Origin of the sequence: Curtobacterium sp. 22159, assembly GCF_052045775.1 — a bacterium.
Lineage (GTDB): Bacteria > Actinomycetota > Actinomycetes > Actinomycetales > Microbacteriaceae > Curtobacterium.
Genome location: NZ_JBQEPN010000012.1, coordinates 94,008 through 149,532 on the forward strand (window position 1 = coordinate 94,008; position 55,525 = coordinate 149,532).

General features: G+C 72.3%; 58 protein-coding genes and 1 tRNA gene (1 of these 59 running past the window's edge). 27 read left to right on the plus strand and 32 right to left on the minus strand.

Annotated features, from left to right (window positions below):
* Positions 1–74 precede the first annotated feature (74 nt).
* The 6 genes from ACTJKO_RS14230 to leuC all read right to left on the minus strand — a co-directional run bounded on the left by ACTJKO_RS14230 (position 75) and on the right by leuC (position 6,593).
* Complete coding sequence (locus tag ACTJKO_RS14230) at positions 75–1,157, minus strand: D-alanine--D-alanine ligase family protein (RefSeq protein WP_440689796.1); 1,083 nt, start codon at positions 1,155–1,157, stop codon at positions 75–77.
* A gap of 59 nt (positions 1,158–1,216) precedes the next feature.
* Complete coding sequence (locus tag ACTJKO_RS14235) at positions 1,217–2,230, minus strand: NAD(P)H-dependent glycerol-3-phosphate dehydrogenase (RefSeq protein WP_440689856.1); 1,014 nt, start codon at positions 2,228–2,230, stop codon at positions 1,217–1,219.
* Between the two features lie 91 nt (positions 2,231–2,321).
* Positions 2,322–3,152 (minus strand): lysophospholipid acyltransferase family protein, encoded by an 831-nt coding sequence (locus ACTJKO_RS14240; protein ID WP_440689797.1) that lies wholly within the window; start codon positions 3,150–3,152, stop codon positions 2,322–2,324.
* Positions 3,153–3,157: 5 nt separating this feature from the next.
* Positions 3,158–4,525: a UDP-N-acetylglucosamine 1-carboxyvinyltransferase gene (gene murA, locus ACTJKO_RS14245; protein WP_440689798.1), complete on the minus strand. Its 1,368-nt coding sequence runs from the start codon at positions 4,523–4,525 to the stop codon at positions 3,158–3,160.
* A complete protein-coding gene (gene leuD / locus ACTJKO_RS14250) occupies positions 4,525–5,121 on the minus strand; it encodes a 3-isopropylmalate dehydratase small subunit (RefSeq protein ID WP_440689799.1) in 597 nt (198 codons plus the stop codon). The genes murA and leuD overlap by 1 nt, the downstream gene beginning before the upstream one ends.
* Complete coding sequence (gene leuC, locus ACTJKO_RS14255) at positions 5,121–6,593, minus strand: 3-isopropylmalate dehydratase large subunit (RefSeq protein ID WP_440689800.1); 1,473 nt, start codon at positions 6,591–6,593, stop codon at positions 5,121–5,123. The genes leuD and leuC overlap by 1 nt, the downstream gene beginning before the upstream one ends.
* Positions 6,594–6,752: 159 nt before the next feature.
* Between leuC and ACTJKO_RS14260 the strand changes: the two genes are divergently transcribed.
* Entirely contained in the window at positions 6,753–7,820 is a 1,068-nt protein-coding gene (locus ACTJKO_RS14260) for an FUSC family protein (protein ID WP_440689801.1), read from the plus strand.
* A gap of 61 nt (positions 7,821–7,881) precedes the next feature.
* Here ACTJKO_RS14260 and ACTJKO_RS14265 read toward each other — a convergent pair whose 3' ends face one another.
* The 5 genes from ACTJKO_RS14265 to ACTJKO_RS14285 form a co-directional block, all read right to left on the minus strand.
* Positions 7,882–8,487 carry a histidine phosphatase family protein gene (locus ACTJKO_RS14265; RefSeq protein WP_440689802.1) on the minus strand — a complete coding sequence of 202 codons (606 nt, stop codon included), beginning with the start codon at positions 8,485–8,487 and terminating at the stop codon, positions 7,882–7,884.
* Positions 8,484–8,858, minus strand: coding sequence for a fluoride efflux transporter CrcB (gene crcB, locus ACTJKO_RS14270; protein WP_440689803.1), 375 nt, complete (start codon positions 8,856–8,858; stop codon positions 8,484–8,486). Before crcB ends, ACTJKO_RS14265 begins: the two co-directional genes overlap by 4 nt.
* Entirely contained in the window at positions 8,855–9,331 is a 477-nt protein-coding gene (locus ACTJKO_RS14275; RefSeq protein ID WP_440689857.1) for a fluoride efflux transporter FluC, read from the minus strand. Before ACTJKO_RS14275 ends, crcB begins: the two co-directional genes overlap by 4 nt.
* 177 nt (positions 9,332–9,508) lie before the next feature.
* Positions 9,509–9,916: a RidA family protein gene (locus tag ACTJKO_RS14280; RefSeq protein WP_440689804.1), complete on the minus strand. Its 408-nt coding sequence runs from the start codon at positions 9,914–9,916 to the stop codon at positions 9,509–9,511.
* Between the two features lie 24 nt (positions 9,917–9,940).
* Positions 9,941–10,810, minus strand: a complete 870-nt coding sequence (locus ACTJKO_RS14285; RefSeq protein ID WP_440689805.1) for an SDR family oxidoreductase — start codon at positions 10,808–10,810, stop codon at positions 9,941–9,943.
* A gap of 154 nt (positions 10,811–10,964) precedes the next feature.
* On the opposite strand from ACTJKO_RS14285, the gene ACTJKO_RS14290 reads away from it, so the two are divergent.
* The gene (locus ACTJKO_RS14290) at positions 10,965–11,516 is read left to right on the plus strand and encodes an AAA family ATPase (RefSeq protein WP_440689806.1); all 552 of its coding nucleotides are present in this window, start codon (positions 10,965–10,967) and stop codon (positions 11,514–11,516) included.
* 50 nt (positions 11,517–11,566) lie between these two features.
* Here ACTJKO_RS14290 and ACTJKO_RS14295 read toward each other — a convergent pair.
* Positions 11,567–11,639: transfer RNA gene (locus ACTJKO_RS14295), tRNA-Glu, on the minus strand.
* Positions 11,640–11,741: 102 nt separating this feature from the next.
* Here ACTJKO_RS14295 and ACTJKO_RS14300 point away from each other — a divergent pair.
* Positions 11,742–12,710: a DUF72 domain-containing protein gene (locus ACTJKO_RS14300; RefSeq protein ID WP_440689807.1), complete on the plus strand. Its 969-nt coding sequence runs from the start codon at positions 11,742–11,744 to the stop codon at positions 12,708–12,710.
* 61 nt (positions 12,711–12,771) lie between these two features.
* Here the strand turns inward: ACTJKO_RS14300 and ACTJKO_RS14305 are convergent, their stop codons facing one another.
* The 6 genes from ACTJKO_RS14305 to ACTJKO_RS14330 form a co-directional block, all read right to left on the minus strand.
* On the minus strand, positions 12,772–13,401 hold the full coding sequence (locus tag ACTJKO_RS14305) for an MBL fold metallo-hydrolase (protein ID WP_440689808.1): 630 nt from the start codon (positions 13,399–13,401) through the stop codon (positions 12,772–12,774).
* Between the two features lie 217 nt (positions 13,402–13,618).
* Complete coding sequence (locus ACTJKO_RS14310) at positions 13,619–14,650, minus strand: LacI family DNA-binding transcriptional regulator (RefSeq protein ID WP_440689809.1); 1,032 nt, start codon at positions 14,648–14,650, stop codon at positions 13,619–13,621.
* Positions 14,647–15,156, minus strand: coding sequence for a hypothetical protein (locus ACTJKO_RS14315; protein ID WP_440689810.1), 510 nt, complete (start codon positions 15,154–15,156; stop codon positions 14,647–14,649). The genes ACTJKO_RS14310 and ACTJKO_RS14315 overlap by 4 nt, the downstream gene beginning before the upstream one ends.
* Positions 15,157–15,161: 5 nt before the next feature.
* On the minus strand, positions 15,162–15,974 hold the full coding sequence (locus ACTJKO_RS14320) for a carbohydrate ABC transporter permease (RefSeq protein ID WP_440689858.1): 813 nt from the start codon (positions 15,972–15,974) through the stop codon (positions 15,162–15,164).
* A 95-nt stretch (positions 15,975–16,069) separates the two neighbouring features.
* Positions 16,070–17,047 carry a carbohydrate ABC transporter permease gene (locus tag ACTJKO_RS14325; protein WP_440689859.1) on the minus strand — a complete coding sequence of 326 codons (978 nt, stop codon included), beginning with the start codon at positions 17,045–17,047 and terminating at the stop codon, positions 16,070–16,072.
* Positions 17,048–17,196: 149 nt separating this feature from the next.
* A complete protein-coding gene (locus ACTJKO_RS14330; protein WP_440689811.1) occupies positions 17,197–18,480 on the minus strand; it encodes an ABC transporter substrate-binding protein in 1,284 nt (427 codons plus the stop codon).
* Between the two features lie 240 nt (positions 18,481–18,720).
* Between ACTJKO_RS14330 and ACTJKO_RS14335 the strand changes: the two genes are divergently transcribed.
* The gene (locus ACTJKO_RS14335) at positions 18,721–20,061 is read left to right on the plus strand and encodes a glycosyltransferase (protein ID WP_440689812.1); all 1,341 of its coding nucleotides are present in this window, start codon (positions 18,721–18,723) and stop codon (positions 20,059–20,061) included.
* A gap of 102 nt (positions 20,062–20,163) precedes the next feature.
* Positions 20,164–20,790 carry a hypothetical protein gene (locus ACTJKO_RS14340; protein ID WP_440689813.1) on the plus strand — a complete coding sequence of 209 codons (627 nt, stop codon included), beginning with the start codon at positions 20,164–20,166 and terminating at the stop codon, positions 20,788–20,790.
* Positions 20,791–20,839: 49 nt separating this feature from the next.
* On the opposite strand, the gene ACTJKO_RS14345 is transcribed toward ACTJKO_RS14340, so the two are convergent.
* On the minus strand, positions 20,840–21,088 hold the full coding sequence (locus ACTJKO_RS14345) for a hypothetical protein (RefSeq protein WP_440689814.1): 249 nt from the start codon (positions 21,086–21,088) through the stop codon (positions 20,840–20,842).
* Positions 21,089–21,226: 138 nt separating this feature from the next.
* Here ACTJKO_RS14345 and ACTJKO_RS14350 point away from each other — a divergent pair, with 138 nt between their 5' ends.
* From ACTJKO_RS14350 to ACTJKO_RS14360, 3 genes are read left to right on the plus strand one after another with little or no spacing between them, the layout of a single operon-like run.
* Positions 21,227–21,517: a TSUP family transporter gene (locus tag ACTJKO_RS14350; RefSeq protein WP_440689815.1), complete on the plus strand. Its 291-nt coding sequence runs from the start codon at positions 21,227–21,229 to the stop codon at positions 21,515–21,517.
* 11 nt (positions 21,518–21,528) lie between these two features.
* Positions 21,529–21,981 carry a TSUP family transporter gene (locus ACTJKO_RS14355; RefSeq protein WP_440689816.1) on the plus strand — a complete coding sequence of 151 codons (453 nt, stop codon included), beginning with the start codon at positions 21,529–21,531 and terminating at the stop codon, positions 21,979–21,981.
* Between the two features lie 43 nt (positions 21,982–22,024).
* Positions 22,025–22,243 carry a hypothetical protein gene (locus ACTJKO_RS14360; protein WP_440689817.1) on the plus strand — a complete coding sequence of 73 codons (219 nt, stop codon included), beginning with the start codon at positions 22,025–22,027 and terminating at the stop codon, positions 22,241–22,243.
* Positions 22,244–22,325: 82 nt separating this feature from the next.
* Here the strand turns inward: ACTJKO_RS14360 and ACTJKO_RS14365 are convergent, their stop codons facing one another.
* Positions 22,326–23,006 carry an NUDIX domain-containing protein gene (locus tag ACTJKO_RS14365; protein ID WP_440689818.1) on the minus strand — a complete coding sequence of 227 codons (681 nt, stop codon included), beginning with the start codon at positions 23,004–23,006 and terminating at the stop codon, positions 22,326–22,328.
* Between the two features lie 82 nt (positions 23,007–23,088).
* Between ACTJKO_RS14365 and ACTJKO_RS14370 the strand changes: the two genes are divergently transcribed.
* The 6 genes from ACTJKO_RS14370 (at position 23,089) to ACTJKO_RS14395 (ending at position 27,432) form a co-directional block, all read left to right on the plus strand.
* The gene (locus ACTJKO_RS14370; RefSeq protein ID WP_440689819.1) at positions 23,089–23,694 is read left to right on the plus strand and encodes a TetR/AcrR family transcriptional regulator; all 606 of its coding nucleotides are present in this window, start codon (positions 23,089–23,091) and stop codon (positions 23,692–23,694) included.
* Complete coding sequence (locus tag ACTJKO_RS14375; protein WP_440689820.1) at positions 23,691–24,146, plus strand: anthrone oxygenase family protein; 456 nt, start codon at positions 23,691–23,693, stop codon at positions 24,144–24,146. The genes ACTJKO_RS14370 and ACTJKO_RS14375 overlap by 4 nt, the downstream gene beginning before the upstream one ends.
* 100 nt (positions 24,147–24,246) lie before the next feature.
* Positions 24,247–24,561: a DUF4190 domain-containing protein gene (locus ACTJKO_RS14380; protein WP_440689821.1), complete on the plus strand. Its 315-nt coding sequence runs from the start codon at positions 24,247–24,249 to the stop codon at positions 24,559–24,561.
* 174 nt (positions 24,562–24,735) lie between these two features.
* Positions 24,736–25,920 carry a PP2C family protein-serine/threonine phosphatase gene (locus ACTJKO_RS14385; RefSeq protein WP_440689822.1) on the plus strand — a complete coding sequence of 395 codons (1,185 nt, stop codon included), beginning with the start codon at positions 24,736–24,738 and terminating at the stop codon, positions 25,918–25,920.
* A 41-nt stretch (positions 25,921–25,961) separates the two neighbouring features.
* Positions 25,962–26,324 carry a hypothetical protein gene (locus ACTJKO_RS14390; protein WP_440689823.1) on the plus strand — a complete coding sequence of 121 codons (363 nt, stop codon included), beginning with the start codon at positions 25,962–25,964 and terminating at the stop codon, positions 26,322–26,324.
* Positions 26,325–26,424: 100 nt separating this feature from the next.
* Positions 26,425–27,432: a hypothetical protein gene (locus ACTJKO_RS14395; protein ID WP_440689824.1), complete on the plus strand. Its 1,008-nt coding sequence runs from the start codon at positions 26,425–26,427 to the stop codon at positions 27,430–27,432.
* A 15-nt stretch (positions 27,433–27,447) separates the two neighbouring features.
* Here the strand turns inward: ACTJKO_RS14395 and ACTJKO_RS14400 are convergent, their stop codons facing one another.
* A complete protein-coding gene (locus tag ACTJKO_RS14400; RefSeq protein WP_440689825.1) occupies positions 27,448–28,035 on the minus strand; it encodes a sugar O-acetyltransferase in 588 nt (195 codons plus the stop codon).
* Between the two features lie 51 nt (positions 28,036–28,086).
* Here ACTJKO_RS14400 and ACTJKO_RS14405 point away from each other — a divergent pair, with 51 nt between their 5' ends.
* Both ACTJKO_RS14405 and ACTJKO_RS14410 read left to right on the plus strand, forming a co-directional pair.
* A complete protein-coding gene (locus ACTJKO_RS14405; protein WP_440689826.1) occupies positions 28,087–29,061 on the plus strand; it encodes a DUF2332 domain-containing protein in 975 nt (324 codons plus the stop codon).
* A gap of 40 nt (positions 29,062–29,101) precedes the next feature.
* Complete coding sequence (locus ACTJKO_RS14410; RefSeq protein ID WP_440689827.1) at positions 29,102–29,542, plus strand: hypothetical protein; 441 nt, start codon at positions 29,102–29,104, stop codon at positions 29,540–29,542.
* Between the two features lie 125 nt (positions 29,543–29,667).
* On the opposite strand, the gene ACTJKO_RS14415 is transcribed toward ACTJKO_RS14410, so the two are convergent.
* Positions 29,668–30,750, minus strand: a complete 1,083-nt coding sequence (locus tag ACTJKO_RS14415) for an epoxide hydrolase family protein (RefSeq protein WP_440689828.1) — start codon at positions 30,748–30,750, stop codon at positions 29,668–29,670.
* Positions 30,751–30,909: 159 nt separating this feature from the next.
* Between ACTJKO_RS14415 and ACTJKO_RS14420 the strand changes: the two genes are divergently transcribed.
* Positions 30,910–31,887 (plus strand): NADPH:quinone reductase, encoded by a 978-nt coding sequence (locus tag ACTJKO_RS14420; protein WP_440689829.1) that lies wholly within the window; start codon positions 30,910–30,912, stop codon positions 31,885–31,887.
* Between the two features lie 40 nt (positions 31,888–31,927).
* Positions 31,928–32,188 (plus strand): hypothetical protein, encoded by a 261-nt coding sequence (locus ACTJKO_RS14425; RefSeq protein WP_440689830.1) that lies wholly within the window; start codon positions 31,928–31,930, stop codon positions 32,186–32,188.
* Here ACTJKO_RS14425 and ACTJKO_RS14430 read toward each other — a convergent pair.
* Positions 32,185–33,174, minus strand: coding sequence for an endonuclease/exonuclease/phosphatase family protein (locus ACTJKO_RS14430; RefSeq protein WP_440689831.1), 990 nt, complete (start codon positions 33,172–33,174; stop codon positions 32,185–32,187). The genes ACTJKO_RS14425 and ACTJKO_RS14430 overlap by 4 nt on opposite strands.
* A gap of 46 nt (positions 33,175–33,220) precedes the next feature.
* On the minus strand, positions 33,221–33,817 hold the full coding sequence (locus tag ACTJKO_RS14435) for a TetR/AcrR family transcriptional regulator (RefSeq protein ID WP_440689832.1): 597 nt from the start codon (positions 33,815–33,817) through the stop codon (positions 33,221–33,223).
* Between the two features lie 104 nt (positions 33,818–33,921).
* Between ACTJKO_RS14435 and ACTJKO_RS14440 the strand changes: the two genes are divergently transcribed.
* The 4 genes from ACTJKO_RS14440 to ACTJKO_RS14455 all read left to right on the plus strand — a co-directional run bounded on the left by ACTJKO_RS14440 (position 33,922) and on the right by ACTJKO_RS14455 (position 38,043).
* Positions 33,922–35,115, plus strand: a complete 1,194-nt coding sequence (locus tag ACTJKO_RS14440; protein ID WP_440689833.1) for an epoxide hydrolase family protein — start codon at positions 33,922–33,924, stop codon at positions 35,113–35,115.
* A 29-nt stretch (positions 35,116–35,144) separates the two neighbouring features.
* Positions 35,145–36,356, plus strand: coding sequence for an MFS transporter (locus tag ACTJKO_RS14445; protein ID WP_440689834.1), 1,212 nt, complete (start codon positions 35,145–35,147; stop codon positions 36,354–36,356).
* 10 nt (positions 36,357–36,366) lie between these two features.
* Positions 36,367–37,338, plus strand: coding sequence for a GlxA family transcriptional regulator (locus tag ACTJKO_RS14450; RefSeq protein ID WP_440689835.1), 972 nt, complete (start codon positions 36,367–36,369; stop codon positions 37,336–37,338).
* A 165-nt stretch (positions 37,339–37,503) separates the two neighbouring features.
* Positions 37,504–38,043, plus strand: a complete 540-nt coding sequence (locus ACTJKO_RS14455; RefSeq protein WP_440689836.1) for a GNAT family N-acetyltransferase — start codon at positions 37,504–37,506, stop codon at positions 38,041–38,043.
* A gap of 21 nt (positions 38,044–38,064) precedes the next feature.
* On the opposite strand, the gene ACTJKO_RS14460 is transcribed toward ACTJKO_RS14455, so the two are convergent.
* Both ACTJKO_RS14460 and ACTJKO_RS14465 read right to left on the minus strand, forming a co-directional pair.
* The gene (locus tag ACTJKO_RS14460; protein WP_440689837.1) at positions 38,065–38,190 is read right to left on the minus strand and encodes a hypothetical protein; all 126 of its coding nucleotides are present in this window, start codon (positions 38,188–38,190) and stop codon (positions 38,065–38,067) included.
* A 68-nt stretch (positions 38,191–38,258) separates the two neighbouring features.
* Positions 38,259–41,999 (minus strand): TIM-barrel domain-containing protein, encoded by a 3,741-nt coding sequence (locus ACTJKO_RS14465; RefSeq protein ID WP_440689838.1) that lies wholly within the window; start codon positions 41,997–41,999, stop codon positions 38,259–38,261.
* A 131-nt stretch (positions 42,000–42,130) separates the two neighbouring features.
* Between ACTJKO_RS14465 and ACTJKO_RS14470 the strand changes: the two genes are divergently transcribed.
* On the plus strand, positions 42,131–42,544 hold the full coding sequence (locus ACTJKO_RS14470; protein WP_440689839.1) for a hypothetical protein: 414 nt from the start codon (positions 42,131–42,133) through the stop codon (positions 42,542–42,544).
* A gap of 102 nt (positions 42,545–42,646) precedes the next feature.
* Here the strand turns inward: ACTJKO_RS14470 and ACTJKO_RS14475 are convergent, their stop codons facing one another.
* Together ACTJKO_RS14475 and ACTJKO_RS14480 are read right to left on the minus strand one after the other, a co-directional pair.
* Complete coding sequence (locus ACTJKO_RS14475) at positions 42,647–43,078, minus strand: hypothetical protein (RefSeq protein ID WP_440689840.1); 432 nt, start codon at positions 43,076–43,078, stop codon at positions 42,647–42,649.
* Between the two features lie 66 nt (positions 43,079–43,144).
* Positions 43,145–44,443: a glycosyltransferase family 2 protein gene (locus ACTJKO_RS14480; RefSeq protein WP_440689841.1), complete on the minus strand. Its 1,299-nt coding sequence runs from the start codon at positions 44,441–44,443 to the stop codon at positions 43,145–43,147.
* Positions 44,444–44,641: 198 nt separating this feature from the next.
* Here ACTJKO_RS14480 and ACTJKO_RS14485 point away from each other — a divergent pair, with 198 nt between their 5' ends.
* From ACTJKO_RS14485 to ACTJKO_RS14500, 4 genes are all read left to right on the plus strand, one after another.
* Positions 44,642–44,827 carry a hypothetical protein gene (locus ACTJKO_RS14485; protein ID WP_440689842.1) on the plus strand — a complete coding sequence of 62 codons (186 nt, stop codon included), beginning with the start codon at positions 44,642–44,644 and terminating at the stop codon, positions 44,825–44,827.
* Between the two features lie 90 nt (positions 44,828–44,917).
* Positions 44,918–45,832 (plus strand): beta-1,6-N-acetylglucosaminyltransferase, encoded by a 915-nt coding sequence (locus ACTJKO_RS14490; RefSeq protein WP_440689843.1) that lies wholly within the window; start codon positions 44,918–44,920, stop codon positions 45,830–45,832.
* Positions 45,829–47,322 carry a lipopolysaccharide biosynthesis protein gene (locus ACTJKO_RS14495; protein WP_440689844.1) on the plus strand — a complete coding sequence of 498 codons (1,494 nt, stop codon included), beginning with the start codon at positions 45,829–45,831 and terminating at the stop codon, positions 47,320–47,322. Before ACTJKO_RS14490 ends, ACTJKO_RS14495 begins: the two co-directional genes overlap by 4 nt.
* Complete coding sequence (locus tag ACTJKO_RS14500; protein WP_440689845.1) at positions 47,319–48,503, plus strand: glycosyltransferase family 4 protein; 1,185 nt, start codon at positions 47,319–47,321, stop codon at positions 48,501–48,503. Before ACTJKO_RS14495 ends, ACTJKO_RS14500 begins: the two co-directional genes overlap by 4 nt.
* 10 nt (positions 48,504–48,513) lie before the next feature.
* Here ACTJKO_RS14500 and ACTJKO_RS14505 read toward each other — a convergent pair whose 3' ends face one another.
* The 4 genes in view from ACTJKO_RS14505 to ACTJKO_RS14520 are tightly spaced (each overlapping or abutting the next) and all read right to left on the minus strand, a layout consistent with a single transcriptional unit that may run on beyond the window.
* Positions 48,514–49,533, minus strand: a complete 1,020-nt coding sequence (locus ACTJKO_RS14505) for a glycoside hydrolase family 16 protein (RefSeq protein ID WP_440689846.1) — start codon at positions 49,531–49,533, stop codon at positions 48,514–48,516.
* Positions 49,530–51,374, minus strand: coding sequence for a DUF7402 domain-containing protein (locus tag ACTJKO_RS14510; protein WP_440689847.1), 1,845 nt, complete (start codon positions 51,372–51,374; stop codon positions 49,530–49,532). Before ACTJKO_RS14510 ends, ACTJKO_RS14505 begins: the two co-directional genes overlap by 4 nt.
* Positions 51,361–54,942 carry a glycosyltransferase gene (locus ACTJKO_RS14515; protein ID WP_440689848.1) on the minus strand — a complete coding sequence of 1,194 codons (3,582 nt, stop codon included), beginning with the start codon at positions 54,940–54,942 and terminating at the stop codon, positions 51,361–51,363. Before ACTJKO_RS14515 ends, ACTJKO_RS14510 begins: the two co-directional genes overlap by 14 nt.
* A protein-coding gene (locus ACTJKO_RS14520) for a glycosyltransferase family 2 protein (protein WP_440689849.1) crosses the window boundary here: on the minus strand, positions 54,939–55,525 show its 3' portion. 376 nt of this gene lie beyond the right edge of the window; only the last 587 of its 963 coding nucleotides appear in the window; its start codon lies off the right edge, out of view; its stop codon occupies positions 54,939–54,941. Before ACTJKO_RS14520 ends, ACTJKO_RS14515 begins: the two co-directional genes overlap by 4 nt.

Here is a 55,525-nt window from a genome sequence, read left to right on the forward strand (position 1 = left end):
CGAAACTCGCCCCCGCGAGCCGCCCGCCGCGAGCCGCCCCCGCGAGCCGGCACGCACGGCCCCCGGCACGCGCGTCAGCGCACCGCGGCGCGCCCCAGTTCGATGAGCTCCGTCACGAGTTCGGCGTAGGAGACGCCCGACGCGGCCCAGCAGCGCGGGTACATCGACAGCGGCGTGAACCCCGGCATCGTGTTCACCTCGTTCACGACGAAGCCGTCGTCGGTCAGGAAGCAGTCGACGCGGGCGAGCCCGGAGCCGCCGATCGCCTCGAACGCCCGGGCGCCGATCGACCGGATCTCGTCGGTCTGCTCCTCGGTCAGGGGCGCCGGGCAGAGCAGTGACTCGTCACCGCCGAGGTACTTCGAGGCGAAGTCGTAGAAACCGTCCTCGGCGACGACGATCTCGCCCGGGAGGCTCGTGCGCGGCACACCGTCACGCCCCTCGAGCACGGCGACCTCGACCTCGCGGCCGATCACGCGCGGCTCGACGATCACCTTCGAGTCGTGCTCGAACGCGAGGTCCATCGCGGCACCGAGCGCAGCGGGGTCGTCGACCCGCGAGACGCCCATGCTCGAACCGGCGCGCGCGGGCTTCACGAACAGCGGCCAGCCGTGCGCCGCGACGGCCTCGGCGACGTCCACCGGGTCCGCCGCCCACTCCCGCCGGAGCACGGTCGTCCACGGCGCGACCCGGAGGCCGGCGTGCTCGAGGACCGCCTTCGCGACGTGCTTGTCCATGGCGAGCGCGCTCGCGAGGACCCCGTCGCCGACGTACGGCAGGCCCGCGATCTCGAGCAGCCCCTGGACGGTGCCGTCCTCGCCGAAGGGTCCGTGCAGGATCGGGAACACGATGTCGACCGGCGCGGTCGTGACCGATCCGTCCGGGTGGGACACGACGAGTTCGCGCGACGCGGGCGAGGTCGGGAACGCCACCCGCGTGCCGTTGTCGGGGACCGTGGGCAGCTCGCCGTCCCGGAGCGTCCACTGCGCCGGGTCGTCGGACTGCAGCGTGAACGCGCCGTCCTTCGTGATGCCGATCGGCACGATCTCGTACACCGACCGGTCCACCACGTCCATGATCCCGCCGGCGGTCACGCAGCTGATCTCGTGCTCGCTGGAGCGGCCGCCGAACAGCACGGCGACGGTGGTGGTTGTCATGGGAGTCCCCTCGGCGATCGTGGGCATGGCAGTCCCCTTGCTGGTCGGGACCGGACCGGTCACTCGCCCTGGGGTTCGTCGGTCTCGGTGAGGTGCGGCGCGATGTTGCGCGGATCGAGCCTACCGGCGAGGACCTCGGCGACCTGCCCCACGATGGGCATGTCGACGCCGTTCGCCGCCGCGAGTTCGAGGATGGGCGCGACGGACGCCAGACCCTCGGCGGTCTGGTTCATCTGCCGGACGACCTCGTCGAAGCGGTACCCCTGGCCGAGCAGCCGCCCGGCCGTGTTGTTCCGCGACAACGGCGACTGGCACGTGGCGATGAGGTCCCCGAGGCCGGCGAGCCCGGACAGCGTCGACGGTTGCGCGCCGAGCGACACGGCGAAGTCGGTCATCTCGGCGAGCCCGCGGGTGATGATCGACGCCTTCGTGTTCTCGCCGTACCCGACGCCGTCGACGATGCCGATGGCGACGGCGATGAGGTTCTTCAGCACGCCGCCGAACTCCGTGCCGATCACGTCGGTGTTGATGAACGACCGGAAGTACGGGTTCGTCGCGACCGCCGCGACCGCACTCGCAGTCTCCGCCGAGGTCGAGGACACCACGGCGGCGGTCGGCTGGCGGCGCGCGATCTCGAGCGCCAGGTTCGGCCCGCTGGCGACCGCGATGCGGTCCTGGTCGATGCCGAGTCCCTCGAGCAGGACCTCGCTCATCCGGAGTCCGGTGCCCCGTTCCACGCCCTTCATCAGGCTGACGACGGGCACACCCTCGGGCAGCAGGGGCGCGATCGCGGACAGGTTGGACCGCAGCGACTGCGACGGCACGGAGACGTAGACCTGCTCCGCGCCGTCCAGCACCGCGGACAGCGATGTCGACGCGGTCAGGGTGCGGGGCAGGTTGATGCCGGGCAGGTAGTCGGAGTTCCGCTTCGTCTCGGTGATCTCACGGGCCACCTCGGGGCGACGGGCCCACAGGACGGTGGTGGCGCCGCCCTCGGCCAGGACCTTGGCGAACGTGGTCCCCCAGCTGCCGGCACCGATCACGGCGACGCGCGGCTTGTCGGTCGACTGCATGACGACGCGGATCGCTGCCGTGTCGACGGCACCGGGAGCGGCGACGGCGGGGTTCGGGCGGTCCTCGTGCGGGCGGAGGCCCGGGCGCTGGTCACTCAAACTTGCCGGTCTCCTTCTGGTTGTTCGCCGCCGGGTCCCAGCGGGTCGCGGGTGCCGGTTCGCCGCGGAGCTCCTCGAGCAGGGCGGTGATGTGCCGCATGAGGAGCTCGGTCGCCTCGAGGAGCACCTGCTGGTCGATCGGGCGCCCACGGTAGGCGGACAGGTCCACCGGGTCGCCGACGATCACGTCGACGCGGGACGGCGGGATGAGCCGGAGCTTCTTGCCGTAGCGCGCCATGATCTTCTGGGTGCCCCAGTGCGCCATCGGGATGAGCGGCACGTCGTTCTCGAGCGCGATCCGCACCGCACCGGTCTTGCCGCGCATCGGCCACAGGTCGGGGTCGCGGGTGAGCGTCCCCTCGGGGTAGACGATGATGGCCCCGCCCTGTTCGACGAGGGACCGGCCGCCGCCGAGCGGGTCGCTGAGGCGCGTCCGCCCGGAGCGCTCGACGGGGATCTGTCCCATGCCGGACATGAGCTTGCCGAACACGGGGACCCGGAACAGCGACGCCTTGGCGAGGAACCGTGGTGCCCGCTTGCTGAGGTACACCGCGGTGCCCACGACGAGGGGGTCGATGTTCGTGAAGTGGTTCGGAGCGAGGACGAACGCGCCGTCCGCCGGCAGTCGGTTCGGACCGTGCCAGTGGTACCGCGCCGAGAACCGGAACGTCGGGATCACGACGGACGCGACGATGCGGAAGGCGGTGTTCAGCTCGCCGCGGTGCCACCGGCGCCCGGGCACGGGCAGGCCGGTCGTGACCTCCGAGGCGGACCCGCGCCGCGCCTCCAGGCCGTCACCGTCGCGAGGCGACGTGGCGGACACCGCGTTCAGCCCGCGAAGTCGAAGTCGGCGCCGAGCTTCCGGAGCTTCGAGATGAAGTGCTCGTAGCCGCGGCTGATGATCCCGACGTTCGTGATGTGCGATTCGCCCTCGGCGGTGAGCGCCGCGATGAGGTGGCTGAACCCGCCGCGCAGGTCGGGCACGCGCACGTTCGCGCCGTGCAGCTTGGTCGGGCCGGTGATGACGGCGGCCTGCTCGAACGGTCGGCGCGCGACGCGGCGGTCGTGACCGGGCAGACCGTCCTTGTGCACGACGATGTCGGCGCCCATCTCGTTGAGGGCGTCGGTGAAGCCGAAGCGGTTCTCGTACACCGTCTCGTGGACGACACTGCGTCCCTCGGCCTGGGTGAGTGCGACCACGAGCGGCTGCTGCCAGTCGGTCATGAAGCCCGGGTGCACGTCGGTCTCGATCACGACGGGCTTGAGGACCTCGAGCTCGCGGTAGAACCGGATGCCGTCTTCTTGGATGTCGAACCCACCGCCGACCTTGCGGAAGACGTTGAGGAACGTCATGAGCTCCTGCTGCTTCGCGCCCTCGACGAAGATGTCGCCGTTGGTGGCGAGCGCGGCGGAGGCCCAGCTGGCGGCCTCGTTGCGGTCGTTGATCGCGCGGTGCGTGTAGCCGCGGAGCGACTGGACGCCCTCGATGAAGATGACGCGGTTCGGCTCGACCGAGACGATCGCGCCCATCTTCTGCAGGATCGCGATGAGGTCCATGATCTCGGGCTCGATCGCGGCGTTGCGGAGCTCCGTCACGCCCTCGGCGAGGACGGCGGAGAGGAGCACCTGCTCGGTCGCGCCGACGCTCGGGTACGGCAGTTCGATCGCCGCGCCCTTGAGCCCGTTCGGTGCGGTGAGGTGGATGCCGCTGATCTGCTTGTCGACGACGGCTCCCATGGCGCGGAGGGCGTCGAGGTGGAAGTCGATCGGCCGGTCGCCGATGCGGCAGCCGCCGAGGTCGGGGATGAACGCCTCGCCGAGCTTGTGGAGCAGCGGGCCGCAGAACAGGATCGGGATGCGGCTCGAGCCGGCGTGCGCGTCGATCTCGGCGAAGTGGGCCGACTCGACGTTCGACGGGTCGAGGATGAGCTCGCCTCGTGCAGGATCGGTGATGCGCACGCCGTGCACCTCGAGCAGCCCACGGACCACCTTGACGTCGGAGATGTCCGGGACGTCCTTGAGGATCGACGGGGTGTCACCCAGCAGCGCCGCCACCATCGCCTTGGTGGCGAGGTTCTTGGCCCCGCGGACCTCGATGCGCCCCACGAGCGGCTTGCCGCCGCGGATGACGATCTCGTCCGACTTGAGGCCGACGCGTGCCCCTGCGGCTGCTGCGTCCTGTACGAGAGAGTTCACTACTTCACCGGCAATGTCTTCGGCCGCCAACGGGAGCGGCGGGATTCGAACTCCGTGATCGAGGTCTCGTCACGGAGGGTGAGCCCGATGTCGTCGAGCCCTTCCATCAACCGCCAACGAGTGTAAGCGTCGATCTCGAAGGGGACGTCCACATCCCCGATCGACACGCGCTGCGACACCAGGTCGACGGTCGCCTCGGTGCCCGGGTTCCGCTCGATCTCGGCCCAGAGCCGCTCGACTTCCGATTCGGTCACGATCGCGGTGACCAGGCCCTGCTTGCCCGCGTTGCCCTTGAAGATGTCCGCGAACCGGGAGGACACGACCACCCGGAACCCGAAGTCGCGGAGCGCCCACACGGCGTGCTCACGGCTCGACCCGGTGCCGAAGTCCGGCCCGGCGACCAGGACCGCCGCCCCCTGGTACACGGGCTGGTTGAGGACGAAGTCGGGGTCCTGCCGCCACCCGGCGAACAGGGCGTCCTCGAAGCCCGTCTTCGTGACGCGCTTGAGGTAGACCGCGGGGATGATCTGGTCGGTGTCGACGTTCGACCGCTTGAGCGGCGCGGCGATCCCGGTGACGGTGGTGATCTTGTCCATCAGTTGGCTCCTTCAGCGGTCGCTGCCGTCGCGCCGGCGTCGTCGGTCACCGTCGCGATCGCATCGTCGGTCTCCAGGTCCCACGGGCTCGACAGCGTGCCCCGGACTGCGGTGGCTGCGGCGACGAGCGGGGACACCAGGTGCGTCCGGCCGCCCTTGCCCTGCCGTCCCTCGAAGTTGCGGTTCGACGTGGAGGCGCAGCGCTCCCCCGGCGCGAGCTGGTCGGGGTTCATGCCGAGGCACATCGAGCAGCCGGCGAACCGCCACTCGGCGCCGAACTCGGTGAACACCCGGTCGAGCCCCTCCGCCTCGGCCTCGAGCCGGACCCGTGCGGAGCCCGGCACGACCATGACCCGGACGCCGTCGGCCTTCTTCCGGCCCCGGATGATCGAGGCGAACGCCCGGAGGTCCTCGATGCGCGAGTTCGTGCACGACCCCATGAAGACCGCGTCCACCTGGATGTCCTTCATCGGGGTGCCGGCCTCGAGGTCCATGTACTCCAGCGCACGCTGCGCCGCCGCCTGGTCGTTGGGGTCGGCGTAGTCCGAGGGGTCCGGCACGGAGTCGGACAGGGACACGCCCTGGCCCGGGTTCGTGCCCCACGTGACGAAGGGTTCCAGCTCGTCGGCGTCGATGAAGACCTCGGCGTCGAACACCGCGTCGTCGTCGGTCTTCAGCGTCTCCCAGTACGCGACGGCGTCGTCCCAGTCCTGCCCGGTCGGGGCGTGGTCGCGGCCCTGCACGTAGTCGTAGGTGGTCTGGTCGGGGGCGACCATGCCTGCGCGGGCACCGGCCTCGATCGACATGTTGCAGATCGTCATCCGGCCCTCCATCGAGAGCGAGCGGATCGCCGAGCCGCGGTACTCGAGCACGTAGCCCTGCCCGCCGCCGGTGCCGATCTTCGCGATCACCGCGAGGATGATGTCCTTCGCCGTGACACCCGGGCGCAGCGTGCCCTCGACCGTGATCGCCATCGTCTTGAACGGCTTGAGCGGCAGGGTCTGGGTGGCGAGGACGTGCTCCACCTCGCTCGTGCCGATGCCGAACGCCATCGCGCCGAACGCGCCGTGCGTGGAGGTGTGCGAGTCGCCGCAGACCACCGTGATGCCCGGCATGGTCAGACCGAGCTGCGGGCCGACCACGTGGACGATGCCCTGCTCCTTGTCGCCCAGGGAGTGCAGTCGGACGCCGAACTCCTCGCAGTTGCGTCGGAGCGTCTCGATCTGCGTGCGGCTCGTCGGGTCGGCGATGGGTCGGTCGATCGCGAGGGTCGGTGTGTTGTGGTCCTCGGTCGCGATGGTGAGGTCGAGTCGACGCACCGGGCGGCCGGCCTGGCGCAGTCCGTCGAACGCCTGCGGGCTCGTGACCTCGTGCACGAGGTGGAGGTCGATGTAGAGGAGGTCCGGGTTCCCGTCCTCGCCCTTGACCACGACGTGGTCGTCCCACACCTTCTCGGCGAGCGTCCTTCCCATGACCTCGACCTCCTCGTTCTCGTCGTCCGGCGCCGCTGACGCGGCGTGATCGGGCGAGTCTAGCAGGTTGGTATACCAAAGCCACGCACCGCTGGCGGGGCAGCCGGGAGGCGCGGCTCGACCGCACGACACCCGTCGCGGTGGGAAGATGGTCCCGACATGACGACAGCTGCGCACTCGACCCGGACCGTGAACCTCGAGGGCGCAGCACGCGCCGCGATCGCCGGCGGTGCGCCACTCGCAACCCTCATCGCGCTCGGGATGCCCGGGTACGCCGCCTTCGCGATGTTCGCCGGCTTCACGGCGATCTTCGGAGCCACCGAGCCCTACCGGCAGCGGGCCGTCACCACCGGCGTCGCCGGTGCGATGCAGGCGCTGTGCATGTTCGCAGGCGTCGGGGTCGCGCTCGTCGGCTCACCGCTCTGGCTCCAGGCAGTCGGGCTCGTGCTGGTCCTCGTCGTCGCCGTCTGCACGCTGAGCACCCTCCGCACCATCCCCGCGCAGCCGATCTTCCCGACGTTCGCCTTCGTCGTCTCCGCGCTCGTGCCCGTGAAGCCCGCCGACGTGCCACTCGTCGCGACGATCATCGTCTGCTCCGTCGCGTGGGCGTGGGTCGTGGCCATGTCCGGGTGGGCGCTGCGGCGCGTGTTCCACCCGCGGGCACCCCACCGGTTCCGTCCCCTCGCCGACCGGAAGCACCGTACGCTCGAGGTCCTCCGGGCACCGGCGCTCTGGGAGACCGTCGGCCTCAACGTCGTCGGGGCCCTCGTCGCCGGGGCCGTCGCCGAGGTGATCCCCTGGCTCGGGCACCCGTACTGGGCCGTCATCGCCGTGGTGTCGACGCTGCCGGCGCTCCGGCAACGGCACACCGTGCTCCGGGCCTTCCAGCGCTTCATCGGCACGATCGGCGGCACCGTCATCGCCGTCGGCATCCTGCTGCTCGAACCGTCCGCGTGGTGGATCGTCGTCATCGCCGTGATCGGACAGTTCTTCGCGGAGATCTTCGTCGCCAAGCACTACGCCGTTACGCTGCTCTTCCTCACGCCGCTCGCGCTCGCGGTCTCGTGGCTGAGCCTCCCCGAGGCGCCGGAGCTCCTCGCGCTCGACCGCATCGCGCAGACGACCCTCGGCGCGCTGGTGAGCGTCGCGCTGCTCGTCGTCGGGCGCGGCATCGAGCGGCGGCGCGGACGCGCACTCGGCGCGACGAGCAGCATCCGGACCGTCTGACGGACGGGAGGCGCGGTGCCAGCCCGCACCGCGCCTCCCGTCCGGCCCGGAACGGGGTCCGTCAGTCGCGCGGCTGGATGTTCCAGGCGTCGATCACGGGGCGGCCGTGCTCGTACCCGAGCACGCTCACGGAAGCCGTGCCGAGCTTCAGCACGGCACCGTCCTGCGGTGCGAGCCGGATCCACGCCGCACCGAGCGCGCGCAGGACGTGGCCGTGGGCGACGACGATGGCGTCCTCCCCCTCGGCGAGGACGGGGCGGGCACGGTCCAGGATGCGTTCGACGCGCACGCGGACCTCGGCGGCGTTCTCACCGGGCGTGTCGCCCGCCGGGACGCCGTCGGTCCAGAGGTCCCACGGGCCGTGGCGCAGCACCTTGATCTGCGGGGTGGTGAGGCCCTCGTACGCGCCGTAGTCCCACTCGTAGAGGTCCTCGTCGACGTCCGCATCAACACCGATGAGCGCGGCCGTGTCCCGCGCGCGCTGCAACGGGCTGGACAGCGCCAGTGCGAACTCGCGGTCCGCGAGGTACCGTCCGGCGCGCTTCGCCTGCTCGATGCCGTTCTCCGTGAGCGGGATGTCGGTGCGGCCGGTGTGCTGCCCGCTCTTGGACCACTCCGTCTCTCCGTGACGGACGAGGACGAGTTCGCCGGGGCGTTCCGAGGTCATGTGTTCCTTCCGAGCCAGAGGCCGAGCGCGGCTGCGCCGACCGAGACGACGAGCATCCCGAGGCCGTTCAGGACGGCGAGCCGGAGGTTGCCGGATCGGAGGAGCTGTACGGTCTCGACGCTCGCCGTCGAGAACGTCGTGTACCCACCCATCATGCCCGTGCCCAGCACCGTGACGGCCGGGAGTGGGATGGTCCCCGCCTGCCCGAGCCCCGTCAGGATGCCGAGCACGAGTGATCCGGTGACGTTGATGACGAGCGTGCCGACCGGGAACCCGGTGACCCGCGCCTTGACGACGCCGTCGATCAGGAAGCGGAGCGCGGCCCCGACTCCCCCGCCGACGGCGACGAGCAGGAGTTCGAGGGCGCTCACCGCCCGGCTCCGTCCGTGCGACGGGGCCGGACGAGAGCCGCGACCCAGAGCCCGGCGACGACGGCGACGAGGCCGAGCAGCACGGTGAGCAGGGCGGAGGCGCTGCCGGCGCCCCACCGTCCGTCGGCGAGCAGGCGCGCGGTGTCGTCCGCGAGCGTGCTGTAGGTGGTGAAACCGCCGAGCACGCCGGTGCCGACGAACAGGCGGAGCCGTCGGCGCCGCCCGATGTCCGGGCCGCGGTGCGCCAGCGCCTCGAGCAGGAGGCCGAGGAGGAACGCCCCCACGACGTTGATCACGAGGACCGTCCAGCTGATCCCGTCCCGCGCCGGGAGGGCCTCGGAGAGCGCCGCACGGGCAGCGGTGCCGATCGCGCCGCCGAGTGCGACGAGCGCGAGGGACGCCCACTGCAGATGCGGTGGACGGACGGGACGGGCGTCGGTCTCGACCACCTCGACGTCCGGATCGATCGGGATGCTCCCGGAGTCGGTGGGGTGCCGTCGGGGTTCGTCGTGCACGGTGCTCCTATCGCCGAGCACGCCGGAGGTCGTCCGCGCGTGCGGTGTTCTCGGGATAGGGACCGTCGGCGGGTGTCCGCGGTTGGGTCCGGCAGGCCCCACTGCCGGGTCTGACGACATCGTCAGCGTACCGCGTCAGTCCGCCACGGCCGCGATGCCCTCGACCTCGACGAGCTGGTCGTCGTAGCCGAGGACGGTCACGCCGAGCAACGTGCTCGGGGCGTCGTGGTCACCCATCGCGGCCCGGACGACCTCCCACGCCGCGACGAGGTCGGACTGCCGGTTCGACGCGACCAGCACCCGCGTCTGGACGAGGTCGTCGATCCCGGCGCCGGCCTCGGACAGGGCCACGCGCAGGTTCTCCACGCATCGGGATGCCTGACCGCGGACGTCGCCGACCGCGACCGTCGCCCCGTGTTCGTCGAGCGGACACGCACCCGCCAGGAACACGAGCCGTGCGCTCGCCGGCGCCGTCGCCGCGTACGCGTACTCGGCGACGGTGCTGAGGGATGTCGAACGGATGAGCTGCACGACGCTGGTCACGCCACCACCATGCCAGAGCCGCCGTCAGCGCAGGGAGAACCCACCGTCGGACGTGAGCACCTGGCCGACGACCCAGCCGCCGGCGTCGGTGGCGAGCCAGCCGATGAGCTCCGCCGGGTCCGTCGGGGCTCCGACACGTCCGAACGGGGTGCTCGCCAGGTACTCGTCGAGCCCCTCCAGCGACCGGTCGGTCGTCTCGGGATCCATGTACCCGGTGTTGACCGGCCCGGGGTTGACCGTGTTGAGCACGAGTCCGAGCTCGAGGAGTTCGGCGGCAACGGTGGCCGTGACCCCGGCGAGGGCGGCCTTGCTGGCGGCGTAGGCGACCTCGCCGACCATCGCTCCGTGGATCTGGCCCGACGTCATCCAGAACACGTGTCCCTGCGCCTGGGCGTAGGGACCGTTCCCGACGATGCGGTCCCCCGGTCGCCGCGGCTCGTCGCTGCGGGGCGCTCGGAGCCGGGCGAACTCCGCGGTGAGCAGCAGGGTCGCGCGGGTGTTCACCTCCCAGAAGGCGGAGAGGCGCTCGGGCGTCATGTCGAGGATGCTCCCGTCGTCACCGCTCTTGGCCTGGTTGCACACCAGGATGTCGAGCTGCCCGGTGAGCGCCGTGGCCGCCCGGATCACCTCGGGGATCGCGGACGGGTCGGAGAGGTCGCCGGGGACGTCGGCGAACCGCGCACCTGCGGTCAGGGTCGCCCGGATGCCGTCCCGCACCGCGTCGAGGTCGTCACCGCCCCACGGCAGGTCGAGGTCGTGTGGACGATGGTGGTGGATGACGACGTGCGCACCGAGCGATGCGAGCTTCGAGGCGACGGCGAACCCGATGCCACGACGTCGCGAGACGCCGGTGACGAGGGCGGTCTTGCCGTGCAGGGGCAGAGATGCGGACATGGTGAACCTTTCGACGGCGCCGGGACGGGGCGCGGATGGGGATCGAAGAAGGTTCAGCGGCACTGCATGGCCCCGAGCGTACCGGCCCGACGACGTTTCCGGAACCAGCCCCTGCGCGGCGCACGCCCGGACCGCGGCGGTGCACACTGGTCCGGTGCCCGGAACAGCCGATCCCGAACCCACGACGTTCCTCGTCACGGGGATGCCCGGCGCCGGGAAGTCGACGATCAGCCGGATGCTCGCCGCAGCCCTTCCTCGTGCCGCGCGGATCGCAGCGGACGACGTCGCCGGGATGATCCTGTCCGGCGGCGTCTGGGCGCTCGGTGAACCAGCCGAAGAAGCAGACCGGCAACTGCGTCTCTGCTTCCGCAACGTCGGGTCGCTCGTCCGCAACTTCGCGGAGGCCGGCTTCGAGAGCGTCGTGGACTGCGTCGTGCCCGACGGCGCGCACCTCGATCGGCTCCTCGGCGAGTTCCCGCAGGGCAGGACGGAACTCGTGGTGCTCGCACCCGGCGCAGCGTGCTGCCGCGAGCGTGACCGCGCCCGGTCCGCGAGCGACCGGTTCGCGTTCGACGGGTACGACGAGCTGGACGCGTCGATGCGGCACGGCTTCGGCGAGCGCGGCCACTGGATCGACACGTCGGAGCTCGATGCCGACGAGACGCTCCGGGCGGTCCTCGACGCCGTGCATCGCCAGGCCCGGTGACGACGAAACCCCCGGCGAGCCGGAGCTCGTCGGGGGTTTCATGGACGCTGTGACCCCAGCGGGATTCGAACCCGCGTTACCGCCGTGAGAGGGCGACGTACTAGGCCGCTATACGATGGGGCCGTTCCGACAACCCGATAAGTATTGCACAGGCCTCGCAACCTGCCAAAACGAGGCGTGTCGCCCGGGTGCGCCGCCATGCCGCCGCGGGCATACGGTGGAGCGATGACCGCTGACCGGGACGGCTCCGCACACGTCCAGCGCATCGCGGGCAGCGGTTCGGCGGCACTCCGCATCGGCCTGTCGGGCTGGCAGTACGACGCCTGGCGCGGTGACTTCTACCCGGAGCGGCTGGCGAAGCGGCGGTGGCTGGAGTACGTCGCGGGACGGTTCCCCACCGTCGAGCTGAACGGTTCCTTCTACTCGTTGCAGCGACCGGAGCGGTACCGGGCCTGGCGCGAGGCGTCCGGCGGGGGCTCGTTCCGGTTCGCGGTCAAGGGCGGCCGCTACATCACGCACATGCTCCGCCTCCGGAACGTCGAGACGGCGCTGGCGAACTTCTTCGCCTCGGGTCCGCTCGAACTCGGGGAGACGCTGGGGCCCGTGCTCTGGCAGCTCCCCGAACGGCAGCTGCCCACGCCGGAGGTCCTCGACGCCTTCCTGACGCTGCTCCCCCGCTCCCACGGCGCGGCCGCGGAACTCGCGGCCCACCACGACGACAAGGTGCCGTCACCAGCGGCGGACGGTCGGCCGGACCCGGGAGGCGCGCAGCACCCACCGACGGACGGCGCGACACCGCTGGTCCACGCGATCGAGTTGCGCGCGCCCGGCCTCGGGACCGAGCACCTGGACGTGCTGCGTCGGCACCGCGTCGCGCTCGTCGACTCGCACGCGGGTGACTTCCCGCGGTTGCGGGAGGACACCGGAGCCGCGATCGCATACCTCCGGTTGCACGGCGCCCCGAGGACCTACCACGACGGCTACTCCGCCCAGGCGCTGGGGAGGTGGGCCTCGACGGTCGTCGGACACCTCGAGGCCGGGCGCGACACCTACGTCTACTTCGACAACGACGCCGAGCGGCACGCCCCGTGGGACGCGCTCGCGCTGGACCGGATCGTCGCGGACCGTCTCCGCCGGCGCTCCTCGCCCCGGTCGGGGCCGGGCACCCGACGTCCGGACCTGGCGGGCAGCTGACGTACCGCCTGCCGGGGTCCGGTGGCACGGTCGGGGCGAGCCGCGCCTCCCGGCCCCGACCTCAGATCGTGAGGGACTCGCCGGGCGCGAGGACCACGAGCGAACCGGACGGCTCGACGGCTTCACGGAGGCGGCCGGTGTGCATGCCGTACCCGATGTCGGAGAGGGTCGCCTCGTGCACGGGGTAGGCACGCCGGGGCGCGACCGCGAGCACGTAGTCCATCATCTCGGCGACCTTGAGCCAGGGCGCTCCGATGGGAGCGGCGAGGACCTCGACGGGGACGTCCGGCACCGTGTAGGAGTCGCCGGGGTGGAAGAGCCTGCCGTTGACGAGCACACCGGTGTTGTCGACGACGGGGACGCTCGAGTGGATCAGGTTGTGGCGGGTGCCGTGGAAGTCGAGCTCGAACGGCCCCACCTCGCGGTGGTCCCCCGCGGTGACGACGTCGACGGTGGTGCCGGTCAGGGCGCGGGCGACACCCGCCGGGCCGATGACGACGGCGTCGGGGTTCCGGCCGAGGATGCGGTCGATCTGCTCGGGCGTGACGTGGTCCGGGTGTTCGTGGGTGACGATCACCGCGACGACGCCGTCGACGTCGACCGGTCGGGTGAAGTCTCCGGGGTCGATGACGAGGCGGGCGGTGCCCTCGGTGACGATCTGGCAGGCGTGTTCGAGCTTCGTGACCTCCATGCGGCCGACGATACGCGCCGGTGCACGACGGCCGCCGCACGGTCACGGTGCGGGGGCGTGCGGTCGTCCCGGACGTGACGCGCGTCGAACCACGGGAACGACGTCGAACCGGGCGCTGTGAGTGGTTCGACGTCAGATTCGTGGTTCGATCGCACGTGGCCGCGGTGCGTCACGCCCGCGCGCCGCGGCCCCGTCCGCCCGCCGCGGCTGCGCCGCGTCAGACCCGCGGCGGCCCCGTCGTCGCCCGCACGACGAGGTGCGCCGGCGCCGCCGGCAACGGCTCGGCCGCGGCCCCGTCGACCTCGGCGAGCACCGCCCGCGCGGCCGTCCGGCCCTGCGCCTCGGGGTCCTGCGCCACGGTGGTCAGCCCGACGACCGCCCCGTACTCGTGCCCGTCGATCCCCATCACGGAGACGTCACGCGGCACGCAGAGCCCCGCTCGCCGCGCGGCGAGCACCACGCCGAGCGCCATCTCGTCCGAGGCGCAGAACACCGCGGTCGGCCGGTCCTCCGCGGGCCCGCCGAACAGGGTCGCGCCGGCGGCGACGCCCCCGGCGAACGAGAACCGTCCGTCGAGCACCCAGTCGTCCCGGACGGTCAGGCCCCGGGCCGCCATCGCGTCGACGAACCCGTCCCGTCGGAGCCACGGGACGGCGACGTTCATCCCCGCCTCGTCCTGCCCGCCGACGTAGGCGACGTCTCGGTGTCCGAGTCCGCAGAGGTGCTCCACCGCGAGTCCGGCCACGACGACGTCGTCGACGCCGACGTTCCGGATGCCGGCCGCCGGACCGCCGATCACGATCATCGGGTGCCGGGCGAGTTCGAGCTCGGCACGTTCGGTCTCGTCGAGGACGAGGGAGAGCAGCACGAGCGCGTCCACCCGGTGCCGGAGCATCGACCGGCGGAAGGCGCGGTCGCGGTCGCCTCCCGGGCCGCCGAGGTTGTAGAGCACGAGGTCGTACCCGGCCCGCCGCAGCTCGGCGTCGACGCCGCCCAGTGCCTTCACGTAGAACCACCGGTCGATCACCGGGACGACGACGCCGACCGCACGCTGTCGCCCGGTGGCGAGGCCGGCCGCCGCCGAACTCGGCACGTACCCGAGTTCGTCGGCGACCCGCCGCACCTGGTCGATCGTGGCGTCGGCGACGGTCGACATCCCGCGGAGCGCTCGGGACACCGTCGACTTCGACAGGCCGGTGACGGTCGCGATCTCCTGGATGCCCGGGGACACGGCCTGGAGGCCCGTCACCCGTCCGTCGGGCGCGTCGCGTCGCCGACGGGCCCGGTCGGGGCCCGGCCGGCCGGCCGTGGTGCCGCCGGCGCGTGCCCGAGCGGTGCGGCGTCGGCGCTCCACGCCACGTGGTCGACCGGCGCGGTGGCCCGCCCGCGCACACCGCTCCGGGCCGGACGACGGCCCGCGGGTGCGAGCTCGTCCCAGCCGGCGTGCCGGTGCTCGCGACCGTCGACGGCGACACGACCGGATCGCTCGGCGGTCCGGCTCGGGGTGCCGACCGGATCCCGGAGCGCGCCGATGCCGTCGGCCGGGGCGGTGCGCCGGAGCACCGACACCCGCCACCGGTCGAGCACCACGACACCGAGCACGCACACGAGCAGGACGAGCGCCCATCCGAGCGCCGGGCGGCCGGTCACCTCGCAGAACACGGTGACCCCGAGGAACAGGACCCCGAACATCCCGACGAAGCCGAGCGCCTCCTCGATGCGGGCGGTGGGCCGGGTGGGTCCGCGCTGTGCCATGGCCGTCAGCCCTTCACACCGCCGGCGGTGAGGCCGGCCACGATCCGCCGCTGGAAGATGAGCACGAGGATGACGAGCGGGATCGTGACGATCGTGCCCGCGGCCATCACCGCGGTGTACGGCTCCTGGTGCGGCACGCTGCCCTGGAAGCCGGCGATGGCGACCGTGACCGGCTGCGTGGCGTCCGAGGACAGCTGGGACGAGATGAGGTACTCGTTCCAGGAGGAGATGAACGCCAGGATCGCCGTGGTGAACACCGCGGGTGCGGCGAGCGGCATGATGATCCGCCGGAAGGCCTGCACCCGGGTGCACCCGTCGATGCGCGCAGCCTCCTCGAGGTCCCAGGGCATTTCGCGGAAGAACGACGCGAGCGTGTACACCGTGAGGGGCAGCACGAACGAGATGCTCGGCAGGATGAGCGCCTGGTAGGACCCCATCCACCCGATGTCCGTGAAGAGCTGGAACAGCGGGGAGATGAGGGCCACGCCGGGGAACATCGACGCGGCGAGGATCGCGCCGGCGATGAGCGACTTGCCCTTGAACTCCAGGCGGGCCAGCGCGTACGCGGCACTCGTGCCGACGAGCAGGGCGATGACCGTCACGGTCGCACCGATGAACAGGCTGTTGAGCAGTGCGCGTCCGAGGTGGTTCCCGAGCGCGGTGGAGAACGCCGTCGCGTAGTTGTCGAGCGTGACGTGCGTCGGCCACGGTGTCGCGTCGAACGTGAACCCGACGTCGCGGAAGCTCGTCACCACCATCCAGTAGAACGGCAGCAGGCACCAGACGGCGATGACGACGGCCTGCACGGCGGTGCGGATCTTCGGACCGGTGTGCCGCTTGACCCGGACGTCGGCGCGGTCGCCGGCACGGTCGGCGGCGACGGGGACGGACCGGGGGCGGTCGGCTGCGAGGGTCACTTGAGTTCACCCTTCTGCTGGGCTGCCTGCGTCTGGACGACGTTCGCGCCGAGGAACCGGACGAAGACGAACGCGACGATGAAGATCACCAGGAACGTGATGGTGGACAGAGCCGACGCGGAGTTGAACCCCTGACGGATCTGGTCGACCACGAGGATCGAGAGCGTGGTGGTCGCGTTGCCGGAGCCGCCGCCACCGCCGGTGAGGATCGCCGGCAGATCGTACATGCGCAGGGCGTCGAGGACGCGGAACAGCACCGCGACCATGAGCGCCGGCCGGATCAGCGGCAGCGTGATGTTCCAGAAGCGCTGGGCGGTGGAGGCGCCGTCCATCTTCCCGGCCTCGTAGACCTCCTCGGGGATGAGCTGCAGGCCCGCGAGGATGAGGAGCGCCATGAACGGGGTGGTCTTCCACGTGTCCGCGATGATGATCGCCCAGCGGGACGCCCACTCGCCGCTGGTCCAGAGGATCTGGTGCCCGAGCACGTGGTTGAGCACGCCGTTCGCGTCGAAGATGAAGTACCAGAGCTTCGCGGTGACGGCGGTCGGGATGGCCCACGGCACGAGGATCGCGGCACGGACGAGCGCGCGGCCCTTGAACTCGCGGTTCATGATGATCGCCATCCACACGCCGACCACGGTCTCGAGCGCGACGGTGACGACGGTGAAGAAGAAGGTGTTGCCCATCGACACCCAGAACTGGCTGCCGATGCTGCCGGGCGGGCAGGTGGTGTTGCCGCACTGCTGGGCGAGCCAGTGCACGTAGTTGGTGACGCCGGCGAAGCCGCCCTGCACGAACATGCCGGTGGCCTTGTCGAGTCCGGCGTCGAGCTGGAACGACTGGATGACCGCGCTGATCACCGGGTAGCCGATGACGATGGCGAGGAGCACGATCGTCGGGCCGATGAGGTACACGGCCCACCGGCCGTGCTCGGCGTTCAGTCCGCCCTTGCGCCGTCGGCGCTGGGGTTCCATCCCCTGGGGGTCGGGGATGGCGGCGGGGATCTCGGTTGCTGCTGACACGGGACGGCCTCCTTGCCGGGTGTCGGGACGCAGGATGGGATTGACGGGAGGCGCGGTGCGGTCTGGCACCGCGCCTCCCGTCCGGAGCGTGACGGGCTGCGTCAGCTGCCGCTGCTGGTGGCCGTCTTGAGGGCCGCCTGCATGTCCTTCATCGCCTCGTCGACGCTCTTGGATCCCTTGAGGGCCGCGTAGGTGTTGTCCTGGATCGCCTTCGTCACCGCGGGGTAGAACGGCGTCACGGGGCGCGGCTCGGCCGACTTGATCGACTCGAGCAGCGTCGGCAGGTACGGCAGCTTCGAGGTGAGCTCGGAGTCCGTGTAGAGGTCACCGACGACCGGGGCGAGCGAACCCTGGGTCGCGAAGAACTTCTGCGTCTCGTTCGACTCGAGGAACTCGAGGAAGTCGTGCGCCGTCGCCTTGTGCTTCGAGTACACGCTGATCGCCGCGTTGTGACCGCCGAGCGTCGAGGCACCCGTGCCGTCCTTGCCGGGGATCGGGGCGATGCCGAAGGTGTCCTTCACCTTGCTCGACCCGTCCGTCTTGGCGAGGTTGTACACGTACGGCCAGTTGCGCAGGAACAGCAGCTTGCCGTTCTCGAACGCGGTGCGGCCCTGCTCCTCCTGGTACGTGATCGCCTCGGCCGGGATGTTCCCGTCCTTGAAGGCGTCCACGAGGTTCTGCAGCCCGGCCTTCGCGTCCGCCGTGTCGACGTCCGGCGTGCCGCTCTTGCTGAGGACCGAGCCGCCCGAGCCGTTGATGGCCTCGGACGCGTTCACCGTCAGGCCCTCGTACTTGGCGAACTGGCCGGCGTAGCAGCCGATGCCCGCCTGCTTGGCGATGCTGCAGTCCTTCATCATGTCCGCCCACGTGGTCGGCGGCGTCTTGACGAGGTCCTTGCGGTAGTACAGGAGGGCACCGTCGGAGGTCTGCGGTGCCGCGTAGAGCGTGTTGTTGTACGTCGCGGTCTTCACCGTGGCCGGCAGGAGCTTCGACGTGTCGATCTTCATCTTGCCGGTGAGCGGCACGAGCCAGTTCTTGGCGGCGAACTCCGCCGTCCAGACGACGTCGACGTCCACCACGTCGTAGTTCGCGTCCTTCGCCTGGAAGTGCTGCACGAGGTCGTCGTGCTGCTGGTCGGCCTGGTCGGACTGCTCCTTGAAGGTGACCTTCTCGTCCGGGTGTGCCTTGTTCCACTTCGCGATCAGCGGGCGGACGACGTTCGAGTTGTCCTTGCCCTGCACGTACGTGATCGGCCCACGGCTGTCCTGGCCGCTCTTGCTGTCGTTCGATGCCGAGCTCCCGCTCGAGCAGCCGGTGAGCACGAGGCCGATGACCGCGACCCCCGCAACCGATGCGAACCGCACCTTGGCGCGTGTTGTCTTCACAGCGTTGTCTCCTCATCGAGATCACCAGGAGACGTCGATCGGGTGACGACGACGCTGCCTGGAGCAGGCGACGCTGCCTGCTGGTGGAGGAAGCTACGCCCGCTCACAGCGTTTCGCAACCGGTTGCAAAGATTCCGTGACCTCCTCGTGACCTGCGCCCCGTGCGGTGTTCCGCACGATCACCGCCACCGCACTCCCACGCCGTTGTCCGCCCTCGCGCCCGCACGTAGCGTCCACAGCATGGCCACCCTCCCCACCGCCACCACCGTGCCCGCACCCCGACGGGTGATCGGAGTCGACCTCGACGCGCCGCTCCCCCGCCTCGTCGCGGACCAGACCGGCTCGTCCGCCATGGTGATCGGCTACCGGAAGGGGCACCCCACCGGCACGCTCGACGTGCTGCTCACCGACGACCCCGCCGACGCCACACGCGCGCTCGAGGCCATGCAGGAGACCGTCCTCGCCGACGTGCAGCCCGTGCCGGACGACGCGCTCCCGTCCGTCTCCGTCGTCGTGTCGACCGTCGTCGACCGCGTCGAGGACCTCGACAGGCTGCTCGACGTCCTCGAGCACCTCGACTACCCGCGGCACGAGGTCATCCTCGTCGACAACCGCGTCACCCTGCCCGACGTCGACGCACTGCCCGCACTCCTCGAGGGGCGCGCCGTGCGGCTGGTCACCGAACGCCGACCCGGGCTCTCCGCCGGTCGGAACGCCGGCGTCGCAGCCGCACGCGGTGACGTCGTCGCCTTCACCGACGACGACGTCCGCGTCGACCCGCAGTGGCTCCGCGCCATCGGCTCCCGCTTCGTCACCGAGCCGGGGCTCGACGCCGTCACCGGTGTCATCCTGCCGAGCGAACTGACCACCCCCGCGCAGATCTGGTACGAGGCGTACTACGGGGGCTTCAGTGCCGAGCGGACGTTCTCCCCCGTCACGATCGTCCCCGACGACGTGCCGGGCACGATGCGGCACGCCCGCGTCCGCGCCGTCGCGCCCGACGGGTCCGTGCGCAAGCACTTCGCCGTGTACGGCATCGGCGCGTACGGCGCCGGGGCCAACATGGCGTACCGCCGCGCCCTCATCGAGGACGTCGGCGGCTTCGACACCACGCTCGGCGCCGGGTCCCCCGCCCGTGGCGGCGAAGACCTGGCGATGTTCATCGAGACCCTGTGGCGCGGCGGGCGCATCGGCTTCGAACCCCGTGCCGTCGTGCACCACCGGCACCGCCAGACGATCGAGGACCTGCACGCGCAGCTGCACGGCAACGGCGTCGGGTTCACCGCGCTCATGTGCGCGCTCGCCGCGAAGGACCGCCGACACCTGGCCGTGCTCGCGCGCCTCATGCCCCTCGCGGCGAAGGTGAAGTCGAAGCAGATGCTCTCCCGACTCTCCGGGCGCCGGGACGCCGCGACGGCGGTGACGAACGAGGCGTCCACGACCCGCATCCCCCGGACCCTGGCCTACCACGAGCTGCGGGGGTTCCCGGCGGGGCCGGCGGCCTGGTTCCGCAGTCGGCGGCGCTGGCGGGACGTGGAGGCGGGGCGGTTCCGGGCGGAGGGGAGAGCCCCGCGCCGTTGACGGTGTCGGCGTCCCCGTCGACACTGGGTGCGTGCGTGAGGGGCAACGTGTCGCTGCTGAGGCCGTGGACCGGTGCGGGTGACGGCGAGGGTGCGGCGCTCGGTGTCCCTGGTCGCCGCTGTGGTCGTCGTCGGTGTGATCGGGCTCGCCTGGACCTCGATCCGGGCGGACCGCGAGGCGGACCTCGCGCGGCCGGTGCCGACCAGCAGTGCCGCGAACACGGGCACGGGCACCGGTACGGTCGGAGGACCGTCGGACGGGGCGTCGCCGCCGCCGGCAACCGGTGCGCCGGACGCGACGCCGGCAGCCTCCGCTCCGGGCTCACCGCTCGACGACTGGTGGCGCCGGGTGCCGCCGGTCGCGGGCAGGCTCATCTGGATCGACCGGTACGCCGAGGGCCGTGTCCGCATCGATCGGGATGGTGACCGGCTCGTCGTCCACTTCGAGGACCTCGTGCTCGCCGCGTACGACAGCGAGGTGCGATCGGCACGCGTGGTGCTGTCCGAGGGAACCGTCGTCGGCGAGCGCCGGGGGTACTGGTCGCAGGAGGGCCGGCCGTACGAGGTCGGGGCCATCCCGTCCGGCCGACGGTCGCTGTCCATCGACGTCCCGTCGCCCTCGAACGTGCCCGACGCGGTCCGGTCGATCGTCCTGCTCGACGCAGACACCGGCGAGGTGCTCGGCGGGGCGCCACTGCTCCCGGTCGGATCCCGTCCGGCTCCGGAGTGAGGACGACGCACTCAGCTGGTGCGCCCCATCGGCTCTGAAGCCGTCGGTGTCAGTCCGTGCCCCGGCCCGCTGACCGTCGGGCTCGCCCGATCCGCCAGATCGACACGGCGACCACCACGGCGGCGACCGAGCAGACGATCCAGGCGCCCGCGACCCCGATCACCGGTTCGGTCGAGCAGGAGCTGACGCTTTCGCCCGTGGCAGCATCGACACAGCTGGTCGACTGCACCAGGGTGAGGAACAGCGCCGTGACGGTCGTGACGACGGCGACGGTGCTCCACGCGACGACGCGGTCCACGCGTGCTCCCTCCCACGACGCGGACAGGTGATCCCGAGCGTGGCACACGCCGGGCTCGTCGGCCAGCCCCACGTCCGCCGCACTCCGTCGGAGCGACTGGCTGAGCGTCCGGGCACGCTCAGCTGGGAGGGTCGTCGTGTGACGTACGTGTTGATCCTCGCCTGTCTGCTCGTCGGGACCGTCCTGCAGCGGCTCGCCGGGATCGGCTTCGGGTTGTTCGCCACCCCGTTGCTCGTCCTCGCGCTCGGGCCGGGACCTGGCGTCGTCGCCGTCGTCATCTGTGGTGGCAGCGCGTCCGTGCTGTTGCTCGTGCAACAGTGGCGCGCTGTCGAATGGCGCGCCGCCGTCCCGCTCGCCGTGGGTGGGGTGATCGGTGTCGTGCCAGGGTCGCCGTCCACGCGATGCTCCCCGGGGGACCGTTGCAGGTGACCATCGGCAGCGTGACGTTGGTGCTCCTCGGCGTCGTCGTCGTGCTCGACCGGTTCCGGCGTTCCGACGGTGAGAGCGATCGCGTGCACTCCCTCCTGGCGACCACGACCACCGGGATCACGGCAGGGGCGATCAACGTGGTCGCCGGGGTGGGCGGGGTGCCGTTGTCGGTGTTCGCCGTGCTCACGCGCTGGCGCTCCGCTGCCTTCGCGGCCAGTTCGCAGTTCGTGTTCACCGTCATGTGCGTCGCCACGATCGCGGGTCTGGCGACCGTCGGGTCCCTCGAACTGCCGACGTTCACCGCCGCCCAGTGGGTGGGTGCCGCTGCCGCCATCTTCGTCGGCGTCGCCGCGGGGCCCTGGCTCGCGCGGCACACCTCCCAGCGGACCGCCCGGACGATCATGCTCGTCACCGCCGGGGCGGGTGCCGTCGCGAGCATCGTCAAGGGCATCACCATGGCCTGACCCCGGCGCTTCCCGGGCGCGCGACCGCGCTTAGGGTCAGGGCATGGGAACCGAGGACTGGACCATCAACCACTTCTCCCAGAGCAACCCGGTGGGTCGAGGGCAAGGGAACGTGGCCGCACTGTTGCGACGGGTCGCGCAGACGATCGACGACCTGGGAGACGTCTCGGTGCAGGACATCACGTTCGTGAGCAGTGTGACCGACGGGGAAGACGACCTCACGATGACCGTCTACTACCACCCCGAGCCGCGCCGACGTTGACCAGGAGCACGCCGGCCCCGACTGCTCCTCCACCTGGCTCGCCGCCGGGCGGATCAGGTCTCGTCGGAGCGTCTCCCGCGCGTCATCGCCCGGACTGCACCGCAGGCGCCAGCACGCCGTGCAGTGCCGCCCACTGCAGCAACAGGATCGTCTTGCCGTCGACGATCCGACCGTCCTCGATCATCGCCAGGGCCTCGTCGGCGGGCACCTCGAGGACCTCGATCTCCTCGCCTTCGTCGGCGACTCCACCGCCGACGTCCACCAGGTCCTCCGGGCCGTACGGCGCCGCGTAGCAGTGGACCCGCTCGGTCACCGAACCGGGGCTCATGTACGCGTCGACGACGTGGATCAGCTGGCCGAGCCGGACGCCGAGTTCCTCGGACGCCTCCCGGCGGACGGCGGTCTCGGGGTCGTCGGCGTCGAGGAGTCCGGCGGCGACCTCGACGAGCATGCCGTCGGGGTGGTCGTTCACGTACGCCGGCCACCGGAACTGTCGTGTGAGCAGCACGGTGCCGCGATGCGGGTCGTACGGGAGGACCGCGGCCCCGTTGCCCCGGTCGTAGGTCTCGCGTTGCTGCGTGGTCCACGAGCCGTCCCGACCGCGGATGTCGAAGGTGGTCCGGCGCAGCACGTGCCAGCCGTCCGAGGTGACCTCGACGTCACGGACGACCACGTCCGGGTTGCGCGTGAGGTCACGCCCGACGCGGTCGAGACCGGTCCGTCCCCTGCTGTCCGGTTCGGTCACCCCACGCGTCGTCGTCATGCTCCGACGCTAGCCGACCGCGCGGGACCCCTCTGCCGTCGAGCACCCATCGCATCTACCGGCCGGTAGGTAGACTGGCGGCATGACTGCACAGCAGCACCCGGTCGCGGCACCGCACCGAGGGACCGACACGCGGGCGCGAGCCCGAGCCGCCGCGCTGGAACTGTTCACCCGGCAGGGCTACGAGGCGACGTCGTTGCGCCAGATCGCCGAGGTGGTCGGCATCAACAAGGCGTCGTTGTACCACCACTTCACGAGCAAGGAAGCGATCCTGCAGTCGCTCTTCGAGGAGCGCGGCACCGAGGCCGCGGAGCTCCTCGCGTGGATCCGGGAGCAGCCCCGCACGCCCCGGCTGCTCGAGGAGGCCGTGCTGCGCTGGGTCGACACGTTCACCAGCGAGAAGCTGGCCGGCATCCGGTTCATGACGGCGAACCCGCTCGTGGTCCGGGAGCTCACCGATCGGGACGGCGGCCGCATCGGGAACTCCTTGCAGGGGATCGCCGACGAGCTCGTCGCGCTCCTCCCCCGACGCAGCGGGGAGGACGCGCTCCTGGTCCGGATGGCGATCCTGAGCATCAACGCCGCAGTGCAGGCGGCCGCGAACACCGACGTGGCCGACTCCGACATCGTCGCCGCCGCACGTCGATCGGCGAGGGCCCTGGTCCGGGCGATCGGGAGCACCCGGTGAGTGTCCTCCTCGTCGTCCAGCTGGTCCTCGTCGGGTTGCTCGCGGGCGAGGAGTTCATCGTCCGCTGGGGTGTCCAACCGGCGCTCTCGTCGCTGCCCGACGACGCGCACGTCCGAACCCGCATCGCGCTCGTGAAGCGGCTCAAGGTCGTCGTACCGATCCTGATGATCCCGGCCGTGCTGGCCTCGGTCGCCGTGCTCGTCCTGGTCACGGACCAGAGCGGCCTCGAGTGGCGCATCGCCGGGGTGACGGCCGTGGCGGTCTTCCTGGGAGCGTCGTTCCTCGGCACCGTCCCGATCAACATGGGCGTCAACGACTGGGACGCCACCGCGCCTCCCCCGGACTGGCGACGCGTCGTGACGAAGTGGGAGCGGATCGACGTCCTCCGCTCGACCGCAGCCGGCGTCGCGTTCGTGCTGTTCGTCATCGGCGTCGTCCAGCTGCTCGCCTGACCTCCGCAGCGTGGGGCTTTCCTCATGTACCGGAGAACCAGTACGGTTCCTGTGCACTTCCTTCGTGCACCCCACCCGTGATCAGAAAGGACGCGACGCCATGAGCGACGTCACGCCCCCCTCCCACCAGCCCCAGCAGCCCGCCCCGGCTGCGCCGTACGCACAGCAGCCCGCCGACCAGCGGTTCAGTGTCCTCGCGATCGTCGGGTTCGTCCTGGCGTTCGTCGTCAACATCGCCGGACTCGTGGTCTCGATCATCGCGCTCGTCCAGGTCCGCAAGACCGGCGAACGCGGTCGGGGGCTCGCCCTGGCCGGCATCATCATCAGCGCGCTGTCGCTGATCCTCGGCGTGGTGTCGATCATCATCCTGGTCGCCGCCGCCGCGAACGCCCCGTCGTACTCCGGCACCTACTGACCCGGCAGCTGCCGACCCGAGGCCGTGCACCGTCGACAACGACGGTGCACGGCCTCCGTGTCACCCAGATGGAGCGAAGCGGACCGGACTAGCGTCACTCCCGACCGAGGGTTCCACGCACGTCGCCTCACCGAGCGACAGCGACCCTGGGTGGATCAGGACGAGGATGGACCGATGACCACAGACGATCAGGGCCGCATGAGGAGTGCACTCGTCGCAGCGCTGAGCGTCGCGGACGCCGCTCCCGCGGAGCGGTTCGAGCGCATCGTGCGGATCGCCCGCGAGGTCTTCGACGTCCCGCTCGCGTACGTGAACCTCCTCGACGAGGACCTGCTGCACACCCTCACGCCGAACTCGCCCGAGGAGATCACCTCCGGGCCGATCGGGTGGTCGTTCTGCCAGCTCACCGTGCAGCAGATGGAGCCGACCATCGTCCCGGACACCACCGCCGATGCGCGGACGGTCGACCTGCCCGGTGTCACCAAGCGGGGGATCCGCTTCTACGCGGGCGTGCCGCTGACCATCGCCGGTGGCGAGCCGGTCGGCACGCTCTGCCTGATGGACACGCACCCGCGGGACTTCTCCCCGCAGGAGTCCGCGGCACTCATCGACTTCGGGCGGTGGGCCGAACGCGCTCTCGGCCAGGGCCTCCACCACGACCGCCTGCTCGAGGTCGCGACCGCGCTCGTCCCGACCGCCCTCACCGTCGGCGACGTCCACATCGGCGCCGTCGCGGTGCCCTACGGCGACGTGAGCGGCGACCTGCACGACTGGTCCGTCGACGACGGCGTGCTGACGTTCACGCTCGCCGACGTGATGGGCAAGGAGCAGCCTGCCGCCCTGCTCGCCGCCGGCATCCGTGCCGGGCTCCGGCAGCACCGGACGCTCGATCCGCTCGCGGCGGTGGCTGCGGCCGAGCCGGCACTGAGCGAGGACCTCGTCCGGGCGAACGCCTTCGCGACGCTGTTCCACGCCCGCCTCCACCCGGGGACCGGTGTGGTCGACGTGGTCGACGCCGGCCACGGACTCGCGGTGCACGTCCGCGCCGACGGCGCTCCGCACACCCTCCGCTCCCGCGGGCTCCCGCTGGGGCTGCACCACGAGGGACGACCCCGGACGTCGACGACCTTCGTCCTCGAGCCGGGTGACGCCCTCATCGTCGCGAGCGACGGTGTACTCGACCTCGGCGACGGGACGATCGACACGCTGCACGACCTCGTGCGGACCTACCGGCGTGCCCGGAGTCTCGAGACGTTCCTCGAGAACGTGCGCCTGCGTGCGGCGGAGCGTGCCGAGGACGACGTGACCGTGGTCGTCCTCCAGCGTGGACCGACGGGGCTCGGGCGTCAGGACTCCTGAGGTCGTGCGCGCGTGCGGCGCCCCCGACCTAGGCTTGACGGATGCTCTCACGACGCGACGCTGCCGTCCGACTCGACATCCCCCTCGAGATGGCGGCGCGCCACGGGATCCCCGCGCACCTCACCGAGGACGAGCTCACGGCGATCGAACAGGACCCGCCAGCGTGGCTCGTCCAGTCCCGCGCGAACCGCACCGGCGTCAAGAAGGTGTGGGTGCGCCTCCAGTGCGAGGTCTGCGGCAGAACGGAGGAAGCGCGCCCGAAGAAGTGGTGGCCCGACTGGGACCACCTCGTGTGCGACGACCACGCGTCGTCCCAGGCACCGGAACCCGCAGCCGGGTCCACGCGACACGAGGTCGAGGGCATCGGGAGCCGGTTCATCGCCCTCGTGGACGAGCAGGTCTAGCGAGCAGGACCAGCCGCCCTGCGCCGCTGCGTTGGTGGCGCGAACCGACTCGGCCGGAGTCCGGCAGTATCGAGATGTCGTCATCTCCGAAGGAGTCCCCGTGCGAGTGCTGCTGTACCTGCTGATGATCCTGATCACGACGACGTTGTGCCTCGGCGCCGGCCTGCTCGTCGGTCTGACCTTCGGCGGCGCGCCCCGGGGCATCCTCGTGGCGGCTGCGGTCGCCTCACCGTTCCTCGTCGTGGTGCCGGTCGTGGTCGGGGCGTTCGCCGCGTACTGGGACCCCCGTTCCTCGACCGAGGCTCGGAGGTACCTCGGATGGTGGTTCCTCGGCGCCGCCGCCGTCGACGTCGTCGCTGCGGCCGTCGTCGTCACGGCCGCACTGGCAGCGCAGGCACCTGCCTGGGTCCCGGTGCTGCTCGTCGGGGGTGCCGCCGTCCTCCTCGCCGTCGCGAGACCGCTGGGCACCCTGTTCCGGCGGACGGAGCCGCCCGTGGTCGGGCCAGCGGACGCCGTCCTGCCGGACGCACAGGTCATCCGTCGGAAGGTCCGCGCCATCGCCGTGACGTTCGTCGTTTCCGCCGCCGTCGCGACGATCGGTGTGGCGCTGCTCGCAGTGCTCGACGACGGGCACGGCTCCGTGCCGACGCAGGCGGTCTTCCTGGCCGGTCAGCTGACCTTCACGGCGACGGCGCTCGCGACGGTGATCGTGTCCCTCCCGTTCAGCCACGCGCTCCGGGACACCGGCGGACGGGACATCGGGAGGCTGCGCAGGTTCGGAAGGGTCGTCCTGCGCGGCAAGGCGCTCCCGCTCGATGACGCGGACGAGCGCGCGGCGCTCCAGTACGCGCGTCTCATCCCGCTGGTCCTCCAGTTCCAGCTGGTCTTCACCGGTCTGCTGTACGTCGCCATCGCCTTCCAGTTCGTCTCCTCCGCGGTCCGGGGAGAGCTCGGGTTGCTCCCCGCCGTCACCCTGCCCGCGTTGGCGGTCGTCCTCCTCGTCGTCGTACCGCTGACGGTGCGTCGCATCCGGCGCGCGCAGGCCTACGTCGGCAGTCACGACGGCGCGCAACGGGACGTCCAGAGCGCGGAGGCACGGGCCGTCTGACGCGGCCGGGACGGATCACCGAGATGGGGGCCCGTCGACCTGTTCCGGCGCATCCATCGGGGTGAGGTCACGTCGGTGGACGTGTCCGTGGCTGCTCACGACGGAGTTCGCCGGGACGTCCTTGGCGATCACGGCGCCGGCAGCCACGACCGAGAACGCGCCGATCCGCACGCCGGGGGCGACGGTGACGTCGGCGCCGATCCAGACGTTGTCCTCGATGACGATCGGTGCGGCCGTGATGCCGGCACGGCGTTCGGCGGGCTCGACGGGATGCCCGGCCGTGGCCAGGGTCACTCCGGGGCCGATGAGGACGTCGTCACCGATGCTGATGCCGCCGATGTCGTAGAACGAGCAGTTCTGGTTCACGAAGACGCGTTCGCCGAAGTGCAGGTCCAGTCCGTGGTCGCAGGAGAACGGCGGGTACAGGGTCAGGGTGTCCGGTGCCGGACGGCCGAGGATCTCACCGAGCAGCGCCGTCCGGGTCTCGACGTCGGAGTGGCGCAGCACGTTGAGGCGAGACGTCAGGTCCATGACGACCTGGGTCCGTTCCGTGACTGCTCGGGATGCAGCGGTCCGACGCGGGATCAGTTGTTCGTTCCTCATGCGCCGATGATCGCAGGGCCGGACGTCACCGCGACCACTACGGTCACGATCATGACGAACGAGCGCGTGGCGGACTTCTACCGCCGGTTCGCACTGCGCGAGGCTCGCGGGCAGTCGACGACGTACGAAGCCTGGGGGCTCGGCGTGGCGGAGGACCCCGCAGTGCTCGCCCGCATCGCACCGCTCCCCGGGATGAAGAAGCAGCCGAACCTGGTGTTCGCCGCGGCCCGGTTCCACGGGGCACCCGAGAGCACCTACGACGAGTTCCGTTCCTGGCTGCTCGAACACTGGGACCAGGTCGAGCCGACGATCCTCGCCCGGTCCACGCAGACGAACGAGGCAGGGAGGTGCGCGGTGCTGCTCCCCGTCCTCAGCCGCTTCGAGGGGCCGCTGGCACTCATCGAGGTCGGCGCCTCGGCTGGCTTGTGCCTCCACCCCGATCGCTACAGCTACCGCTACGCGGTCGGTGAGCAGACGGTCGCGCTCGATCCGGTCGCCGGACCGAGCCCGGTCGTCCTCCCGTGCCGCATCGACGGCGGGAGCGTTCCGCGAGGGCTGCCGGACGTGCGGTGGCGTACGGGCATCGACCTCGAGCCGTTGTCGCCGGACGACCCCGGTGATCGCGCGTGGCTGCGCACCCTGGTCTGGCCAGGACAGGAGGAGCGGCGGCAACGACTCGATGCTGCCCTCAGGATCGCGAGCGACGAGACCGTCCACATCAGGTCCGGCGACCTCGTCGACTCGATCGGGCATGCGATCGCGGACGCCCCGTCGGACGCGCACGTGGTGGTGTTCCACAGCGCAGTCCTCGTGTACGTCGACGAAGACCGGCGGCGACGATTCGAGGCACTGATGCGGTCCCGTCCGGACGTGAGCTGGATCAGCAACGAAGGAGAGCGTGTCCTCCCACGCGTCGCCGAGCGGCTCCCCCGCCCGGCCGGCGGCTCGGCCGTGCTCGCAGTCGACGAGGAGCCGGTCGCGTTCGTCGGCCCACACGGACAGAGCTACGAATCGATCGTCCGCTGAGCGGCGTGCGGTGGCGATCACGAGCCGTACGCTGTCTCCGGTGAGCACGTGGGTCCGGTACCAGAGCGCTGTTCCCAACCGGCACGGTCGGTTCCCCGGCGTGTTCGCCCTCGCGAACGGGCTGCACCGAAGCGGTCTGCTCCGTCCGGCGGACGCGGAACTGCACCGCGAAGCGAACCGGGCGGCGAGCGGCGCCTACCCGGACCCGTCGACGGTCCAGCCCGGCTGCTACGACCGAGACCGCAATCCCGGCGCCCGAGCGTGGTTCGCCGCAGACGCGGCCCATCTCCTGACGTTGGTCGAACCGTACCTCGGGCTCCTCGACCGGTACGGGGTGCCGTGGACGGAACTCCGGACGAGCTCCCCCGGCCGGATCGTCTACCGCGATCCCGTCCAGGTCATCGCCGTGCCGCTCGCCTTCCCGGACGACTGGCCGTTCCCGTCTTCCCGGGAGGCCGTGCGCAGTCCCGCAGGACCGTGATCGTCCCGACGCGGGACCGGGAGGCGCGCCCCGCTCCGACGCATCGGCGCGCGACGCGAACCGCGGCGTCGGGACCGCAGGCGGCGCGGCGGAAGTGATCCGTTCCTCCTGGCCCTGCCCCGCACTCAGGCCCGGAGCGCTCGCCGGATCCCCTGCACGTACCGTTCGGGCTCCTCCCACGCTGCGAAGTGGCCGCCGTTCGGGAACTCGAGCCAGTCGACGACGGTGAAGAACCGCTCGACGAACTGCTTGGGCGCGTTGACGAGGTCGACGGGGAAGACGGTGACCACGGTCGGGATGGTGATCCGAGGCCAGTCCTTCGCCGCGGCACGTGCGTACGGGGCGAAGGACGTACCGATCGCTCCCGTGAACCAGTAGGCCGAGATCCAGGTCAACGCTTCGTCAGGGGTGAACGCACCGGAGAGTCCGTCCCCGTCCGTCCAGTCGGCGAGCTTCTCGAGCAGCCACGCCGCCAGTCCTGCCGGGGAGTCCCCGAGTCCGACCGCGAGGGTCCGGGGCCGGGTCGACTGCTCGTGCATGTAGCCGCCCGACCGCTGCTGCCAGGCGTGTCCGCGCTCGACGTAGGCGCGTTCCTCGTCGTCGAGGTCATCGGGCAGGTCGAAGAGGAAGTGGTACTGCGACAGGTCGGTGAGGTGGAGCGCCCTCACCGCGCTGCCTTGCCGTGCGGCCAATGCCTCTGCGACGTCGCACCCGACGTCGCCGGCCGAGACCACGTACTCGTCGAACCCGAGCTCCGTCATGGCAGCGGCGACAGCGTCGGCCATCTCGACCGACGACAGCCCACCGGCCCCGACGGGCGCTGCGAACGGGAATCCGGGAAGTGCCGGGGCGACGACGGTGACGTCCTCCAGGAGTGGGAACACCCGCTCGAACCGCAGGACCGAGTCGGGCCATCCGTGCAGGAGCAGCACCACCGGAGCGTCCGAGCTGGGGGCGCGTCGCACGACCGCGCGGATCGGGACGGAGGTGTGCTCCGTCTCCTGCCAGCCCCACCCGTCGATGCGGCGTTCGTGGGCACGCCAGTCGTACTCGTCGACCCAGAACCGGAGGATGTCGGACAGCAGGTCCGGTGCGACGCCGACGTCGCCGTCGAGGTGCGGGGACGGGACCCGGCGGAACGCGCGCACTCGCTGGACCAGGTCCGCCAGAGCGGTGTCCGTCACCGTGCCGATGCTCGCTTCTCGCATCTTCGCTCCTTCGCTCCTTCGTGGTCGAGTGGGCCCCTGGCCTCGTGGTCGCAGGCCGCGGGGCCGCGGGCCTCCTGGCCGCCAGTATCGCGCCGGGGTCCGACGTCGGCCCTGCCGCCAGGACTCTGCGTACGCTGGGGCCGACGAAGGGTGCGTTCGATGAGGGCTGCGTGGTACGACCGGCAGGGTGCGGCGGCAGAGGTGCTGCAGGTCGGCGAACGGCCCGATCCGGAGCCGGGCCCCGGTGAGGTCCGGGTGCGCGTGTCGTTCTCCGGCGTGAACCCCGGCGACACCAAGAAGCGTGAAGGCTGGCTCGGTTCGGCGATGCCCTACCCCGAGGTGATCCCCCACAGCGACGGCGCCGGCGTCGTCGACCTGGTCGGGCCGGCCATCGACGGAGGACTGGTCGGCGCCCGCGTCGCCGTCCACGGGGCGCAGTCCTACCGGCAGTTCGGGACGGCGGCGGAGTTCGTCGTCGTGCCCGAGGACCTCATCACCCCGCTGCCGGACGACGTGCCCGACGACGTCGCCGCCCTCCTCGGGATCCCGGGGATCACGGCACACCGGGCGGTGTTCGGCGACGGTCCCGTCACCGGCAAGACCGTGCTCGTCCACGGTGTCCGCGGCGGCGTGAGCAGCATCGCGGCGCAGCTCGCGGTGTGGGGCGGGGCGACCGTCATCGGCACGGTGCGGCGCTCCTCCGACCTGGGCTCCGGCGACCTGCCGACGCTCGACGGCGTCGTCGCGCTCGACGACGACCCCGAGGCGGCCATCCGCCGGATCGCACCGGACGGCGTGGACCGGATCGTGGAGGTCGCGCTCGACGCCAACGCCGACCTCGACGCAGCGGTGATCGCCGACGACGGCGTGATCGCGACGTACTTCGCGCGCGGGGACCGTGTCTCGCTCCCCTTCCCGCCGCTGCTCTTCGCGAACGTCACGGTCCGGTTCCTCGGGAGCGACGACTTCCCCGCGGCGGCGAAGCGTCAGGCGATGGACGACCTCGTCTCCGCGGTCGGGAGCGGTGCGCTCCGGCTGCACGTCGGCGAGGTCCTGCCGCTGGACCAGGTCGCCCAGGCGCACGACGACGTCGATGCGGGGCGCGTCGGCCGGGTGGTGCTGCGGATCCGTGACTGAGCCGCTCCGACGACCGTCCGAGGTGTGCGACACTCCTTCCATGAAGCGGGGACAGGTCGTGTGGGGTTGGACGACGAGCGCCTTGGGAGCAGTGATCGTCCTGCTCATGGCGGGACAACTGGTCGAAGAGAACACGTGGTCGGGTCGCCAGGTGAACACGGTCGGCAGCTACTCGTCCCTGCCGCTGTACCTCGGAGCCGTCGTCGGGCTGGTGCTCATCGCCGGGGGCATCACAGCCGCGGTGACCACGTCCCATCGCCGCCGCCAGAACGGCGACTCCTCGGTCCGGCCGCTGCGCTAGGCGCTCGCTCGAGCGTCGGGCTCGACCACGGTCAGCGTCGGCCGGTGTCGCGCCCCGGACCCGTCCTCGGCCGTGATCACCGTCCAGGATCGCACCAACCCGGCAGACGCCTCCACGAGCGTGTGGTCCAGCGGCATCCCGAGGCTCGTCGGGACGGACGTGGGCCAGGTCCCGACACCGGCGCCGTGGACGATCGACGCCGCGTCCGAGCAGGCGCCGAGCCCCGCCCCTGCGAACGCGTCCACGGAGGCGTTGAAGTCGCCCGACACGATCACGTCGCTCCGAGGCGAACACACGTCGCGGACCCACCTCAGGTCGGCCGACCATCCGGCGAGGCCACGGAGCAGCGGCTGTGGCGCGTGCAGCGCGACGATCGTCGGCGAGCCCGGAGCGGTGAGCACGATGGATCGCACCGGGTCGATGCCCGACCGCGCCGTGTACCGCGTGGCGAGATCGACACGCACGAGGACCGCGGTCTGGGCGTCGGTGCCACCGCGGAACAGCCGCATGGGGCGTTCGTCGGTCCGGAGGGCACGGTCGACTGCTGCTGCGCGTGACGCGTCGCCGGCGTCCGGGAGCACGACGACGTCCGCCCGTGCGGACACGGCTGCGCGAGCGATCGTCCGGGGGCCCACCAACCCGCCGTTCGTGTTCCACTCGAACACCCGAAGGTCGCCCGGGACGACGACCGGAGGATCGTTGCGCAGTCCGCGTACGCTGATGATGCCGCCGCTCGCGCCGGCCAGGAGCAGCAGCACCACCGCCGCCACCGAGATCGCGGGTCGCAGTCGCCGCCGGATCGCCGCGACGACGAGCAGGAGCACAGCTGTGCCGAGCAAGCCGATCGTGACGACAGCCCGCGCCGGCAGGACCGCAGCCAACACCGGAGCCCGTCCGAGTCCGAGCCACGGGGCGAAGACGTACCCGCCGCCGAGCAGCAGTACGGCGGCCGCGGTCACGGCGGGGACGAGGACCGGACGAGACACGCATCGATCATCCCGCACGACGCGGTCGCCGACGGCAGACTCGTCGTCAGGCCCCGCGGCCGGCCAGCTCGCCCGCCCGTTCCCCGGGCACGCCGAGCACGAGCAGACTCGTGACCGTCGCCGCTCTGACGTCGAGAGCGGCGTCGTTCCGCCGGTCGTCCGCGATCGCGAACACCGTCGCGTAGGCCGTCCGCCCGAGCACCTCGGCGGGGAGGTGCCGCCCGAACGTCCCGTCCTCCTGCCCCCGTGCGACCACCGTCGCGAGCACGCCGTCGACCGCACCGAGCAGCTCGTGGATCTCGTCGCCCTGCTCACCGCGGCGCAGTGCGAGCAGCACCCGGTACCGATCGGCCAGGGGCCACAGGCGTCGGACGAACTCCGTCCAGACCTCGTCGGCGGGCACGGTGTCCGCGTCGATCTCGTCGAGCACCGCCTCGATCTCCCGGACCGCCTCCCCCGCCAGCGTCCGCACGAGGTCTGCGCGCGCGGGGAAGTACCCGTAGACCGTCCGCCGGACGACACCGGCGGCCGTGGCGATGTCGCCCATCCCCGCGTCCGGGGCGACCCCGAGGACCTCGCGCGCGACGTCGAGGATGCGACCGCGCGTTACGTCCATCGCCCGTTGTCGGGTCTCGTCGGTCACCACGAACCCATCATTGCACAACCGTGTGCAACGGCGTACCGTGCTGCGCGAGCCCATTGCACACACCTGTGCAACGACTGGCGCACCCTCCGAGGAGACGAGACATGCCCGCACTCGACGCGATCCGCCCCTTCACCGTGACCGTCACGGACGACGACGTCGCCGACCTGGAGGCGCGGCTCGCCCGCACGCGCTGGCCCGCCCCCGAGACGGTGCCCGACTGGTCACAGGGCGTCCGGCTCGCTCACGCCGCGACCCTCGTGGACCACTGGCAGCACCGCTACGACCGACGACGGTTCGCTTCCTCCCTCAACCGCTACCCGCAGTTCCTGACGGAGATCGACGGCCTGGACATCCACTTCGTCCACGTCCGGTCCCGCCACCAGCATGCGATGCCGCTCGTCCTCACCCACGGGTGGCCGGGGTCCGTCCTCGACTTCCTCGCGCTCATCGGCCCGCTCACCGACCCGGTCGCGCACGGCGGGTCCGCGGAGGACGCCTTCGATGTGGTGATCCCGTCCCTGCCCGGCTTCGGGTTCTCCGGCAAGCCGACCGAGACCGGCTGGGATGCCGCCCGGACGGCGAGGGCGTGGGCCGAGCTCGTGCGGCGGCTCGGCTACTCCCACTGGACGGCACACGGCGGCGACTGGGGTTCGGTCATCACCACCACGCTCGGTGCTGCCCGTCCGGAAGGCCTCGTCGGCATCCACCTCAACACCCCGTACGCGTTCCCGACGACGATCCCGGAGCACCGGTCCCCTGCCGAGCAGCACGCGGTGGACACGCTCGCGCTGTACAACGGGCCGCTGGGCGGATCGAACCACCTGCAGGGCACGAGGCCGCAGACGCCGGGCTTCGCGCTCGCGGACTCCCCCGCCGGTCAAGCGGCCTGGATCTACGAGAAGTACCAGTCGAAGACCGACAACCGCGGCCTGGCCGAGGACGCGATCCCCCTCGACGACATCCTCGACACGATCTCCCTGTACTGGTTCACGAACACCGCGGCATCGTCCGCCCGGATCTACTGGGAGAACCGCACCGCCACGATGGCCGGTCCGAAGCTGACCCTGCCCGTCGCCGTGACCGTGTTCCCGCGCGACATCCCGCTGCTGCCCCGGTCCTGGATCGAGGACACCTACGCCGATCTCATCCACTACGGCGAGGCCGAGCACGGCGGGCACTTCGCGGCGCTCGAGCAGCCGGAAGTCCTCGTCCAGGAACTCCGCACCGGGCTCCGACCCCTGCGCGACACGGATTGGCGCGATCTGTACGATCAGCGTCCTGCGCGCCCCTGGTAGCGAGTCCGACGGCGCAGTTGGGTTGCGTCATGACCAGCGACGGAACGACCCAGAGTGCAACAGAGCCCACAGGACGCGCGCGAGGTCGGCTCCTCTGGCCCACCGCGGCGTGGTTCTGGGGCCTGCAGTTCGCCGTCCTCAACCCGCTCCTGGCCGTCCTCCTCGTCACGGTGACGGGTGCGACACCGACGCAGGCCGGCTGGGTGCTGGGCGCCTACAACGTCGCGGGGTTCGTCGCTTCCCTCGTCATCCCGGCGCTCGCCGACCGGTCGGGCGACTACCTCCGCCCCCTCCTGGTGTGCGCGCTCTGCGGCGTGGGTCTGACGGTGGTGCTCGCCGTCACGACGGCGTTGCCCGTCGCGGTGATCGCACTCGTCGTGCTCGGCGGCCCGCCGGGAGTGGGATCGACGCTGCTGTTCGCACAGCTCCGACACGAGGGAGCAGCTCGGGCTCAGGTCGTCCGGACTCGCGCGATCGTCTCCTTCGCCTGGGTGGTCGGGCCGCCGCTCGCGACCGTCTGCACCGGTGCCGCAGGAACGCCGGCGGCACTCGGGCTCCTCACCGCGATCGGCCTGGTCAACGTCGTCACCGCGCTCCTGCTCGTCCGTCGGCGCGATGCGGCGCGGACCCCGAACGCCTCCGGTCGCGAGCGCCTGCTCCCACAGCTCAGCGGGTGGTCCCGGTGGGGGACGGTGACGGCGTTCGTGTTCCTCCAGATGACGAACATCGCAACCGTGACCGTCACCGCCCTGTTCGTCAGCCACGACCTCCACTCGCCCCTCGGGTGGGCCGGCGCCGTGCTCGGAGCAGCCGCGCTCCTGGAGATCCCAGCGCTCCTGGTGCTCGGCCGGATGGTCGGACGGACCTCCACCCGAACGGTGCTGGCGGGCGGGTGGTGCGCCGGCGTCCTGTACTACGGGCTCGCGTCACTCGTGCAGCAGCCGTGGCAACTCCTCGCACTGCAACCGCTCAACGCCTGGTTCTTCGCGACCGTCGCGGGGGTCGGCCTGACCGTCTTCCAGGGCGCCTTCCGGAGCCCAGGGCTCGCGTCGGGACTGTTCACGAACACCAGGCGGATCGGTGCCGTCCTCGCCGGGGTGCTCATCGCCGGTCTCGGCGACCTCCCCGCGCCGTACCGGGCGGTCTACGAGGCGGCGACCATCACGGTCGTCGCCGTCCTGCTCGCCGCCGCCGTCGCGACCACTCGACACAGGTGGGAGTGGTCACCGGATGCACGCTAGGTTCACCAGCGTGAACAGCGCTGTCCGAGACCACCGCGTGGCCGTGCTCGTCCTGGACGGAGCGAAGGCCCTCGACGTCGGGATCGCGGCGCACGTGTTCGCGAAGCGGCCGAGCATGCCGTACGAAGTGCGCGTGTGCGGTGAGCACATCGGCACCGTCGATGGCTGGAACGGGCTGGCGTACGCCGTGGGGCACGACCTCGTGGCGCTCGAATGGGCCGACACGGTGCTCGTCCCGGGCTACCGGAACCCGGCCGATGTCACAACCCCACCCGCGGTGGCCACGGCGCTGCGGTCCGCGTACGAGCGGGGCGCCCGGATCGCAGCGATCTCGACCGGCGCGTTCACGCTCGCCGCGGCGGGGCTGCTCGACGGACGTCGTGCGACCACGCACTGGCACTACACCCAGGTCCTCCGGGACCGGCACCCGACGGTCGACGTCGACGAGAACGTGCTCTTCGTCGACGCCGGTCCGGTGCTCACCAGCGCCGGAGCGGCGAGTGGCATCGACCTCTGCCTCCACCTCATCCGCCGAGACCACGGCGTCGCGCTCGCGAACCACGTCGCACGCCGGCTGGTGAGCGCGCCGTACCGCAGCGGCGGTCAGGCGCAGTACGTTCCCCGGAGCATCCCGGAGCCCCTCGGGGACGTCTTCGCGGCCACCAGGGCCTGGGCCCTCGACCACCTCCACGACGAGCTCACCCTCGCGGTGCTGGCCCGGACGGCGAACGTCTCGCCGCGGACGTTCTCGCGCCGTTTCACAGCGGACACCGGCATCACCCCGATGCAGTGGGTGCTCCGTGCGCGCATCGACCGCGCCCGGGAGCTCCTCGAAAGCAGCGAGCTCACGGTGACCCAGATCGCCGAGACGACCGGCCTGCGCTCGGACACGAACCTCCGCCGCCACTTCGGCAGCATCGTCGGGACGTCCCCCACCGCCTACCGGTCGGCCTTCCAGGAGCGCGGACGACCGCTCGCCTGAACCCCCACACGCCGCGCCGTCGCGTTCGGGCACGCCGGACGAGGACGAGTGCGACGGTCGAAGCCACCGCAGGCAGCGCGACGGCGATGCACGGCGCCCATCGAACCCGGACCTCCTGCCGAGCGCGCGCGGCCCGGCGCGCGGCCGCCCCGGCATACTCGACCCATGGACCGCGACGATGCGCCGAGCGCGCCGGTCACGCTGCTGACCCCACGGCTCCGGCTCCGGCCACGGCGTGCCGGCGACGCCGGGCTCCACCGCACCCTGTGGACGGAGCGCGATCCCCGCGTCCCTGCGCACCGTCGCATCGGATCGGACGGACGGCCGACCGTCGCCGACCTCGAGGACCAGATCCGCCGTGACGACACGACACCCGCTCCCGGGCTGCTCGTCGTCGAACGACGGGACACCGCCGCGGCCCTCGGGTACTGCGGGCTCGTCGCGAACAGCGCCGACCCGACGGGTGCTCCGGAGCTGGCGTACGAGTTCCTGCGGGCGACGTGGGGCCACGGGTACGCGACGGAGGCGGCCTCCGCGGTGGTCGAACTGGCGCGAGCGGTCGCGCACCCGCTGCTCGTCGCCACCGTGCGTGCCTGGAACACGCCGTCGCTCCGCGTGTTGGCGAAGCTCGGCTTCGTGGACACCGGCGAACGCGAGCGGGACGACGTCCACGGCGACTCGCTCCGCTGGCAGAAGGCCCTCTGAGCGGGCCCCGCCAGCGGCGGGTCAGGAGGAACGGCGCGGGTTGACGAGGTCTCCGTCCCACGACAGGTCGCTGGCCTCGTCCACCTCGTACGCCTCGAACCGGCCGTCACCCAGCACCGGGTCGACGAGGGCGCGGGAACCGGCCACGACCGTGGAGTCCCAGCCCGGTGCGACCGCCGACGGTGGCGCACCGGCCGACCCGCTCGAGCAGCCAGTCACCGGGAGCGACGCCGACGCCGACCCACCAGCAGCACGCCGCCCGCGGCGAGGAGCACCGCCGCCACGAGCCCGAGGGGCCCGAGGTCCGCACCGGTGAACGCGAGCCTGCCACCCGGGTCCGCCTCGTCGGCCACCGGACCACCGCCGGAGGCGTCCGTGCCCGTGCCTGCGTGCCCCGCGCCTCCAGGCCCGCCTGCCGTCGGCGGCACGGGCCGAGCGGTGACGGTGAACGCGGTCCGTGCGAGCACCTCGCCGTCGACGGCAGCCGTGACGGTGACCCGCGCCACGGAACCGGCCGGGACGGCGAGACGTGCCGCGAACGACCCGTCCGCGTCGGCCTGGACCGTCTGCCCGCCGATGCGCGGCGAGGTGGCGAGCGTCACGCGCGCTCCGGCGGCGAACCCGCTGCCGGAGACGGTCTGCGTCGCGCCGGCCGCGACGGTGGGATGCGCGACGGTGAGTCGCGGAGCGGCCGCCGCCGCGGTGGACCACCGCACGGTGGTGCGCTCCGTGACCGAGCGTCGGTCGACGGGCACGGTCAGGGTGCGCGTCGCCGCGTCGTACTGCCACCCCGAGGCGGCGACGGGCTTGCCGTCGATGGTGACCGCCGCTGGACGGTCCGCGTTCGTGATCGTGGCCGTCCACGCCCGCTCCCGGACCTGACCCGCGAAGGTGCCGCGAGCCGGGGCGATGTCGAGCGTGCCGCCCGATCGCTGCTGCGTGTACCGGATCGCGGTCGACGCCAAACCGGTCGGCGCGGCGGTGGCCTTGTTCGACGCTGGCGTGTCCTCACCGGCGTCCTCGTGCAGGTCGAAAGCACCGTCCGCCCCGTTCGCGACGGTCACCGTGACGGCGTCGAGCGCTCCGTCGGCGTCGTTCGCGACGTGGTGACTGCGCGTCGGCACGATCCCGCCGCTCCGGACGAACACGGGCATCGCGTCGAGCCCGGTCGTCACGTCGGCGGACGTCCCGCCGCGGTAGGTCTTCCCGGTGAACCAGTCCGTCCAGTCGCTGCCCGCGGGGAACCACACGGAGGTGGTCGCCGTGTCGCCGCCGGTCGTGGCCGGGGCGACGAGCACGTCCTTGCCGTAGAGGTACTCGCTGCCGGCGAGCGAGTAGGACGCCGGCTGGTCCGGGTACTGCAGGTACAGCGGTTGCAGGATCGGCGTCCCCGTCGCGGTGGCCTGGGCCGCCAGCGTGTAGGTCAGGGGCAGCAGGTCCTCGCGGAGGTTGAGGAACTTGCTCGCCGAGGCGTTCGCCGCGTCGGGGTACTGCCACGGCAGTCGGTCGCTGTGGTTGCTGTGCAGTCTGTCGATCGGCTGGAAGGTGCCCAGCTGCACCCAGCGGGCGTAGAGGTCCGGGGGCAGCTGCGTCGTCCCCGGTTCCTTGCCGGCGATGCCGTACTGGGCGCCGTTGTGCCCGCCGATGTCGTGGCTGACCGCGGCCAGACCGGTCGCGGCGGACTCCCCCGGCGTGTAGCCGACCTCGGCCTTCAGCATGTCCCACGTCGAGGTGGTGTCGCCGGTGAAGTGCACGGTCGTGCGCTTGTCCGCCCACGGCCCCGTCGGCACGGCCTGCGGATTTCCGTAGCCCCCGGCGGTCAACGACCCGTAGGCCCGGGAGAACGCCAGTCCGCGGCCACCCAGCGCGGCGTTCGTGTAGTCGGCGTACTGCTGGTTGATGTACGCGTCCGGGGTGACACCGTTGGCCGAGTACTCCGAGTTCTCGCTGCAGCACCAGTCGAGCCACCACATGTCGACGCCGTCCTGCTGGACGGAGTCGTGCAGCTCGAAGTACGCCTTGAGCTGGTCCGGGTCCGACCAGTCGAACAGCCAGTTGTCACCGCCGCCGTTGGTGAGCTTGCCCTTTGCGGTGCGCTGGGCCTCGGCGAACTTGGGGTCGCTGCCGGAGATCGTCGGGTGGATGTTGAGGGTGTTGTGGATGCCCTCGGCGTGCCAGTCCGCGAGCAGTTGACCCATGTCGGGGATCCGGGCCGGGTCGACCTCCCACCCGTTCCACTTGCTGCCCTGCTTGTAGTCCGTGTCGATCGCCATGACGTCGACCGGTACGCCCTGCTTCCGGAACTCCTTCGCGATCGCCTCGTAGTCGGCCTGCGATCGGTCGTAGTACTCCGAGTACCAGACGCCGTACGCCCACCGCGGCAACAGTTTCGTCGGCCCGGTCAGCGTCGCGAGGTCACGGAGCGCGGTCGTGTAGTGGTTCCCGTACCCGAAGACGTAGCCGTCCGAGTACGCACGGCCCCCGTGGTCGCCCCGGGGTGTGGTCTTCTGCGTCGACGGGTCGTACAGCGCGGACGCGGTGTCGTCGAGCAGGGACCATCCGTCCTGGTACAGCAGGCCCGGGTTGGTGGGCTCGGTGCCGTTGGCGGTGTCGAGGTCACGACGGTAGCCGCCGAGTGGTGCGTGCGGCGCGAGGACCGGAGCGTCCTTGCCGACGACCGCGATCGTGTCCACGTTGACGTTGCAGTTCGACGCCTCGGTCGGACATCCCAGGGTGACGTCGTCCGCACCCTTCGTGAGGTGCACCGGCACACTGACGGTGTTCCAGTAGTCCCAGCCGCTCGTCGGGACGAGTGACACGGTGCCGCTCACACCGCCGACCTGCGCCGTGATCGTCGGCGACGCGGTGCCGCCGTTCGCGTACCGGACCTGGAGGCGGTAGTCGCCGTCCGCGGGCACGTCCGTCACGTGGGTGGTCACCGAAGCGCCGGTGCTCCACAGACCGGCGACGAACGCGCCACCGGATGCGCCGTTGTGGTCGCTCGCCTGCTGTGCGGTGCCGGTCCGGCCGGCGTCCTCCGCCTCGCAGATGGTCGAGTAGCGGCAGTCGGCGCCGCTCGTCGACGAGCTCGGAGCGGGGTAGGCCGCTCCCGGGGCGACGAGGGCGAGGCTGTCGACGTTGACCTGGCCCGAGTCCGACGCCGCGCGCTCGATGCGGATGGTGTGCTCGCCCGCGCTGAGGTCGAGCGAGGTCGTCGCGGTACGCCAGTCGTCCCAGCTCGTGCCGGCCGGCAGACTGATCGTCCGGGGTGCGTCGCCGTCGACCACGACGCTCAACGTCCGCGTGGTGACCTGGCCGTCACCGCCCTGCGAGTTCGCGTAGCGGAGGGTGAGGTCCCTGTCGCCGGACGTCGACGCCGTCGTGGTGAAGGTCATCGCGTTGCCGACGGACTCGAACCCTGCTGCGAAGCCCGTTCCGGCGAAGCCGGTGTGGTTCGTCGCGGGCGACAGCCCGTCGAGCCCGAGCGTCTCGGCCTCGCAGAGCACGCCGATCGTGCACGCGGGCTCAGGCGCGGTGGTCCACGGCGCGGCGTCGACGTGCTGCCCGGAGTCGGTCGTGACGTCGACCCGGAGGTTCTTCTCCGTGAACGCCCCGGAGCCCTGCTGGTACCGGATCCGCATCGACCCGGTGTCGATCGTCAGCCAGCCGTCGGCCACGGTCTCGGTGAACCGGGTGGCGGCGAAGTCGTCGCGCCCGATCACGTTGAAGGTGCCGGCATCGACGAACTGTCCGTCACCGGCGTACTCGGTGCGGATGAGGGTGGGCGAGAGCACCTCGAACCGCGCGTCCCCCGACACGACGGTCCGGCTGGCCGGCGCCGCGGATGCCGATGGTGCCGGGATGCCGATCGAGGCGAGCGCACCGAGCGCCAGGGTCGCGGTCAGCGCAGCGGCGACGGCGCGCCGACGTCGGGTTCGTGGGGATGTGCGGGGCAATGGGGTCTCCTCGGGGACGTCGTCGTCCGGCCGGACCGAGGTCGCGGCGCACGGGATACCCCCTGGCACCCCGCATTTACAACGCTGTAAACATAGCCGCTCGCGGGCTGCTTCGTGTCAAGATCGGACTCGTGTCGAGTGAACCGTCCGGCCGCGCCTTCCCGCCGGAGCCGCACGCCCGCGTGCACGTCGTGTTCCGTCCGTTCCGGAACGAGCCCGATCGGTTGGTCGCGCGGCCCTTCATCACGGGCGTCTTCGTCGTCGGGCACCGGGCGTACTCGGCGTGGATCGTCCTCAACGGAGCATCGCTGCGGCCGTTCACGCTCTACGAGGCGGGCGTCTGGTTCCTCGCCGAGGACCTCGTCCGGAGCGAGATGCAGGTCGGCGAATGGTTCTCCCTGTCCGGGCAGCCGACCGACATCGCCCGCGGGCAGTTGATCGGTTGGGGACCGCCGAGCTCCAGCACCCCCACCGAGGTCGGCGACGGCTCCGACCTCTTCGCCGACCCGTCCGACGTCCGCTTCTCCCGGGCGTCGGCATCCTGACGGAGCGGACCGCACGCGGCTCCGTGTCCGCACGGCGATCGCGGTCCCCCTGCTCGGGGCGGGGAGCGGCCGGCCACCGCGCGCCGACCCCGGCGTGCCCGATCAGGCGCTGCCCGGTGTGCTCCGGCGACGTCGCTTCCGCCGCGCGCGCCGCATCACCCGCAACCGCCCGCGGACCGACCCCGACCGCCCGGTCACGAGCTTCCACGACGACACCACGATCGTCCACACCCCGAGCGCCACCACCGGGACGAACGCGAACCGGGTCGCCCACAACAGCCCGTCCGAGTGCACCGTCACGTCCGACGTGGCCCCGAACAGCGCTCCCGCCGCAGCCGCTCCCGCCGCGCTGTCGCTGCAGCTCACCCACGACTGGTTGCCGCCGAACTCCCGCGAGCAGGTCACGTCCGACGGGCCGTCGTACTCGATGGCCGCGGTCAGGGTCACGGTCCCCACGACGATCCCGACGACCGCGATCGCCACCCACCAGGCGAGCGGGTTCCGCAGCCAGGTCCGCCAGTTGGTCCTCCCCATGCTCGCGAGGATAACGCGCCCAGCGCCCCCAGCGCGCCCAGCGCCCCCAGCGCCCCTCGGCGCCCCTCAGCGCCCCGCGATCCGCTCCACGATGTACCGCCACGGACCCCCGAGCGCGGCGACCAGTTCCACCCGCCGCAGTCCCCGCGTCGCCCGGACGAATTCGTCGTCGACCGGCCACCCGCCCACGGCGTCGACCGGGCGCTCGTCCGCTGCCTGCCCGAGCCCGCCGAGACGCCGGAGCGCACCCGGGGCACGGCGCAGCACCGCCGCGAGGGTCCGCGGATGGAGCACCAGCTTCGTCACCCAGGCACCCAGCCCGGTCCCGTAGCCGATCGCCTGGGACCGCAGGGCCTGTCGGTCGGACCGGTGTTCGTGCCACACGACGGCCGAGGGCTCCACGGCGAGCGCTCCGCCGGCGAGCAGCACACGGGTGAAGAGGTCGGGGTCCTCCCCGGCCCGTGACCGCGTGCCGGGGCCGAGCGCGACGTCGAAGCCACCGAGGGCCTGCACCGGGGCGCGTCGCACGGACATGTTCGCGCCCGTGCCGTAGGACCCGACGGCGAACGGGAAGAGCGGCTCGTCGACCGGCGGGGAGGAGGTCCGGTACACCCGGCGCTCGAGGTTGCGGGCCCAGGTGACGCGTTCGTCGAAGGAGCGCTGGGTGGGGCTGCGGAGCTCGCCGCTCGGGACGAGTCCGGTGACGCACCACACGTCGTCGTCGCGCTCGTACGCGGCCGCGATGGCGCGCGCCCACCCGCGGTCGACGACGACGTCGTCGTCGACGAAGGCGACGACGTCGCCGGACGCGAGGGCGAGACCGGCGTTCCGTGCGCGTGAGACGCCGGGTCGCGCCTCCAGGACGTACCGGACGCGTGGGTCCTGGACGGCGACGACGACGTCGCGGGTGCGGGAGCTCGTGGGGGCGTTGTCGACGACGACGACCTCGAGGTCGTCGTGGTCGGACGCGAGCACCGAGCGCAGGGCGCGCTCGAGCGACCGCGGGCGCTCGCGCGTGGCGATGACGACGGTGAGGCGCCGATCCGGTCCGTTCGGCTGACCGACGGGGCCCGCCGGGAGGCGCGTGGCAGGCAGTGCGCGCAGCACCGGTCCCAGCTCGGCCGGGTCCACCGCCCCGTCCGGGTCGACGGCGACGTCGACGAACCCGGCGACCTCGCGCCCGTCCCGCACCAGGAGCCGCGCCCGGCGGAACCCCTCGGCCCCGGCGAGCTCCACCGCGTCCGCGGCGAGCGCCACCGGCCGGTCGACCGCTCCGACCCACGCGGCACGCGACCACGCCGGTGGCTCGGCCGAGGGCATGGCGGGCTCGAGGGTGAGCACGGTGGTGCCGGTCGGCTGCGCCATGGCGTCCTGTCGTCTCGGATCGGGAGGGTCGGGAGGTCGGTGCCATGCTCCGTGGCCGACGCGACCCCGGGCAACCGCGCAGGGTGTCCTTGCGGGGACGCTGCGGTTTGCCGCCAGTAGGATCGGCGGAGACGCCGGTGTCCGCCGGCGCCCGGTCCGCCGGGACGACCCCGGCGGAGCCGGGCACGAGGAGGACGCATGGCCCTGGCCGACCCGAGTCACTGTCCGGACGACCAGGACTCCCTGCTGGTGGTGGACCTGGCGCTTGCCGCCGACCCGCCGGTGTGCGCGGTCTGCGGTCACGCGCAGGATGCGCACGAGCACTACCGTCCGGGGACGGACTGCGCGCTCTGCGATTGTCCGAGGTTCCGCCGGAAGCGCTGACGCGGACGGGCGTGCGGGAAACCGCCGTTGACCCGCACCCGCTCGGGAGCGCCCTTGTCGGTGCCGGACGGCCCGCCTAGCGTCGCGCTCATGGCCCCCTCCCCCTCGGCACTGGCGTGCATCGTGCTGGCCCACGAGGACCCGACGCACGTCCGGAGACTCGTCGAGGCGCTGGACCCGTTCCCGGTGTTCCTGCACTGCGACGCGCGGACGCCCGCGGACGTGTACGCCGCGATGACGACGGCCCTCCCGGACCGGGTGCACGTGCTGCCGCGGCTCCGCACCGGGTGGGCCAGGTGGGAGAACGTGGAGGCGGAGGTCGCCGGGTACCGGGCTGCCCTGGCGGCGACGGACGCGGGGCACGTCGCCGTGCTGACGGGGAGCGACTACCCGCTCGCGTCGGCGGCGGAGACCACGGCGCTCCTGGCGGCCAACGCGGGGCGGTCGTTCGTCGACCTGCACCGGTTGCCGCACCCGGCATGGGGCCGTGACGGCGGCCGGTCGCGGATCCGCTTCCGGCACTGGGCCTGGCGCAAGCACATGCTGCGGGTCCCGGTCCCGCGGCGGGTCCCGCACGGAGTGGTGTTCGGCGGCGGTTCGCAGCTCAAGGTCCTCGCCCGGCACCACGCGCAGGCCGTCCTGGACGCCGTGGACACACGGCCGGACCTGGTGTCGTTCTGGCGCCGGGTGTGGATCGCGGACGAGACCTTCGTGCCCTCGGTGCTGCTCACACCGTCGTTGACGCCGGACTTCGCGTCGGCGCACGTGGCGCACGCACTCTGGTGGATCGGGTGGGACGGGACGAAGCGGAAGAGCCCGCCGTGGCTCGGGATCGAGGACGCGGGTCGGCTGCTCGAACGGCGGACCCGGCCGGACGAAGCGCTCCCGCGGGTGTTCGCGCGGAAGTTCTCGACCGCGCGGAGCAGCGACCTGCTCGACGTCCTCGACGGCGCCTTCGACCTGCGGCGGTCGGCGGTGCCCGACGAGCGGGTGGTCGCGCCGTGACGGTGCCGCAGACCCGGCGGGAGGCGCTCGCCGCGGAGGGGGCGGCGGCTCCGGGGCAGGTGTCCCCGGACACCGGCAGCACGGCGGTCCGGCGCGGCTCCTCGGTGCTCTTCGGCCGGGGCCTGCTGTACGTCGTCGTGTGGTCGATGCAGCTCGTGGTGAGCTCGCTCATCTCCCCCGTGCTCGCGCACCTCATGCCGCCGTCCGAGTTCGGCGTCCTGGCGTCGGCGATCGCGCTGTACCAGGCACTCGTGGTGATCGCCGTCGCCGGTCTCGACCAGGCATCCGTGCTGCAGCGTGCCGAGGACGGGGACGACCGGCGCGCCCGCGGACTGCTGACGGTCGGCATCGTGACCGCGGTCCTCGTCACGGCCGCTGCGCTGGTGACGATCCCGCTCTGGGGTGACGCCGCCGGGTTCATCGGTGCGCACCCGCTCCTGCTCGTGGCGGTGCTCTGGACGGGGCCGGCCGCGATCGTGCAGATGTCGCTCGCGATCCTGGTGGCGCAGGACCGGATCCGGGTCTTCGCCGTGACGAGCCTGCTGTCCTCGGTGGGCGGCTCGGTCATCGGGCTCGGCCTGCTCGCCGCGGTGCACGCCGACGCCACGACGTACGCCTGGGGCGGGGTCGTCGCGCAGGGTGCGGCGATGGTGATCGGCGTCGCGGCGACACGCCCTCGGGTGGCGGGGCTGTTCGACCGGGCCACGACCGCTCGGGCGTTCCGGCTGGGGATCCCGATCGCGCTCGGCAACCTGTCGTACTTCGTGCTGAACGCCGGCGACCGGCTCGTCGTGCAGCGGCTGCTCGGCCCGGACGCCGTCGCCCGCTACCAGATCGCCTACGTCGTGGGCTCGGCGGTGATCCTCCTGCTGACGTTCACGAACCAGGCGTGGGCGCCGCACTTCGCAGCGTTGCGGGACGCGGTCGCACGACGGACCCTGGCGATGCACGCCCGCGACCAGCTGTACGGGCTGCTCGCGCCGGTGCTCCTCGCCGTCACCCTGGTCTCCCCGGTCGCGCTGCCGGTCCTGGCGCCGGCGTCCTACCGCGTGCACGAGCTCACGATCGTCGTGTTCGTCGTCGCGCTGACGGCGTTCCCGGTGGTGGCGAGCGGCGCGACGGGGCGCCTGCTCCTCGTCGAACGACGGGGTGTGGCGGTCGGTGTCATCGCGGCGATCGCCGGCGTGGTGAACATCGCCGCGAACCTCGTGCTCGTGCCGCTCACCGGGATCGTCGGGGCGGGGCTCGCGACCGTGGTCGCCTACACGGTCCTCGCCGTGCTGCAGCAGGCGGCGCTGCCGGACCGGAAACACTGGCGCGGACCGTCCCGGCGCGTGGTGCTGACCGTGCTGGCGGCGCTGGTGGTCGCCGCCGCGTCTGTGTTCCTCCCGCAGGACCCGGCGTGGAACGTCGCACGCGTGGTCGGGGTGCTCGCCTGCCTGCCGTGGTTCGTCCGACGGCTGCGTGCCGCGCGGGGAGGGGCCTCGTGAGCCGCCGGCGGCCGGGGACGGGTCGACCGCTCCGCGTCGTCGTCGCCACGAACGGCCTGGCGATCACCGGCGGCGTGGAGCGCTGCGTCCTCGAGGACGTCGGCGAGCTCGTCGCCGCCGGCCACGACGTCGAGGTGTGGCACCGCCCCGCGCACGCCGGGCCGCCTGCGACCGGTCGGGAACCGTTCGACCGGCTCGGGGTCCGGCTCCGGCTCGCACGGGACTACCGCTTCGGCGTGCGCACCGGCGTGGCTGACCTGGTGCGGTTCGTCGGCGAGGGGCTGCGGCTCCGCCGGGTGCGACCGGACGTGCTCTGGCTGAACCGTCCGGAGTTCCTGCCCTGGGGCCGGGTGGTGTCGTTCGTCTCCGGCGTGCCCCTCGCGGTGCACCTCCACCACGCGCCGAACTACCGTCACGTCGGCCCCGTCAGCGGCGGGCGCACCCGGTTCCTCGCGGTGTCGACGTCGATGGCCCGCGCGTGGGTCGCCGTCGGCGCACCGGCGGAGAAGGTCGAGGTCGTCGGCAACGGCGTCGACACGACGGCGTTCCCGCTCGCCACCCCGGCGGCCCGACACCGCGCCCGCCTCGCCCTCGGGCTGTCGGACGACCGACCGGTGGTGCTGTACTACGGACGGCTCACGCAGTCGAAGGGTGTGCTCGCACTCCTGGAGGCGTGGGGCCGCGTCCTCGCGCGCGTCCCGGTGTCCGCGGGGTCCGGCACGACGCCGGCTCCCGTGCTCGTCCTCGCCGGGGCGCTGTACGACGAGGACGCAGCCGCGGTGACCGCCGGCGTCGAAGCGCTGCCCGAGGGTGCGGTCGTCCGGGTGCCGGAGCGGGACGACGTGGTCCCGTTGTTGCACGCCGCCGACCTCGTCGTCGCGCCGTCGATCGAGCCCGAGGGGTTCGGTCGGGTCGTGGTCGAGGCGATGTCGACCGGGCGACCGGTGGTCGCCGCGGCGTCGGGGGGCACCGCCGAGATCCTGGCCGACGAGTGGGCTCGCTTCACCGTGGACCCGACCGACCCGGACGCGTTGGCGGCCGCGGTCGTCGACGGACTGCGTGCCGCCGCCGAGGAGCCCGCGCTGGCCGACCGGTGCCGGGCCTGGGTCCGCAGCCGGTACGGACGGGAGCGGCACGTGGCCGCGCTGCTCCGGTCACTGCTCGAGACCGCCCGACTCTGACCCGTCCCGGTCACCCGCCCCAGCCGGGCGCCGCCGTCCGCGTGTCGTCCGAGGGGACGGAGGGCGCGGGCGTGGCACCGTCGGCCGGGACGTCGATCGTCATCCAGTCGACGAGGAGCGAGCCCGCCGCCGACCGGGGCGGCGTGCCGTCGTTCGAGCCCGCCTGCACGACGAGGTGCATGCGCGCCGTCGGGACGTTCTCCGTCGTCGAGCCGACCACGGTCCCGTCGACCAGGAACGACATCCGGCCCGGCGTCCACTCGATCGTGTAGGTGTGCCAGTCCTGCAGGGACACCCCGGTGTCGTGCTGGACGCACTTCTCCCCCGGGTCCGCCAGGCAGTGCACGTTGAGCCACGCCGGTGCGCCGAGCGCGCCCTCGGGGAAGTCGACCTCGCCGTGCGACCACTCGTTGTCGTCGCTCCACAGCAGCACCGCGACGCCGTAGCCGTCGACCTCGTCACTGCGGAGCCGGATGCTGTACCGCCCCGAGGTCTGCCCGCCCCACTGTCCGTCGACGAGCGGCACGATGCCGGCGGCGAGCGGTGTCCCGCTCCGCGTGGTCCGCAGGCGCATGTCGAGCACGCCGTCGTGGGCGGTCAGGGCCGACGCCGAGTACCGGCCCGTCCCGGCGGTGTCCGCGAACCCGTGGTAGACAGAGAACCGGTCCGCGTAGTCCGCCTCGAAGCCGCCCTGCGGGGTGCTGTCGGCGAAGTCCTCCGAGAACACCCGTCGCCACCCGGCGCCGTCCGACGCCGGCATCCCGACCCCGCTCGGGTCCCGGACCGCTCCGTCGCCGACCGCCGTCGGACCGCCACCCGTCGCGGCGACGATGCCGGCGGCGACGACGAGCGCACCTGCGGCGAACGCGGCGCGTCGACCGCGCACGACGGCCGGTGCGCGGTGGCGGGACCGGCCACGCGCGTGCGCGGGCGGGGCGCCGTGGGCCGCGGCTGCGTCCGATGTGACCGGCGCCGTCCGGCCGGGTCGTGCCTCCCGTCCGTCCACCGCGGCCCCGGGGCCGTCCGTCACCCCGCCGACCATGCCCGGATCTCCGACAGTCCGACGTTCACGGTGCTGCCCGAGACGCCCGTGACCGTGAACCGGGCCCACGTGACGTTCCGTGGGGTGAAGTCGACGGTGAGCGGGTCGCCGCCGTTCGGGAGCTGGCCCACGGCGACCTGGCTGCCGTCCGAGAAGGTGATCGTGCCGCTGGTGACCTGGTCGGCGCTGTTCGGACGGTCGTCGAGCACCACGCGCCCCAGTCGGACCGGCGACGCCCAGCCGAGCTGGATCCAGACGCCGGTCCTGCCCCACGGCGCGACCCACTCGGCGGTCGGGTCGTCGGGGTAGCCGGACACGACCCCGTCGACGGCCTTCGCGACGGTCTGGCCGGTCGACGGGTCGTCCCAGGCAGCCGTCGGGGTGGCCGAGCCGGTCACGTCCGTGTACGTCGTAGCCGGCGGTGTCGTGGGCGGTGACGTGGTGGTGGCGGGCGCGAGCGCGCGGATCTCGGCGAGCCCGATGTTCCGGGTGGTGGTGCTCACACCCGTCACCGTGAACCGGACCGAGGTCACCGTCCGTGCGGTGAACGTCACGCGCTGCACCGCCCCGCCGTTGTCGAGCGCCGGGACGGGCACGGTCGTGCCGTCTGCGAAGGACAGCGTGCCGCCGGTGACCTGGTCGTCGGTGTTCGGGCGGTCCGCCAGGTCGATCTCGTCGAGCGTGACGGGCGTCGCCCAGGTGAGCTGGATCCACGTGCCGACGCCGCCCCCGGGTGCGGCCCACTCGGCGGTCGGGGCGTCGGGGTAGCCGCTCACCACCCCGTCGACGGCCTTCGCGGCGGTCTGCCCGTCGGCGGGGTTCTCGGCGCTCGCCGTGACCGTGGCCGTCGCGGTCACGTCGGTCCCCTGCGCGGGCGGGGTGGTCGGTGGCGGGGTGCTCGAGCCGGCCGTGTACTGCCGGCTCAGCCAGGAGCCCTCCGGCTTGCTCGCGCAGGCGGAGGCGGAGGCGCACGTCTGACCGTCGTGCGCGGCGTAGGTGAAGAACGCCTCGCTCTTCTGCTGCGTCTGCGTCGCGGTGAGGTTCGACGGCCGGTCCGCGATCGGGTACCCGAGGTACCCGGTGAACGTGTGCGGTGCGGTGTACTGCTGCTGCGCGGTGTCGGTCAGGTAGGCGACGGTGTGGTGGTCGCTGTGGTCGCCGTCGCCGTAGTGACCGACGTCGTCGAGCGTCCGTACGTCGGTGGGCGCGAAGTCGTCCAGCACGCCGAGGAGGGTCGTGCGCAGGTCGGTCAGCGAGTAGCTCGCCGCGTGGGCGGCGCCGGTGACCGTGTGCATCGTGCTGATCGCGCCCTGGTAGAGCTTCTGCAGGCTCTGGGTCCCGTCCGCGGCGAACCCGGACCCGTCGGTGTTGCCGTCCGGCAGCTCCATGAACACCAGGCTGATGCGGGGGTCGGTGGTGAGCGTCTCGGTATGCAGGCTGCGACCGTCCACCACGAGCGTGCCGGTCGTCCAGTCCGGTTGCACGCCGGCGATGTCCGCGTAGGACGCCATCAGCCCGGCCTCACGCCCCTGCCAGTACCACGCGGGCTTCCCGGCGTCCCCCGCGGTGACGACCACGGACCGGACGCACCGGCCGGCGTCGACGTCGGCGCGGAGGGCCGTGCCCGAGAACAGCAGGTCGTCGTCGGCGTGCACGACCACGGTGAGGACGCGGCCGGCGCTGCAGTCGACTCCGGCGCTGCCGGTTCCGCTCGCACCGGCCGTCGCGGTCGTCGGTGCGGCGAGGACACCGACCGTGAGCACCGCGGCGACGGTCGCGACGGCGATCCGCCACGTCCGTCCGACCGCTCGCCGCTCAGCGGGAGGCATGGCGCTTCCCCGCCGCCGTGAGCTCGTACACGGCGGTCGTGCCGGAGGACCACACGCGCTTCCAGTACGGCGACGACGCCATCGACGCCGCGAGCCGCTGGTAGTCCGCGTCGGTCTGGTAGCCGTACCGCTCGTCGTAGGCGCCGAAGGGCTCGGCGACGAGGGCGTAGTACTCCGTCGCCGGCCAGTCGAGGACGAGCTGCTTCGTCATCGCGCTGACGTCGGCGTCGGGGTCGTACCCGGTCGGCGCCGGGTAGGGGCCGAGCGCCTCGCGGGAGAGGTAGCCGACGTCGAAGTACCGCGCCCCGGTGTTGCTCGGCACGGCGTTCGCGGACCCGGTCAGCAGCATCATCGAGCCCTTGGGCGCGGTGCGGTCGTAGTACTGCGTCGCTGCGGACTCGCTCCGTGTCGTGACGCGGTTCCAGTCGAGCGCCGTCTGCCCGAACGCCCCCACGCCCACCATGGCGGCGACGGCCGTCCCCGCCACGACGGCACGGACCGCCGTGGGGCGGACGCTGCGGCGCACCAGCCGACCGACCGGCGCGAGCCGTCCGCTCGGGTACGGCAGTCCGGCGGCGAGGACCGCGATCCACGGCGTCGCGAAGAGGACGACGCGGAAGATCCCCTCCTGGCCGTAGTTCGTGGCGACGAGCAGCGAGATCGGGCTCGCCGCGGCCGCCAGCAGTCCCCAGTGCACCCGGTCGCGCCGCAGCAGCACGGTGGTGAGCGCGACGAGGCCGAGCACCACCAGCGCGACCGCGGGCACGTCGAACGCCAGGCGGGTGACGAGCGGCTCCGGGAGCACGGTCATGTCGTGCGTCGGGGGCTGCACGTTGTCGAGCACCCGACCGACCGCGGCGATGGACACGAACTTGCCGAGGACGTCACCGTTGGTCACCGCGAACGCCACCGCTGGCACGAGCACCACGAGCGGCAGCCACCACGGCCGGAGCAGCCGGAACACCACGAGGGTCACGAGTGCGGCGACGGTCAGGTACGGGGAGATCTGGTGGGTCACGACGAGCACCACGCCGATCACCGCGATGGCGACCACGCGGGACAGTCCCACGCGGCGCGCGCGGAGCGTCGACGTGATGGTGCCGTCGGCCGTGGTGACGCTCGTGCGGCGCAACGGCCCGGTGGCCAGCACGAGGATCACGATCGACAGCAGGATGCCGGTGGACTGCGGCGAGAAGTACGTCGTGTTGAGCGACCCCGTCATCGCGGTGAGGAAGGCGGCGATCCACGGCCGCCGGACACCGGGCAGCCAGTGCGCCGCGAGCAGACCGACCGCGATCGTCGTGGTGAACGCGAGCAGGACCGGCACCCACGCGGCGATCGTCATGGCGTTCACGATGCCGCCGACGTCCGCGACCCACGCGCCGCCGGCGAAGAGCCCGGACCAGGTCTGGAAGATGTCGGCGCTCGGGTTCGTCGCGCCCCAGCGCCGGATGTACTCGAGGACGCCGATGTGGCGGGCCGCCGCCATGACCGTCGGCATGCCGTACGTGATCGCCTGCGCGAGCTGGACGACGCCGCCCAGGACGACCACCGGCACGGCGACCCCGCGTCCGCGGACCAGGGCCACCACCGCCGCGGCGACGACGATCGCGAGTCCGACGACGAGTCCCACGCCGAGGGAGCCGAACAGCCCGGCGGGCACCGGGTCGCCGACGTGTGTGAGCGCGGTGACCACCACGACGAGCAGGCCGACGACCGACGCCGCCGTGACGCTGTGCGTGGTGGTCCACCGAGCGTCGCGCAGCAGGGTCGGTGCCGCCCCGGCGAGCCGACGCCGCCGGAGTTCGGCGACCTCGCGCGGCACGGCGACCGCGATCGCGAGACCGGTGAGCACGAGCACGGCGACGAAGGCCACCGTCGGTTGCCAGATCCGGAACGTCGCCATCGTGTAGCCGATGCCGATCGTCCCGACGAGCGATGCGGTGACGGCGAACGCGCTGAAGCGGGCGAGCGCCATGGGCCGGACCAGCAGCAGCGGCGCGACGCCGAGCAACGCGAAGAGGAAGACCCCGACGGCGCTGCCGCGGAGCACCGGGAGCCCCGAGAGGGAGCCGACCGCCGCGAGCAGGAGCGTGAGCACGACGAGACCGGCCGCGGCGAGCCGGGCGACGGGGCCCATCGCACGGGCATCGACCGGACGCACCGGACCGGAACCGGCGAGACCGCGTTCGAGCTCGTGGCGCCCGTGGGCCGTGCGGTCGATGGTGCCCGCTCCCCCGGCCCGCGCGGCGAGCGCGAGGAACGGGGCGGTGAGCACGGACCGTCGTTCGACCGCGCGGAGCTTCCGGGCGGTGACGGCGAACTCGGCGTCGACGGCGTCCGGCTCCCCGCGCCGCGCGGGGCCCGGTGCATCGGTGCCGTCGGCATCGACGGCGACGGAGTGGTCACCCCGCTCGAGGCCGAGACGAGCGAACGCGCTGACGGCGTCCGGGAGGGCGTCGACCGAGGCGCTCAGCGTGTCGCGGTCGAGGGCGTTCTTGGTCATCCATGCTCCGAGTCCGTGGCCGTGCGCGGCAGCGGCAGCGCGGAGCGACGCGACGTCGTCCGGGGTCCGCTGCCACGCGATCGCGGCCGGTTCGACGGCGATCGCGGACCCGGCCACGAGCAGTCGTGTGAAGAGGTCGAGGTCGTCCCCGCCGCCGACGCGGGTGCCCGGTCCGAAGGCGGTGTCGAAGCCGCCGAGACGCAGGAGGGTCGTCCGGCGCACGGCGAGGTTCGCGCCCGTGCCGTACGACGACGCGGCGAACGGGTGCCGGGTCGTACCGTCGACCGGGGCCTCCGGCCCGTCGTCCGTCATGCGGTGCACCCGGCGTCGGACCGTGTGCGCCGCGGCCGTCCGGGCATCGTGCCAGCGCTGCGCGGGCGTGCGGAGCTCGGCAGCCGGCACGAGACCGGTCACGCAGGCGACGTCCGGCTCCCTGACGAACGCGGCGGCGAGCGCCCGGACCCAGCCCGCGTCGACGACCGCGCCCTCGTCGACGAACGCGACGACGTCCCCGCTCGCCTGCAGGAGTCCGGCGTTCCGGCTCGCGGCCAGTCCCCCGGGCGGCGCCTGGATCGTCGTGACACGGCGGCCACCGATCACCACCGTGGTCGGCCGTGCCTCGTCGGCACCGCGGGCGACCACGACGACGTCGAAGTCCGGGCCGTCGCAGGCGAGCACCGAGCGCATGGTCTGGTCGGCGGCACCGTCCGTGCACAGCACCACGGTGACGGACGGCAGGTCCTGACCTGCTGCCGGCCGTCGCTCGGGAGCCGGCATCGGCCGGATCGCACGCTGGAGGGTGCGGACGTCGACGGTCGGGCCGATCCGTCGCCGCTCGGTGATCTCCACCTCGACGAACCCGAGCGGTTCGCCGTGGTCGCGGACGAGCAGCCGTGCCCGCCGGTAGCCCGACGCCCCGACGAGCGCGATGACCTCCCGGTGGCTCGAGGCGTGCACGTCGGCGCGGTCGACCTCGCCCACCCACAGCGCGCCGTCCCAGGTCGGCACGAGCGGTCCCGTGACGATCGGCGGGACGACCATCGCCAGGGTGGCGCGGGTCACGGCGTCACCACCGGCAGACGTGCTGCTCGGGTCGCCGGGTCACGCACGACGACGCCGCCGAGGAAACGCCCGACCGCGTATCCGGTGACGGTGGACGCGATCGACACGACGATCGCCCAGGCGCGACGGCCGCCGCCCCGGCCGATGCCGCGCAGTTCGCGGGCGACCGCGCCGGGGAGCACCTCGGTGAGGTACGTCCGCTCGCTCGAGAGCGAGGCCGTCGCTCCGACGCGGCGGCTGAGGACGGCCTTCGAGATGCCCTCGTAGTAGCTGCGGCGGCGCAGGTAGCGCATGGTGACGCGGTCCGGCGAGACCCGGTGCGAGACGTTCGAGCGCGGCTCGTGGCGGATGCGGGCTCCCGGTCGCGCCTGGGCGATCCGGATGCACATCTCGGTCTCCTCACACCCGAGGGGCTGGTTCCCGACGCGGCCGATGCCGGAGCGGAACCCGCCGGCGAGGAGGATCGCCCCACGCCGGAACGCCATGCTCGACCCGATGACGTTGCGGACGTCGCCCGGTGTCTCGGGGAGGCCGCGGTAGCTGCAGCCGACGATCCAGAGCAGCTCGTCCGGGTACGGCCCCG

Coding starts and splice junctions, on each gene's coding strand:
- ACTJKO_RS14335 (WP_440689812.1), top strand. CDS start 18,721: ATGGCCACCCTCCCCACCGCCACCACCGTGCCCGCACCCCGACGGGTG.
- ACTJKO_RS14285 (WP_440689805.1), bottom strand. CDS start 10,810: ATGTCCGCATCTCTGCCCCTGCACGGCAAGACCGCCCTCGTCACCGGC.
- ACTJKO_RS14230 (WP_440689796.1), bottom strand. CDS start 1,157: ATGACAACCACCACCGTCGCCGTGCTGTTCGGCGGCCGCTCCAGCGAG.
- ACTJKO_RS14440 (WP_440689833.1), top strand. CDS start 33,922: ATGCCCGCACTCGACGCGATCCGCCCCTTCACCGTGACCGTCACGGAC.
- ACTJKO_RS14480 (WP_440689841.1), bottom strand. CDS start 44,443: ATGGCGCAGCCGACCGGCACCACCGTGCTCACCCTCGAGCCCGCCATG.
- ACTJKO_RS14305 (WP_440689808.1), bottom strand. CDS start 13,401: ATGGAGGTCACGAAGCTCGAACACGCCTGCCAGATCGTCACCGAGGGC.
- leuD (WP_440689799.1), bottom strand. CDS start 5,121: ATGGACAAGATCACCACCGTCACCGGGATCGCCGCGCCGCTCAAGCGG.
- ACTJKO_RS14420 (WP_440689829.1), top strand. CDS start 30,910: ATGAGGGCTGCGTGGTACGACCGGCAGGGTGCGGCGGCAGAGGTGCTG.
- ACTJKO_RS14300 (WP_440689807.1), top strand. CDS start 11,742: ATGACCGCTGACCGGGACGGCTCCGCACACGTCCAGCGCATCGCGGGC.
- ACTJKO_RS14370 (WP_440689819.1), top strand. CDS start 23,089: ATGACTGCACAGCAGCACCCGGTCGCGGCACCGCACCGAGGGACCGAC.
- ACTJKO_RS14415 (WP_440689828.1), bottom strand. CDS start 30,750: ATGCGAGAAGCGAGCATCGGCACGGTGACGGACACCGCTCTGGCGGAC.
- ACTJKO_RS14265 (WP_440689802.1), bottom strand. CDS start 8,487: ATGACCTCGGAACGCCCCGGCGAACTCGTCCTCGTCCGTCACGGAGAG.
- ACTJKO_RS14315 (WP_440689810.1), bottom strand. CDS start 15,156: ATGGCACAGCGCGGACCCACCCGGCCCACCGCCCGCATCGAGGAGGCG.
- ACTJKO_RS14390 (WP_440689823.1), top strand. CDS start 25,962: ATGCTCTCACGACGCGACGCTGCCGTCCGACTCGACATCCCCCTCGAG.
- ACTJKO_RS14455 (WP_440689836.1), top strand. CDS start 37,504: ATGGACCGCGACGATGCGCCGAGCGCGCCGGTCACGCTGCTGACCCCA.
- ACTJKO_RS14490 (WP_440689843.1), top strand. CDS start 44,918: ATGGCCCCCTCCCCCTCGGCACTGGCGTGCATCGTGCTGGCCCACGAG.
- ACTJKO_RS14325 (WP_440689859.1), bottom strand. CDS start 17,047: ATGGAACCCCAGCGCCGACGGCGCAAGGGCGGACTGAACGCCGAGCAC.
- ACTJKO_RS14400 (WP_440689825.1), bottom strand. CDS start 28,035: ATGAGGAACGAACAACTGATCCCGCGTCGGACCGCTGCATCCCGAGCA.
- ACTJKO_RS14475 (WP_440689840.1), bottom strand. CDS start 43,078: ATGGGGAGGACCAACTGGCGGACCTGGCTGCGGAACCCGCTCGCCTGG.
- ACTJKO_RS14445 (WP_440689834.1), top strand. CDS start 35,145: ATGACCAGCGACGGAACGACCCAGAGTGCAACAGAGCCCACAGGACGC.
- leuC (WP_440689800.1), bottom strand. CDS start 6,593: ATGGGAAGGACGCTCGCCGAGAAGGTGTGGGACGACCACGTCGTGGTC.
- ACTJKO_RS14385 (WP_440689822.1), top strand. CDS start 24,736: ATGACCACAGACGATCAGGGCCGCATGAGGAGTGCACTCGTCGCAGCG.
- ACTJKO_RS14485 (WP_440689842.1), top strand. CDS start 44,642: ATGGCCCTGGCCGACCCGAGTCACTGTCCGGACGACCAGGACTCCCTG.
- ACTJKO_RS14405 (WP_440689826.1), top strand. CDS start 28,087: ATGACGAACGAGCGCGTGGCGGACTTCTACCGCCGGTTCGCACTGCGC.
- ACTJKO_RS14425 (WP_440689830.1), top strand. CDS start 31,928: ATGAAGCGGGGACAGGTCGTGTGGGGTTGGACGACGAGCGCCTTGGGA.
- ACTJKO_RS14260 (WP_440689801.1), top strand. CDS start 6,753: ATGACGACAGCTGCGCACTCGACCCGGACCGTGAACCTCGAGGGCGCA.
- ACTJKO_RS14360 (WP_440689817.1), top strand. CDS start 22,025: ATGGGAACCGAGGACTGGACCATCAACCACTTCTCCCAGAGCAACCCG.
- ACTJKO_RS14510 (WP_440689847.1), bottom strand. CDS start 51,374: ATGCCTCCCGCTGAGCGGCGAGCGGTCGGACGGACGTGGCGGATCGCC.
- ACTJKO_RS14365 (WP_440689818.1), bottom strand. CDS start 23,006: ATGACGACGACGCGTGGGGTGACCGAACCGGACAGCAGGGGACGGACC.
- ACTJKO_RS14235 (WP_440689856.1), bottom strand. CDS start 2,230: ATGCAGTCGACCGACAAGCCGCGCGTCGCCGTGATCGGTGCCGGCAGC.
- ACTJKO_RS14380 (WP_440689821.1), top strand. CDS start 24,247: ATGAGCGACGTCACGCCCCCCTCCCACCAGCCCCAGCAGCCCGCCCCG.